At 54.0% G+C, this 41,374-nt stretch carries 54 protein-coding genes, 8 tRNA genes and 2 pseudogenes; 15 read left to right on the top strand and 49 right to left on the bottom strand.

The window, feature by feature from the left end; genetic code table 11:
• The 32 genes and pseudogenes from BQ5353_RS03185 to BQ5353_RS03025 form a co-directional block, all read right to left on the bottom strand.
• A partial coding sequence (locus tag BQ5353_RS03185; RefSeq protein WP_143117254.1) for an immunity protein Imm33 domain-containing protein occupies nt 1–896 on the bottom strand: 896 nt, incomplete at its 3' end.
• A gap of 15 nt (nt 897–911) precedes the next feature.
• A complete protein-coding gene (locus BQ5353_RS03180) occupies nt 912–1,262 on the bottom strand; it encodes a DUF6547 family protein (protein ID WP_071427298.1) in 351 nt (116 codons plus the stop codon).
• Between the two features lie 19 nt (nt 1,263–1,281).
• A complete protein-coding gene (locus BQ5353_RS03175; RefSeq protein WP_071427297.1) occupies nt 1,282–2,130 on the bottom strand; it encodes a hypothetical protein in 849 nt (282 codons plus the stop codon).
• Between the two features lie 226 nt (nt 2,131–2,356).
• On the bottom strand, nt 2,357–2,767 hold the full coding sequence (locus BQ5353_RS12350) for a DUF5071 domain-containing protein (RefSeq protein ID WP_074026303.1): 411 nt from the start codon (nt 2,765–2,767) through the stop codon (nt 2,357–2,359).
• Nucleotides 2,768–2,850: 83 nt separating this feature from the next.
• Nucleotides 2,851–3,516, bottom strand: a complete 666-nt coding sequence (locus BQ5353_RS03165) for a hypothetical protein (RefSeq protein ID WP_233424491.1) — start codon at nt 3,514–3,516, stop codon at nt 2,851–2,853.
• Between the two features lie 9 nt (nt 3,517–3,525).
• On the bottom strand, nt 3,526–4,215 hold the full coding sequence (locus tag BQ5353_RS03160; RefSeq protein ID WP_054330783.1) for a hypothetical protein: 690 nt from the start codon (nt 4,213–4,215) through the stop codon (nt 3,526–3,528).
• Nucleotides 4,216–4,217: 2 nt separating this feature from the next.
• Entirely contained in the window at nt 4,218–5,168 is a 951-nt protein-coding gene (locus BQ5353_RS03155; RefSeq protein ID WP_071427296.1) for a hypothetical protein, read from the bottom strand.
• Between the two features lie 15 nt (nt 5,169–5,183).
• The gene (locus tag BQ5353_RS13510; protein ID WP_054330784.1) at nt 5,184–5,900 is read right to left on the bottom strand and encodes an Imm51 family immunity protein; all 717 of its coding nucleotides are present in this window, start codon (nt 5,898–5,900) and stop codon (nt 5,184–5,186) included.
• A gap of 23 nt (nt 5,901–5,923) precedes the next feature.
• Complete coding sequence (locus BQ5353_RS03145; RefSeq protein ID WP_233424490.1) at nt 5,924–6,382, bottom strand: C-GCAxxG-C-C family protein; 459 nt, start codon at nt 6,380–6,382, stop codon at nt 5,924–5,926.
• Nucleotides 6,370–7,239 (bottom strand): annotated as a pseudogene (locus tag BQ5353_RS03140) (NADAR family protein). Before BQ5353_RS03140 ends, BQ5353_RS03145 begins: the two are co-directional and overlap by 13 nt.
• Nucleotides 7,223–7,501 (bottom strand): hypothetical protein, encoded by a 279-nt coding sequence (locus BQ5353_RS03135; protein WP_054330785.1) that lies wholly within the window; start codon nt 7,499–7,501, stop codon nt 7,223–7,225. The pseudogene BQ5353_RS03140 and the gene BQ5353_RS03135 overlap by 17 nt, the downstream one beginning before the upstream one ends.
• A 12-nt stretch (nt 7,502–7,513) precedes the next feature.
• Nucleotides 7,514–8,995: a hypothetical protein gene (locus BQ5353_RS03130; RefSeq protein ID WP_054330786.1), complete on the bottom strand. Its 1,482-nt coding sequence runs from the start codon at nt 8,993–8,995 to the stop codon at nt 7,514–7,516.
• A 15-nt stretch (nt 8,996–9,010) separates the two neighbouring features.
• A complete protein-coding gene (locus BQ5353_RS03125; RefSeq protein ID WP_054330787.1) occupies nt 9,011–9,247 on the bottom strand; it encodes a hypothetical protein in 237 nt (78 codons plus the stop codon).
• A gap of 66 nt (nt 9,248–9,313) precedes the next feature.
• Nucleotides 9,314–10,045: a DUF4241 domain-containing protein gene (locus tag BQ5353_RS03120; RefSeq protein WP_054330788.1), complete on the bottom strand. Its 732-nt coding sequence runs from the start codon at nt 10,043–10,045 to the stop codon at nt 9,314–9,316.
• A gap of 36 nt (nt 10,046–10,081) precedes the next feature.
• A complete protein-coding gene (locus BQ5353_RS03115; RefSeq protein ID WP_054330789.1) occupies nt 10,082–10,429 on the bottom strand; it encodes a hypothetical protein in 348 nt (115 codons plus the stop codon).
• Nucleotides 10,430–10,665: 236 nt separating this feature from the next.
• Nucleotides 10,666–10,992, bottom strand: a complete 327-nt coding sequence (locus tag BQ5353_RS03105) for a DUF5713 family protein (protein WP_054330791.1) — start codon at nt 10,990–10,992, stop codon at nt 10,666–10,668.
• A 16-nt stretch (nt 10,993–11,008) separates the two neighbouring features.
• Nucleotides 11,009–11,554 carry a hypothetical protein gene (locus BQ5353_RS03100; protein ID WP_054330792.1) on the bottom strand — a complete coding sequence of 182 codons (546 nt, stop codon included), beginning with the start codon at nt 11,552–11,554 and terminating at the stop codon, nt 11,009–11,011.
• Between the two features lie 16 nt (nt 11,555–11,570).
• Nucleotides 11,571–12,575 carry a DKNYY domain-containing protein gene (locus tag BQ5353_RS03095; RefSeq protein WP_054330793.1) on the bottom strand — a complete coding sequence of 335 codons (1,005 nt, stop codon included), beginning with the start codon at nt 12,573–12,575 and terminating at the stop codon, nt 11,571–11,573.
• Nucleotides 12,572–13,126 (bottom strand): SUKH-3 domain-containing protein, encoded by a 555-nt coding sequence (locus tag BQ5353_RS03090; RefSeq protein ID WP_054330794.1) that lies wholly within the window; start codon nt 13,124–13,126, stop codon nt 12,572–12,574. Before BQ5353_RS03090 ends, BQ5353_RS03095 begins: the two co-directional genes overlap by 4 nt.
• Nucleotides 13,127–13,152: 26 nt before the next feature.
• Nucleotides 13,153–13,788: a hypothetical protein gene (locus BQ5353_RS03085; protein ID WP_054330795.1), complete on the bottom strand. Its 636-nt coding sequence runs from the start codon at nt 13,786–13,788 to the stop codon at nt 13,153–13,155.
• A gap of 13 nt (nt 13,789–13,801) precedes the next feature.
• A complete protein-coding gene (locus tag BQ5353_RS03080) occupies nt 13,802–14,641 on the bottom strand; it encodes a DUF2262 domain-containing protein (protein WP_054330796.1) in 840 nt (279 codons plus the stop codon).
• A gap of 14 nt (nt 14,642–14,655) precedes the next feature.
• Nucleotides 14,656–15,246 (bottom strand): hypothetical protein, encoded by a 591-nt coding sequence (locus tag BQ5353_RS03075; RefSeq protein WP_054330797.1) that lies wholly within the window; start codon nt 15,244–15,246, stop codon nt 14,656–14,658.
• Between the two features lie 12 nt (nt 15,247–15,258).
• The gene (locus BQ5353_RS03070; RefSeq protein ID WP_054330798.1) at nt 15,259–15,879 is read right to left on the bottom strand and encodes a hypothetical protein; all 621 of its coding nucleotides are present in this window, start codon (nt 15,877–15,879) and stop codon (nt 15,259–15,261) included.
• 11 nt (nt 15,880–15,890) lie between these two features.
• Nucleotides 15,891–16,376 carry an SMI1/KNR4 family protein gene (locus tag BQ5353_RS03065; RefSeq protein WP_054330799.1) on the bottom strand — a complete coding sequence of 162 codons (486 nt, stop codon included), beginning with the start codon at nt 16,374–16,376 and terminating at the stop codon, nt 15,891–15,893.
• Between the two features lie 10 nt (nt 16,377–16,386).
• Nucleotides 16,387–17,466: an ankyrin repeat domain-containing protein gene (locus BQ5353_RS03060; protein WP_054330800.1), complete on the bottom strand. Its 1,080-nt coding sequence runs from the start codon at nt 17,464–17,466 to the stop codon at nt 16,387–16,389.
• A gap of 16 nt (nt 17,467–17,482) precedes the next feature.
• Nucleotides 17,483–18,070, bottom strand: a complete 588-nt coding sequence (locus tag BQ5353_RS03055; RefSeq protein ID WP_054330801.1) for a hypothetical protein — start codon at nt 18,068–18,070, stop codon at nt 17,483–17,485.
• Nucleotides 18,061–18,456: a hypothetical protein gene (locus BQ5353_RS03050; RefSeq protein WP_054330802.1), complete on the bottom strand. Its 396-nt coding sequence runs from the start codon at nt 18,454–18,456 to the stop codon at nt 18,061–18,063. The genes BQ5353_RS03055 and BQ5353_RS03050 overlap by 10 nt, the downstream gene beginning before the upstream one ends.
• Nucleotides 18,453–18,665, bottom strand: a complete 213-nt coding sequence (locus BQ5353_RS03045) for a hypothetical protein (protein WP_071427295.1) — start codon at nt 18,663–18,665, stop codon at nt 18,453–18,455. The genes BQ5353_RS03050 and BQ5353_RS03045 overlap by 4 nt, the downstream gene beginning before the upstream one ends.
• 13 nt (nt 18,666–18,678) lie before the next feature.
• Entirely contained in the window at nt 18,679–18,912 is a 234-nt protein-coding gene (locus BQ5353_RS03040) for an Imm17 family immunity protein (protein WP_054330803.1), read from the bottom strand.
• Between the two features lie 18 nt (nt 18,913–18,930).
• Nucleotides 18,931–19,773, bottom strand: a complete 843-nt coding sequence (locus tag BQ5353_RS03035) for a DUF2262 domain-containing protein (protein WP_054330804.1) — start codon at nt 19,771–19,773, stop codon at nt 18,931–18,933.
• 10 nt (nt 19,774–19,783) lie between these two features.
• Nucleotides 19,784–21,166, bottom strand: coding sequence for a DUF6138 family protein (locus BQ5353_RS03030; RefSeq protein WP_054330805.1), 1,383 nt, complete (start codon nt 21,164–21,166; stop codon nt 19,784–19,786).
• Nucleotides 21,167–21,180: 14 nt separating this feature from the next.
• Complete coding sequence (locus tag BQ5353_RS03025) at nt 21,181–22,296, bottom strand: hypothetical protein (protein ID WP_054330806.1); 1,116 nt, start codon at nt 22,294–22,296, stop codon at nt 21,181–21,183.
• A gap of 421 nt (nt 22,297–22,717) precedes the next feature.
• Between BQ5353_RS03025 and BQ5353_RS03020 the strand changes: the two genes are divergently transcribed.
• A complete protein-coding gene (locus BQ5353_RS03020; RefSeq protein WP_054330807.1) occupies nt 22,718–23,077 on the top strand; it encodes a helix-turn-helix domain-containing protein in 360 nt (119 codons plus the stop codon).
• Nucleotides 23,078–23,422: 345 nt separating this feature from the next.
• Here the strand turns inward: BQ5353_RS03020 and BQ5353_RS03015 are convergent.
• The 6 genes and pseudogenes from BQ5353_RS03015 to BQ5353_RS13230 form a co-directional block, all read right to left on the bottom strand.
• Nucleotides 23,423–23,498: transfer RNA gene (locus tag BQ5353_RS03015), tRNA-Gln, on the bottom strand.
• A gap of 41 nt (nt 23,499–23,539) precedes the next feature.
• A tRNA-His gene (locus BQ5353_RS03010) sits at nt 23,540–23,616 on the bottom strand.
• Nucleotides 23,617–23,620: 4 nt separating this feature from the next.
• Nucleotides 23,621–23,697 (bottom strand) — tRNA-Arg (locus tag BQ5353_RS03005).
• 33 nt (nt 23,698–23,730) lie between these two features.
• A tRNA-Gly gene (locus BQ5353_RS03000) sits at nt 23,731–23,804 on the bottom strand.
• Between the two features lie 149 nt (nt 23,805–23,953).
• On the bottom strand, nt 23,954–24,310 hold the full coding sequence (locus tag BQ5353_RS13505; RefSeq protein ID WP_233424525.1) for a trimeric intracellular cation channel family protein: 357 nt from the start codon (nt 24,308–24,310) through the stop codon (nt 23,954–23,956).
• A gap of 54 nt (nt 24,311–24,364) precedes the next feature.
• A pseudogene (locus BQ5353_RS13230) lies at nt 24,365–25,000 on the bottom strand (hypothetical protein); the annotation flags it as partial.
• A gap of 421 nt (nt 25,001–25,421) precedes the next feature.
• Between BQ5353_RS13230 and BQ5353_RS02990 the strand changes: the two are divergent.
• Complete coding sequence (locus BQ5353_RS02990) at nt 25,422–25,781, top strand: helix-turn-helix domain-containing protein (RefSeq protein WP_054330807.1); 360 nt, start codon at nt 25,422–25,424, stop codon at nt 25,779–25,781.
• A gap of 345 nt (nt 25,782–26,126) precedes the next feature.
• On the opposite strand, the gene BQ5353_RS02985 is transcribed toward BQ5353_RS02990, so the two are convergent.
• The 6 genes from BQ5353_RS02985 to BQ5353_RS02960 form a co-directional block, all read right to left on the bottom strand.
• Nucleotides 26,127–26,202 (bottom strand) — tRNA-Gln (locus BQ5353_RS02985).
• A 41-nt stretch (nt 26,203–26,243) separates the two neighbouring features.
• A tRNA-His gene (locus tag BQ5353_RS02980) sits at nt 26,244–26,320 on the bottom strand.
• Nucleotides 26,321–26,324: 4 nt separating this feature from the next.
• Nucleotides 26,325–26,401: transfer RNA gene (locus BQ5353_RS02975), tRNA-Arg, on the bottom strand.
• Nucleotides 26,402–26,434: 33 nt separating this feature from the next.
• Nucleotides 26,435–26,508, bottom strand: a tRNA-Gly gene (locus BQ5353_RS02970).
• 149 nt (nt 26,509–26,657) lie between these two features.
• Nucleotides 26,658–27,305, bottom strand: coding sequence for a trimeric intracellular cation channel family protein (locus BQ5353_RS02965; RefSeq protein ID WP_083386360.1), 648 nt, complete (start codon nt 27,303–27,305; stop codon nt 26,658–26,660).
• 140 nt (nt 27,306–27,445) lie between these two features.
• Complete coding sequence (locus tag BQ5353_RS02960; protein WP_054330809.1) at nt 27,446–28,129, bottom strand: 5'-methylthioadenosine/adenosylhomocysteine nucleosidase; 684 nt, start codon at nt 28,127–28,129, stop codon at nt 27,446–27,448.
• A gap of 176 nt (nt 28,130–28,305) precedes the next feature.
• On the opposite strand from BQ5353_RS02960, the gene BQ5353_RS02955 reads away from it, so the two are divergent.
• The 8 genes from BQ5353_RS02955 (at nt 28,306) to BQ5353_RS02920 (ending at nt 33,351) form a co-directional block, all read left to right on the top strand.
• Complete coding sequence (locus BQ5353_RS02955; protein ID WP_071427293.1) at nt 28,306–28,680, top strand: hypothetical protein; 375 nt, start codon at nt 28,306–28,308, stop codon at nt 28,678–28,680.
• Nucleotides 28,681–28,877: 197 nt separating this feature from the next.
• Entirely contained in the window at nt 28,878–29,240 is a 363-nt protein-coding gene (gene ylxM, locus BQ5353_RS02950; protein ID WP_071427292.1) for a YlxM family DNA-binding protein, read from the top strand.
• 18 nt (nt 29,241–29,258) lie between these two features.
• Nucleotides 29,259–30,605, top strand: a complete 1,347-nt coding sequence (ffh, locus tag BQ5353_RS02945) for a signal recognition particle protein (protein WP_054330811.1) — start codon at nt 29,259–29,261, stop codon at nt 30,603–30,605.
• Nucleotides 30,606–30,673: 68 nt separating this feature from the next.
• On the top strand, nt 30,674–30,916 hold the full coding sequence (gene rpsP / locus BQ5353_RS02940) for a 30S ribosomal protein S16 (protein ID WP_054330812.1): 243 nt from the start codon (nt 30,674–30,676) through the stop codon (nt 30,914–30,916).
• A 93-nt stretch (nt 30,917–31,009) separates the two neighbouring features.
• Entirely contained in the window at nt 31,010–31,249 is a 240-nt protein-coding gene (locus tag BQ5353_RS02935; RefSeq protein WP_369949007.1) for a KH domain-containing protein, read from the top strand.
• A gap of 135 nt (nt 31,250–31,384) precedes the next feature.
• Nucleotides 31,385–31,912: a ribosome maturation factor RimM gene (gene rimM / locus BQ5353_RS02930; protein ID WP_054330813.1), complete on the top strand. Its 528-nt coding sequence runs from the start codon at nt 31,385–31,387 to the stop codon at nt 31,910–31,912.
• Nucleotides 31,912–32,676, top strand: a complete 765-nt coding sequence (gene trmD / locus BQ5353_RS02925) for a tRNA (guanosine(37)-N1)-methyltransferase TrmD (RefSeq protein WP_054330814.1) — start codon at nt 31,912–31,914, stop codon at nt 32,674–32,676. Before rimM ends, trmD begins: the two co-directional genes overlap by 1 nt.
• Before the next feature lie 405 nt (nt 32,677–33,081).
• Nucleotides 33,082–33,351: an HPr family phosphocarrier protein gene (locus BQ5353_RS02920; protein WP_054330815.1), complete on the top strand. Its 270-nt coding sequence runs from the start codon at nt 33,082–33,084 to the stop codon at nt 33,349–33,351.
• A gap of 100 nt (nt 33,352–33,451) precedes the next feature.
• On the opposite strand, the gene BQ5353_RS02915 is transcribed toward BQ5353_RS02920, so the two are convergent.
• The gene (locus BQ5353_RS02915; RefSeq protein WP_054330816.1) at nt 33,452–33,961 is read right to left on the bottom strand and encodes a gamma carbonic anhydrase family protein; all 510 of its coding nucleotides are present in this window, start codon (nt 33,959–33,961) and stop codon (nt 33,452–33,454) included.
• 282 nt (nt 33,962–34,243) lie between these two features.
• Here BQ5353_RS02915 and uvrC point away from each other — a divergent pair, with 282 nt between their 5' ends.
• The 4 genes from uvrC (at nt 34,244) to BQ5353_RS02895 (ending at nt 37,766) form a co-directional block, all read left to right on the top strand.
• A complete protein-coding gene (uvrC, locus tag BQ5353_RS02910) occupies nt 34,244–36,118 on the top strand; it encodes an excinuclease ABC subunit UvrC (RefSeq protein WP_074026300.1) in 1,875 nt (624 codons plus the stop codon).
• Nucleotides 36,119–36,204: 86 nt separating this feature from the next.
• Complete coding sequence (rsmD, locus tag BQ5353_RS02905; protein ID WP_054330817.1) at nt 36,205–36,747, top strand: 16S rRNA (guanine(966)-N(2))-methyltransferase RsmD; 543 nt, start codon at nt 36,205–36,207, stop codon at nt 36,745–36,747.
• A complete protein-coding gene (gene coaD, locus BQ5353_RS02900) occupies nt 36,748–37,251 on the top strand; it encodes a pantetheine-phosphate adenylyltransferase (RefSeq protein ID WP_071427291.1) in 504 nt (167 codons plus the stop codon).
• 14 nt (nt 37,252–37,265) lie between these two features.
• On the top strand, nt 37,266–37,766 hold the full coding sequence (locus BQ5353_RS02895) for a hypothetical protein (protein WP_054330818.1): 501 nt from the start codon (nt 37,266–37,268) through the stop codon (nt 37,764–37,766).
• A 44-nt stretch (nt 37,767–37,810) separates the two neighbouring features.
• Here the strand turns inward: BQ5353_RS02895 and BQ5353_RS02890 are convergent, their stop codons facing one another.
• Entirely contained in the window at nt 37,811–38,236 is a 426-nt protein-coding gene (locus BQ5353_RS02890) for an alanine racemase C-terminal domain-containing protein (protein ID WP_071427290.1), read from the bottom strand.
• A 61-nt stretch (nt 38,237–38,297) separates the two neighbouring features.
• A complete protein-coding gene (locus BQ5353_RS02885) occupies nt 38,298–39,008 on the bottom strand; it encodes an MgtC/SapB family protein (RefSeq protein ID WP_071427289.1) in 711 nt (236 codons plus the stop codon).
• 206 nt (nt 39,009–39,214) lie between these two features.
• On the opposite strand from BQ5353_RS02885, the gene BQ5353_RS02880 reads away from it, so the two are divergent.
• Nucleotides 39,215–39,424 (top strand): DUF378 domain-containing protein, encoded by a 210-nt coding sequence (locus BQ5353_RS02880; RefSeq protein ID WP_054330821.1) that lies wholly within the window; start codon nt 39,215–39,217, stop codon nt 39,422–39,424.
• A gap of 81 nt (nt 39,425–39,505) precedes the next feature.
• On the opposite strand, the gene BQ5353_RS02875 is transcribed toward BQ5353_RS02880, so the two are convergent.
• Together BQ5353_RS02875 and BQ5353_RS12990 are read right to left on the bottom strand one after the other, a co-directional pair.
• Nucleotides 39,506–41,089: an L-serine ammonia-lyase, iron-sulfur-dependent, subunit alpha gene (locus BQ5353_RS02875; protein ID WP_071427288.1), complete on the bottom strand. Its 1,584-nt coding sequence runs from the start codon at nt 41,087–41,089 to the stop codon at nt 39,506–39,508.
• Between the two features lie 105 nt (nt 41,090–41,194).
• A partial coding sequence (locus BQ5353_RS12990; RefSeq protein WP_162273103.1) for a hypothetical protein occupies nt 41,195–41,374 on the bottom strand: 180 nt, incomplete at its 5' end.

Genomic DNA, 41,374 nt, shown 5'->3' with positions numbered 1-41,374 from the left:
TTCTCATGCCACTTCTGGCACTGTTTCAAAATGTCCATATCAGGGTCCTCCTCGTCCTCATCCGATTTCCAGTCTTTGATCTGCTGGAACACGCCGTTCTCATCCCGCTCAAAGGCGCAGGGGGCGGGGGTGTTCAGCAGAGGGATGATGTCGGGATCGTCGTTGCAGATTGTGTTCAGCTTATAAATCCCGGCATTGTTGGGGTCGTCCATGTACGCTTCACTCTCATCACCAGCGGTGAAGCGCCAGCCACTGTCCCAGTCGCCATCCGGCTTTTCCCGGTAGCAGCAGCCGACCTTGCAGCCCTCCACCGTGATACGGTTGGTGGCGATACAGCCATCTGCTCCCTCCCAGCCAGGAAGGAGGTATTTCACATCCTCCGCTTTCACATGGTAGTCCCGGTTGCGGCCAGCGGCCTCGTACAGCTCCTTCCGCAGCGCCTCCACATCCCAAGCCATCTCTTGGATCTCCTCGTCGTCCATCATCTCACTGAGGTCATATTCCAGCGGATTCTGGGCAAAATCTGCCAGGGCCTTGTTCATGGCGTCGTGTTCCTCTGGCGTGGCGGTGATGCGGATGCGGCGGGAGGGGGTGTTGTACTCGTCCAGATCGTGGAGGTTCACACTGCCGCTGACGCTGCACTCCAACAGGATGGCGGCCAGGTCGGTGACCACATCAATGGCGAAATGGAAGTCCATCTCCACGCCATCGGAGTGTGTAAATTCCAAATACCCCACAGTCTGACGAAAGTTCCAGTTCTGCTTGTCCAGCCCAATCTTGGCGAAAATCTCGCTGAGGGGGATTTCCTCTTTCTTCTGGTCTTCCAGAAACGCCACAAGGTTCAGGCTGTCATCGGAACCTCCGATAAAGTTGCCCCAGTATTTTTTGATATACATCCGTCACGCCTCCTTTTATTCCGGCCACTTATCTCCGTTACAACGGCTGATGAAGTCATAATGCAAACTCTCAAAATAGTCGTTGGGATAGGATTCACCGTCCTGATGAAGCTCCAAACCATCCAAGTCCATCATTTTATTGATATAAGCAAGGGCAGTATGGATACCCGCAATATGTTCGTCCTGAAGCATCTCGGCCAGCACACCTTTCTGCTCCGGTGTCAGTGTGGCGAGAAGATCTTTCTTCGCCTTGTTGTCCTCCGTCTTGGGAAAGCCATCACCCTTGACACAAAGTGCCGTCATGCTGTCTTTCCGCTCCACAAGGCCATCAATAAATGCTTTATACAGTTCCAGCGCCTTGCTCATGGCAGATCCCCCATTCCCTTTATTTCCGGATTAAGCTCCCGTCATCAATGAAGGCAGCTTCCCGGATGCGCCGAAGGGATTCCGGCTCCAGCAAAAATTCCCGCAGATTCGGGTCCTCAAAAAAGGACATGGGACGCACCTGCGTCGGCCCGGCAACCGCCCACAGCCGTGATGTTGCCAACCGCTCTGCTGTCTGGAGCGCCTTCTCCCGGTCACCCAAATAGAGATAGCGGGCGATTGCGTCCCGATAGGAGGAGTCAGCCATGGGTACACCCTGAATCTCCTCAAAGAGATCTACGGCATCCCTGGCGGTTCCGAACATACAGCAGTGGTTATAGAGTTTCCGCCTGGCATCGGAATCGTCTGGCGAGAGCTTCTTATTCTGTTCCACCAGCTTTGCCCAGAGCTGCTCCTTCGTTTGAGGTTCCTCCGGTTCATGGTAGGGGTAGTTTTTGCCGTTGTCCGCAAAGGGCATAACGCCCCGCTTGAGGTAGTCCATCAGGATGTCACAGAAACGATCCCGCTGGGGGAGGCCGTTCTCAGCCCGGATGCGCGCCTGTTCCTTCGTCAGCGCCTCAATCAGCTCCTGCTCCCGGTGGAGCTGGATGGCGGCCACCGTCATGGCAATCATGTGCTCATCGCTCACATTGCTGTAATACCACTCTTCCAGCCAAGGAAGGATGGTCAGATCCAAAGCCAGCGCCTTTTCATAGTCCAGGTTGAAATAGGCGACCTCGGCCTTGACCGCCGCAACCTGATGGGGGTATTTATCGGCAAAGGATTCCAGCGTGTCCAAGGCTTCTTCTTTGCCGTCCATGATCTCATAGCAGACCATACGGACTTTCTTGGGAAGTTTCACGACATCCATGTTGACGCCTCCTTCAGTCTTTTTTCTGTAAATAATAGGTTCCACACCGGCCCCACAGCCGGGTGTCCAGATTTTCCTTTTTTATATCTGCCACCTGCCGAAAAACCGGCTTGATTGCCTATCAGCAAAGACAGTCGAGGCTGTCAGCGGCGGCTCATGAAATGTGCAGTTCATCTTGACCATTGCTGGCTCGGTTGGCTTTGCTATCTCCCCGATAAATGGGAAGTTATCGACCTGTTTTTGATAGTCTGTTCTGCAAGAAGATAACAGCGGCTTCATGTACTTCTTCTCTTAATTCGCCCTGTGTAGGACTTTTTGCAATCCTCTGTATATCTGAGAGAATACAATTTATGCTCTCATCGGAAAAAAGAGGTGCCAGACAGGTGATAATCCAATACTTCCATATGTCGTCTTTTTCATGTGGACTTAAAACTCTATGAATTAAAGGGACAAGGGCTGATTGATGTAAAGCGAGCACCGGCAAAATATCACCAGCAACAGGCCAATTACAGTCCTGTATCCACTCCAAAAGAGAGGGTAATATCGGCTCAATCTCATTGTCAGTAAGGTGTTTTAGCCTCTCTATATTTGAACTATCAAATTTATTTTTTGGCACCAAGTCGTGAATATCTGTCATATTAGCTCTTAATCTCCATCACAAATTTTATTTTATCGTTCTCCAAATACCTTTTTCTTTCTTAAAGCGGAATAAATTTTCGTTCACAGTAGTCCTCCTTCGATCCTTTCTGCGTGTTCCAGCAGATAGCGCCGGCCATCCTGCCTGGCCTGCTCCAAGTATTGTGGAAGCAGACTGGAATGGATGGCGTACAGCGAGACCAGAACAGCGATCCGCTGGTATTCTTGTAATTCGAGGGAATAACAGTTCCGCTCCCAGAACAGCGGAGCGAACTGTTCCACACAGTCAGGGCGCAGAGCGGGCATTGCCAAAAGCGCCCGCCGGCTCACATATTCATTGGGGTCCTTTGCGAAGTCCAGGATCATGTCTTTGACTTCCTGACTACATGTGCATTCCGGCAGATACGCGGCAAACTGCCACTTGGCCTCACTCTCATTGGAGGCTGCGGCCCTGCGGCAGAGGCACTCAAACCATTGTGGATGGGAAGTGGTCTCCTGCATAAAACCCTCCGCTTCGTTGTCCCTGGCGATCAGATAGACCATCTCATCCAGTAGGACGCTGTCTGCCGTTTCTGCATCCATTTGGGTCAACACATGGCAAAAGGCACTGTAAGTATCATTCCAGTATGGATAATCGACTTCCCATTCACCGCCGAGTTCCTCGCTGGTTTTGCCGGGATAAGTGGCTTCCTGCCATTGATGGAATTTTATTGCCTGCTCCAGTAGGCGTTCACGGATGCCCTCTGCCATGTGCTCACCTCACAATTTTCCGAAATGCTCCAGATATAACTCCCGCACAGAATAAGGGCCTACAAGGTTCGTTTCCTGCCGGCCATCCCAGGAATACATATGAATTTTGCCCTCGTCTCCAATGTACTGTTGCTCCTCAAAGGGTGCGGGAAAGGGAAAACTCTCTACCATGCTCCAGTCGATCTTGGGTTTCAGCTCATCAAACTCCTCGCGCTTGAGCCTTTTGAAGTTAAACACCAATGCTGCCCCAATCCCATCGAACAGCAAGTCTGCGTATTCTCTGGGGGTGATGCTTTCGCTCACATTGGCGGCATCAATATTGACATCCAGAACCTTGTTGCCGCAGTTTGTCCAGATTTTATCGGGAGAGAACCAGGTGGCGCGTTCCGCAGAGTCTGCAAAGTCCTCACGGGGATACCATCCGTTTGCGCTGTCCGGCTTGACGCCTTCCCGAAGCGGTCCGTTGTACGGGGAAAGCGGATAATATCGGTGCCGCACCGGATCAAATTGTCCAAAGGCAATTTTCAGCAAATACCTATGCTTTTCGCTGCGCATGAGCTTATGGGGCTTCACGATATGTTCTTCGATCAAACTCCAAATGTACTCATCCACATGGATGGATACACGGGGGCGGCCGAATAATGTGATTTTGTTGGTGTCTGTATCCACATTGAGCCAGACACGATTGATCTCAACCATTGTCATTCCTCGCTTTCACCAAGTACCCCGCCATAGAGAACGCCGTTTTTTCCGAGGAACAGCATCTGGCTGCGAAGCAGGCTGCACTGCTCCACAGCGACCTTGTTTCCATCACAGGTGGGAATCGCCTCCCGCTTTTGCCCAAGGCGATCACCATGAGCGATAAGGAAGTAGAATTTGTCCCGTTGCTGGTATCCTCCTTGAAACAGGAAGGCATTGCCGGACGGGGCAACAGAAAAAGCTCCGCTTCCTTCGATTGGCAGTTCAAACACAAAGTCCTCTTTGAAGTTCGTCCGCACCAGCCGGAATTCATCGTAATAATAAAACCACAGGTTTTCTTCTTCGTCCAGGCTGATGGCATAGCAGTCGTAGATGGGATACTTCTCATTCTTCCAGAGAGGAGTTCCCCCCGATGTCCATGCAATCAGGCCGCAAGCGCCCAGAGGTTCATCCCAACCGTAATTACCAAATACACCTTCGTCAAAGTAGCTGGTAATGATGGTGCCATCTTTTTTTACCACACAGTCTTGAATGCCATCCCCCAGGCAGAAACGGGACAGCACAGCTCCGTCCCGGCTGATGATCCAGGCGTTCTGGTCGGGGCCGTTTTCCCGATAGGCGCACCTTGCCCCCAGCAGGAGGAAGTGTTCGCCAACAGGCCGCAGATAATGAAACTGGAACTTCAAGAGGCCAAGAGGAAACAGCGTCGTTTCCAGCACCCGCTGTTCCGCCCAATCCAGCTGGATTTCCACTGCGGTATAGGTGGAAGGAGTGCTGAGCCAGTCCTTACCCTGTGTTTCGGACAGCTGCTCCATGAGAAGATAAACTTTTCCATCCCTTGCCGTGAAAAAGTCTGTCACTTCTGTGCCCTCCAGATGGTTTTCCCGGCGCAGCTGGTCCAGGTCAATGATGGAGAACAACGGCAAATTTTTGGCTTTTAAGGATTTGTTCATAGGGACTCCTCCTGGTTACTTTAACGCTCCATCATAGGTGTGAGTTTCCCAGATGGACTCAAATTCTGCTTTCTCTATTACACAGGCGTGGAACTCCTCACCCCAGACATGGGAGTTTAATTCCTCTACGGTGGGGATCGGCGTAATCTCGATGGCGCCGTCGTAAAGGTCAGGAATATTATGGGTGCGGCCATCCGCAAAGATGTCAATAGAGCGATGGACCAGCCGCTTATTTTCGGTATCCACTTCATAGAGGATGACCAGTGGTTCACCCTCCGGTGCGCCCTCCCAAAAGAGCTTGATGTATTCGTTCTTGCCAAGATAAGTCCGCATCGTTTTTTCATTGTCACAGGCCGCCCGGATCATTTTGGACAGTAGCATCAAATCGTCGATGTATTGGGAGTACACGCAGAACACATCTTCGTCGGAGTCGAAGTGAAACAGATCCACGCCGCTGTTATTTTCCTCAAACTCCCGGATCACGCCCCGAACAAGCCGTTTCCAGTCTTCGCTACTGCCGCTCAGTCCCAGCCTGCGGAATTCCTCCGTCCGGAATCCGTCGCTGATTTTCAGAAGAAGGGAGATCGCATAGGGGTGGTGGGGAATGAGAAAGAACGGCGCGATTTGCTCCGGCTTCACCCAGATTTTGAAGGGCGGGCGCGGATCGGGAATCCAGGGCAGAACTTCCCATTGGTCATCCTGTCTATTTCCATATTGGTAAAAGTCTTTCATGTCTTCCCTCCCTTTCCAGCATATCAGAAACTGAGCTGTCCCCCATTTATCGACTGGAAAAGCCTGCGGCCCGCTAGCAACTCCTCCAACTTCTTGGCCAGAGCCTCCACAATGGCGTGGCAAGGGTTTTCATAACCCATGATTTCCAGCTGTTGCAGCTCGACGCAGTGTAGCGTTCCATAGAAGCCCAGCATGAAGTCCGTCAATTCAGCGATCATCTGGTAGCCTTCCATGTTGCTCACATCCGTCTGACCCTCTTTTGCGGTCATCAGCCCAATGATTCCCACCACCACGGTGAAGGCGCCGCAGCAGGACTGTTCGGTCTGCATCCCAAGTCCCATGACGGAGAACATCTTCCGGGTCTCTTCGGACAGGTTCAGATGATAATATTCATTGCAGGCCATGAACATCGCCTCGGCACAGGTCAGTTCCGTGCCGATGTGGTAGTGGTTGACCAGTTCATAGAGTTTCATTTCTGCCATACTGTACTCCAATCGCAAAACATTTCATTCTGTGTCACCCGGCGCAGCTCGTCCCGCACCTCCATCAGCGCAAAGCCCAGAAGATTTTGTCAGAGCCACTTCATGGGGTCCTGAGCCTCGGGGGAATTGGCGGAAAGCCGAATTCCCCAGATGGCATCATAGGGGCTGGCCTCCACCAGCACGCTGTCCCCGGTGGAAAGGAGAAACTCCCGCAGTTCGCGGTTCTGGCTGAATTTGTGCCAGTTGCCAAGCAGCACAATGGCGTATTTGAACTTGTCCCATACCTTCTGGTCAAAGCCCCGCACCTTGCGGCCCAGGGCCTTGATCTGCTTTTGGTCGCTACATTTCAAAATCTGGTCCCGGATCTCTTTGTCGCCGAACAGCTCGGCCTTGGCAGCCATCATATACTGCTCCATGCAGAGGTAGGAGTCAGCCGTCGTATAGAAGTCCTCCATCCACCACTGGCTGAGGCAGCTTTTTGTCAGCTGGCTGTCCTGGGTAGGCTGATGGCCCCAGAACAGGCACAGTTCCCGCTTCCGCCCGGCGGCAAACTCCTGCCGAAGCCACTGGCGGGTGTACTTTGGCTGGCCCTCCGGCTGCCACGCATCCACCAAGAAGTCACCGTGCTCAAGCACCTCGCCGCTGTCCTCATTATCCCACCAGCCCTTCCAGGTCACCGGCTCAGGAAAGAGGGTGCGGTATTCCGTCTGCTCCTCTGGTGAGAGGGTGTCCAGCCAATCGCCAAATCGGTATATGTAATCCTCCCCATGGCCCATGCGCCAGCCAATGGAGTATCGCTCAATCTCCGGGAAGGCCAGCCAAGGGGGAGGCATGATTTTCTTATCTTGCAGTGCCATAGGGTTTGTCCTTTCCTGTTAGATGCTGCTGCAGTTCTTCTTTCACATCCAGCGGAACGCCGTCCAGGGATGTGATCTGTGCCAGCTCTGTTTCAGTCAGATTTTTCAGAAAAATGCAGTATTCGTCCGGGTGGCCTCCCACAAATTCCATTTTAGGCATCCCGATCTGCTCCGGGTCAGTGATCCAAAGGCAAGGCTCTCCCGTCGCCCAAAAGCGCGTCAAGGTAAGAATTTGGCCATTGTAAATTACTGTCTGGTCCATTCTCGCCCCTCCTCAAAAATCACGAAGCTCATCAAACTTCTCAATCAGGGAATCTTTCTGAAGCGTATCGCCTGGCAGGGCATCCAGGATACCACGCAGGGCCATGTAAATTTCATCCCGTTCCTCGGTTTCGATAAAGCCCATCTTGTTGAAGGTCTGGGTATAGGCTATCACCGCATCCAGCGCCTGGGCCTGGGCGTCCTCGCCCGGTTCAGCGGCCAGCTTCATCAACTGGGAACGGGTCTTGCGGTATTGATTGGCTGCCTTTTTCGCAGCGGCGGCAGGGATATGCTCCGCACCGTCCCAGCCCCGGAAGGGATTGTCCAGGTTTTGCGCCAGCCACTCCGGTTTCCGGGCCTTAGTGATCCGCAGATCCATTCCCGGCTTGCTTTTCCAGAGCTGCTTTGCCGCTTTTGCTGCCGTCTCCGGCAGGCTGGTCATCCAGAACCAGCGAAGCTCCGGCATCTGCTCCGGGGTGGGGATGTCAGCTGCGCCGAAGCCGAACAGGTCGAAGGTGGAGAGGTTCGTCAGTTCCCGGAACCCTCCTACGGCTGAGAAGTTCCCCAGGTTTCCCGGCGCGCCCCAGAGCCGCAGTTCCTTCAGGTGGGGATGAACCGCAGCCAGTCCGGTCAAATCAAAGTCCTTCAGCTCGATACCATGCAGCCCCCGTAAGTTCGGCAGTTCCGTGTGCGGGCGGTATTCCCCGATAAATTGGAGGGTCAGACCGCTGCCATCTTCGGGGGCATGGATGGCACAGGCGTCCAGCCCCTTGTTCTGGAACAGGAGTTGCTCTGTTCCCTCACACAGCCACAGCTCCTCCAGCCCGGTCATGTCCAGCATCAGTTTTCTGATGCTGGTGCCCCGCAGATCAAGTGTCCTCTGACCGTGGTTCAGCAAAGTCACTTCATCAACAAAGGGATTTCCCCGCAAAAACTCCAGCAGATCTGGGTGCCACCGCTCGCAAATGAGTTCGGAGAGGCAAGGCAGCGCCTTTAGTTTCAGCGCCGAATCAAATGGTGTATACTGGTCCGTCACCCGATGGCTGTTGACCTTCAGCTGGATACCGCCGATCTCCGTTTGCTCGTCACTGTCCATGGCCTCCTTGAAGGCCCGCCGCCGTTCCTCCGGAATGGCCTGCCACCGGATCTGGAGATACACATCATAGCCGTCACTCCAGCCTCCGTAGGAGCGGCAGGGCTGGTCGGTGAAGGGCGGAAGTGTGCCCACCAGCTTATACTGGGGCGGAACCTCCAACGGCACCCGCAGCAGATGAAGGTCGCGGGACCAGTACATGAAGTCCTTGTAGAGCGGGCGGAGATGGGGCAGTTCCTCCGCAGTCAGAGGGGCGTCGCCCACCCAATCCAGAGAGAGGATCACCGCCCAAGATTCTTTGCTCACCGTGTCCGGCGGCGCAATATAGGCCACCTGACAGGCGGTGTAGCGTTTCAGATATTGGTTGTAGACTGTATAGACCTCTCCGTCGCTGGCTTTCATGGCGCCACGCTCCTCTCATCCGTTCTTTTCCAGATAGAATCCCCATACGCAGTTGGAGAACTCTCCAGCAGCAAAGCGGTGGATCTGCCCGTCAATCTCCACCTGCCAGACCTCGAAGGTATGGTCTTGGTGATAGATCGGGTCTTGGACTTTTACTCGCTTGCCGGTGGTTTGCCAGTCGTAGTCAAAGATGTTCACACCGAACAATTTGCATTGACCGTCTGGGCCAAAGGCTTCATATACCCAAGGCATACGTATCCCTCATAATCCAGTCCACTGTCCGCACCCGTTTTGGCCAATCCATCGCTGCTTCCCTCCTTACGCCTGCTCCTTGTAGCTGGCTTCAATGTCGATGAAGCGCAGATACACGGCGCAGATTTCACCTTTCGCGTCATAGCCGAAGTAGACCGGATAGTAGCCGTCCCCCCAGCCAGAGGCAAAGATGGGCAGATTGCAGTCCGTGTCCGGTACCGTCCAGTTGAGCCAGTCTCCGTAGTCCCCCTGATATTTGGGGTGGGCTTTGGCGTTTTCCTCCAGAAGATCGCAGAACAGGTCGTTATAGGGATCGATATCCGGGTCTTCTTCCAGTCGCTTGGCCCAGTAGGTCTTGAAGGCCGCCTGGGTCTGGATGTCCGCAACACAGCCCATCCCAGCGTCTACGCCAAAGCCAAAATACTCGTCCTCTCCCAGCTCCTCATCCAGATCCTCTCGCCCTGTCATACCCAGCTCATAGCGGACAGGCTTTTCTCCGCTTACCTCCACCTCGACGCAGGCGTAGCGGTCGCCGTATTTCTCACTGGGCACCACGCAGATCTTCACAGGATAAGTCCCAGCGGGGATGGTCTGGATAAAGGGCGGTGTGTCCTCCAGTTCCACCAGCGGATCGCAGGCGAAGATCGTCCCGGTGGGGAAATGGACGGTGCCAATGTCCAGCACATCCACGCCCATATTCCCGATCACTTTCTCTGTGAAATGGGCGTCCAGGTCCGTTTTGCATGCCAGTTTGTCCTTGATGGATTCGTATTTGTTCAGCCATTCAGTAGTCGGCATGGTAGTTTCCTCCTGTTGATTCGGTTTAAGCATAGGTCAGCTCTCTACAATGCGAACCTGTTTTCCTCCAATTTCAATTTCCAGCTTTACGCCGTAGTCCTCCGCCCACGCAGGGCACTTGCTGAGCAGGGCCAGGATGCGCTCATCCGGCTCCCGGCCAAGGGTCACACGCAGAATCACTGGCCAGCCACTATATTCCTTTTGAAATTCCTCACTCTGGGTGTAGTTCAGATAGCCCTCCATCTTGCCCAGCAGGGCCTTCTGCGTTTCCGGGGAGCCATCAATAAAGCCATTACAGACCAAAACCATCACCACTTCTCCGGTTTTGGTTTCTGCCAGAATGTCGATCTTATCCAGTTCGCCAAACATATTTTCAATGGACATTGTCTTCACCAGTCCCTTTTTGACTCAATCCTCCTCTAAATGCTTGATGTACTCGCTCTTAGAGCCGTCCCAGTAGCAGTTCACACACCGGCCATTCAGGAAACGATGGGGACAATTTGGGTAGCCATAGAGAACATGAGCACATTCCGGGCACAGTCCCATCATCTGTGAGGAGCCTTTGAAAAACAGGCTGCCGCACTCATCACAGACTGCCAGCTCTTTTTCTGCCATGGATATTACCAGTCCCTTTCCCGGATGGCCTCCTCCATATCAATAGGAATGCCAAACCATTTCAAAATGTAGTCCACAGTAACGCCGATGCAATCCCGTGCCACGGTTTCGATCTCGCTGTCGTTCTCATAAAATTCATCCTGGAGGTCATTGATGCCGCAGACAGCCTCGTCCAGTTTTTCCTGCACCGCTTCGGTGTCGGTTTCGCCGCTCTCCAGCAGGTCGATGACCTTCTGAAGTTCGTCCTTTACCTTGTCCACCAGAAAGGCAGGATAGTAATCGTCCTGATACATCTCGTCCAGCAACTTGTAGTTGGGATCAAATGCTTTCATAGGGATTGCTCCTTTCTCATTCAAACATCAAGCCGTATGATTCGGTCAAGCTGCCATCATCCTCATGGAAAATACACTGATACAGAGGCTGGCGCTGTGTTGCTTTGCGAAATCGCTCCAGAACCGGAGCCAGCGGCTCATCGGTAGGGAGGCCGAGAGCATCAGCTACCCGCCGCCAGCTGTCCATATCCATATCTTCCAAATTGATGCTGCGCTGCCTCTGCTCGTATTCCTCCAGTGTTTTGGAGTCCGCATACTCCTTTGCGTCACAGCAGTCGTGCCAGCAGATGCAGCTCACAATCAGTGAAAAAAGGTCATCCATGCTCTCAGCCAGACGGCCTGCCTCCCCCTCGCTGCTGTAATAGCCGATGGAGCCATCTTCCAACAGGTGATATTCTCCGCCGGAGCCATCTCTGGCAAAAGCCATACCGGGCAGTGTGAAGGTTGCTCGACCATCTACCTCATCCCTCGGAGACAACTCATCCAGCAGAAAGAAGTCAAAAAGGGAATCAAACTTCTCTGCCAGATCAGGGTCATCACGCAGTGCTTTCAAATAATCCATAGCCGTTTCCCTCCGTCTACTGTTCTGGTTTTAACTCATGCAGCCTTTCCAGCCACAGCGGTTCTTCAATTATCTCATCGTTTTGGTAAAAATGTTCCTTGTCACGGGCAAGATGATCGGCAAGCGGTGGTGCGTCCGGCGGGGTGCATACCGTAAAACTGTCCCGATCCGCCCCCTTGATCTCCCGGTTGAGGTAGTACACCCGCCTAGCATCGCGGGAATACCAGTGACTGAGCAATTCCCATGAGAGCAGATCTGCCTTGGGAAGCTGCTTACCATAAGCATAGATTCGTTTCTCATCCCTGGCAAAATAGGTATCGCCCAACGAGCGGAAAGAGGAAGCTTCCGCGCCCTTGATGATCTTCACCTTGCCGTCTCCGTTGTGGAAGTAGACCTGCCGGCCGTCCTTTGCATATCCCTGGGGCGCACCCGAATCGTTCTGGCCGTTGTCCAACACCTGGAAGGCTGCCAGCTCTACATCTGGGATTCTCCCGCTGGTGGTGTAGACGGCTGTTTTGTCCATCGCGTAGGCATAGTTTAACACCCGAAATGATGCCGGGTCTGCTCCACGCAGGCGAATCCCACCGAGAAAGCAGGCCGTAGAGGATTTGCCCCAGTAATGCCAACAGCAGAAGTCTTTGGGCGAAATACCCTTCAACAAGCCGTTTTCATATAGGCCAGAGAAATAAACGGCTTCATCCTGAAGGAAAAACTCATTGTCCACCGGCTCTGTGCCGGTGATCGGCTGCAGCAGTTCTTCGTGTATGCCAGTTATGCTCAGTTCGATCTCATCGTCGCTGTAAATCAAATAGAGCCCATGAGGGGCCTTTCTATCGAAATGCAGTTCAATGTCATGATATTTGAGGATCAAAGGTTTCCTGTCGCTTCTCATGGTGGAAACAGCATCGGGATTCCCGAAGATTTCTATGACCTCATCTTGTGGCATACCAAATTTCAGCGGTAAAATGTTCTGGGGATTCTGCAATATTTGATTGCGCCAAATAGTAAAGTCCTGTTTCATAGTTTTCCATCCAGTGCCTCAACCGTTTTCATGGCAGCGGAATCAAATTTACACTGCCGCAGGTCCCGCTCAATCAGGGCAAACACATCCGGAAAGCACTCGATCTCATCCTGATACTCATATTTCGCATACAGTTTCCCGTACTCGGAGATCCAAACCTCCGCCGGGTAGTAGTAGCCGATATGACCGATAGGCTGGCATTTTTCACCGGCAGCCTGTTCGATCTCTGCCAGTTCACAGCCGGACATATCCCGAAAATAGGCTTCTTCCAAATGGTTTTTGATCCCGTTGACCAGGTAAGGAAACAAAGCGAATTGAAAGTCAGCCGCCCAGTTCAGTTTTTTCTGCTCCAGATACCACTCACAGCACAGGCCGAAATACTTGCGGTAAAACCGCTGGGTGGTCTTCATCATCGGGACGCCATGATCGGCGTAATACTTCTCCGCAATGGAGATGTCCACTTTTCGTCCTTCCCGCCATCCGGCGTACTCCATCAGCTGCTTGACCTTGCTGCCCAGATCGCCGGAGATGGGGATGCGTTCTTTGATCATTCGAATCCTCTCCTGTCGGCTGCCAATCAAAGTTCATTTGGATACCCGATCTTGTCCAGACCCGCCTTTATTTCTTCCCATTCATTACGCTTAGGGCTCAACACAGCGACCAGTTCTTTTGTTACCGGAACCCCATCAGCAAGCTGGCGCACAGCCTCCAAAGGCAGGTCTGCTGGGTAAAACCACTTCCCGTAATCCACATAGCTCTGTGGATTACCATCAATCGTGGAGAGCAAATCTTTGGATGCGTCCTCGCCGTCCATGGGATTGCAGTGCCAGGTGGTGCCATCTTCCGTCCAGACGCAGAAGGTACTTTTCATCTTTTTGACTTCACGGCTACCCATGAGCTTTTGTAAAGCAGAGGGCATTCCATCCGTCAGGTCTTCGATACGGGGAAATTTTTCCTCCCAGTCGTAGAGTTCGGAATCCACACCGTTGATTACACAGCCTTCCGGCGCAAACATGACGATCATGCTCTGGTCACTGCCATCAGTGGCAAAAAATGCCTCTTTGCCTTTTCGCCATGCGGGGTTGTATGTATAGTGGCGGATGAAGCTCCATTCCTCCTCCACCATGATGATGTCCAGAGCAGCCAGCCCTTTGCAGAAGTTTTTCAGGCGCTCCGCATTGGGAAGGCCAGATAAATCTTTTGTGGAAATCATTATGCTATCCTCCTTACCCCTCAATGTTGGCAGCTTTAAGGCCCTTTTTCAAAGAGCCGTAGACCGTCACAGCATGGTCGGTGAACATCTCGTTGCAGTCAAACCAGGCGGTGAAGCTGCCGCCGGAGGTGACGGACAGGCTCGTCATGCTGATCCGTCGGGCCAGTTCTTCCTCTGTGATTGGGTCTGTTTCCGGATTTCGGGGGTTTCCCTCATCCTGGGAGAGCCAGTTGTTGGCCAACTCGGTCAGGTTCTTGGCTGCCAGCTCCCGCATGGCTTTGTCCCAGGTTTCACAGTCGGCCAGCAGCTTCTTGGCGGCACTGCGGGCGCGGGTCCAGGAGGGCTTGCTCTCAGCATTGACCTCCAGAGAAAGGCTTACATTCTTTCCGCACCACTGGATTTCACCCTCGAAGGTATCATAGTCCTTGTCCAGTGTCAGTTCTCCCAGCACCTGGTCCTGGATCACCACCGGCTTGTGGTACTCGTCCAGAACGGCCTGAAGTTCCGGGCAGTCCTCATGGGCATTGACTATCTCGGAGATACACCAGGGGCGCACCACCAGATCCTTTGCCCATTCTTCTTTCATCCGGCGGATCTTCAGGCGGCAGATCTGCTCCTTGCCAAAGCGTCCCCAGCCTTTGTCACTATTGCGTTCCTCCTCGGTGACCGGCCAATCCAGCCGCTCCTCTTTGGTGCTGACCTTGCCGGTGTCACAGAACACGATACCCAGCGTCACAACGGTCATTTCCCAAAAGTTGCCTTTCCAGTTATATCCGCCCCCAATGCAGCGATTGATCAGCGCGACCACTTCCTGCTCCTCGGGCTCATACATCTCATAGAATTCTTCAAACATCTGTGCAGCCTCCTTTACAGCAGTTCCAGCACTGCGGCAGCAGGCTGGGCAAACTCTGCCGGGACTTGCTCCAATACATCCTGGTAGGCTTTCACCGCCTGCCAGGAGTAGTAATAGAAGCTATAGAACAGGTCATCGGGGAAGACCTCATCCTCCTCGTAGCGCATCTCATCTTCTTCCTCGTCGTATTCCTCCGACCATAGGTATTCTTCCTTCAGCAGATCGGAGAACAGCGGCAGCGGCTCGGCGTGTTCCATCTCATCCCCGTCGTGGAAGCACTGGAGGATGCAGGAGAAGAAGTCCAGCAGTTCCCCGGCCAGGAAATGGGCTACGGGGTTCTGCCCGCTGTCTGCGAGGGCCTTCTCCAGAATTCGGCTCAGGAACACCATGCCAAAGGGGGTGGCGTGCCAAAGGGTACTCTGGTGCTCCATGTTGGTGGTGAGCTCGTAGAGGGACTCTTTGACGGACGCCAAATCCCCCATCTGCTCCAGCACTGCCAGGTGTGCGGGAAAATTCGTCCCCCGGCCATAGGCGGTGGTGAGCCGGTGCCACGGGACATCCGTGACCTTGAGATGGGTGATGTAGATTCTGTTTTCCTCTGTCATGTTGTCGCCTCCTTATCCCGTTATCTGGCTGCGGTACTCTTTCTCCAGAGCGGTGTACCACCGTTTCAGCATGGTTTCCAGACTGGTTTTTCCTTTGCGATCTGTAAAAACGAGGAACTTGTCCAGCAACTCAGGAAACAAATTCTTACCGATATTTGTCAGGTCCTGATTGAGATAGACCATCCGCAGGATGCGGCCATGCCGGTCCAGAGGGTTCTTTTTCAGCAGCTCCTTTTCAAAGCAGAAGCGCAGGAATACCACATTCTCGTCGTAGAAGTCCTCCACCACTGCTGCGCCAATGCTGGTGTATGTGATGTCGTACACCAAACGGCTCCAGTCGAATTTCTCGGCATAGAGCAGTTTCAGCGCCTTCGCCCAGTGTTCCTCCGGAATCACCAACATCCTGTGCAGGGCGGTGCTGGAGTAGCCTCGGTAGACGGGTTCCGGCTGTCCCAACAGCTCACTCACGCTGTCGGCGTAGACGAAGCACAGCTCCTCATCGAACAGGCCGCCGATGAAGTTGCCGTTGCAGTACAGCATATAATTCTTGGACTTGTCCGGAGAATACGAGAGGCTATATTCCTGCGAGTCCAGGCTTTTATGTACCTTGTTCAGAAAGTCTATTGATGTCATGGCTTTACTCCTTATTCCAAATCCAACTCGCCATTGCAAAGCATTTGCAGAAAATCCCGAAAAGAAGGGGCAACCTGCGTTGTTTCTTCAAACTCCGGTTCCTCTCCGGTGACAATGGTTCCATCTTTCAGGCACAGGGCATAGTAGGAATATCCATCTTTCAGTGACAAGCAGATAGGCAGATGGTCGTTCCAGAATGATTTGATTTCCGCTGTCCAGCTATTGTCTCCTTCGGCGGCATCCAGACTCATTTTTTCAAACTCGTTCCAGGCAAATCCGTCTTCTCCCTGTGGAGCAAAGTCATCTGGACAAAGCATCCACACGGTTTCTGCACTGTTGACACACGCTTTCATGTTTCGGAGAAAATAAATATAATCTGTCGGAAGTAAATCATAACGCTGAGCAATCTCTGCTGGAATTTGATTGTTTTCCTGAATCTCGACTTTCCAACCCTGTTCTGTCAGAGATTTGGTCAGGCTTTCAAGTAATGCGTTCATCGCCTTCTCCTCATTCCTCAAACTCACCCTCGATCATCCCGTTCAGATACCGGCCGGGATCTGCGATGAAGTCATCCCATTTGGCCAGAGGGTGGAATTCCTCATGCTCGATGTCCAGATACCACAGCCTTTTGTCCCTGGGGCTCCACAGCAGCAGATAGTCGCTGTAGTTGTCCATCTGCACCATCAGGGAGAGCAACTTCTTCCGTTTCCAAGTCATCTCCTGTACATCCATGAAGGAGTAGAGTTCTGCCCACTTCACCCATTCCTGATCCGGGAACTCCAGCCGCAGGGGGCCGGTCTTCAAGTATTCCACCAGCTTAGCGGGCAGCTTGTAGGGCATGAGCTGCCGAATCTTTTCCTGCTCGTTGTGCCATTCCTCCGGTTCCAGGGCCTTCAGGTAGTCGGCCAGTTCCTGATTTTTGTTCTGTACCGCCACGGTGTAAGGTCGGTCACCATATTTGTCAGCAATGGTGATGTCGGCTCCTTGCTCAATGAGCCAGTGCACCATGGGGAGATTTTTGTGTCGAACAGCTTCGGTGACAGCGGTGGGGGCGTTTGGAAACACCATGTCCGGCTTGTGGTAATTGATGTCTGCCCCTTTTTCCAGAAGCAGTCGGGCAAGTTTGGTATTGCCCTCAGACACAGCCGCCCGGAATGCCTCGCCGCCAAACTTGTCCACTGTGATCCCGGCCTGTTCCAGCACCGGGATGTTCTCCGGGCGCTTGCCCCAGCGCACTTCCTGGAAGGCCCGCTCTTTCTGCTTCAGGGTGAGTTTTGCGGCCTGTTCAGAAAAGAGCGCCACCACCTCCGGCCCACAACAGCGGGCGGCGGTGAGCAGCAGGGGCTGTTCCTCTGCCAGACTGGGATCGGCTCCATGCTCCAGTAGGAAGTGAATCATGGGCACATCATTCCGAAAAACCGCAATCTCCAATGGCATCAGCTTGATGTATTCGCTGAGCTGGATGGGAACATCTAAATCTAAACCGCCTTTGAGCAGCGCCTCCAGCTTGGGAGTGTCATGGTCACAAATGGCGGCAGCCGTTTCCGGGAGGGTCTCCCAACGGCCAATATATGCAATTTGGTACATAAGGCACCTACTTTCTCTATCCCACAATGGTGGTTTCCTTGACAGACAGATTGTCGTAATCCATGGCGATCAGCTTCCCGGCGGCCTCTGGGGTACACATAAACCAGGTGCTCACGCCCCAGGCGTCCATCCTTGTAACGGTGAAAAAGTCGGTTTGGGCAGAAGTAGGTTCTCTTGCGTCAATATAGTAGTCGGAGTAGAGATACACCAGATCGACCTCTCGCTCCGGCAGCCACTTGGCCCGGCGCGCACGCGGTTTACCATTTTTCAGAGTCTTTTCTCTGGGGTTCTCAAACCAAGCCAGTTCCTTGAGCTTCAGACCGGTGAAGGTATCCATGAGCCGCTGGGCAATCTCCCGGTGGGTAAATACTCCGCAGTTCCAGGAGCCCATCAGCCATGTCTTTATAAAATCGCCCACCTTACTGCCAGGAGCAGGCGGCCCGTAGACGCTCTCATCCGCCCACATGACCTCCATCTTTTCACATTGGTCTGGCCGGGGACAGGACTGCTTGTTGCCATGGCGGTACATGATATTTACATAGCCATAGTCTTCGCCGGTTCGGTCATGACCGACGGCTTCCACTTTATAGGCAGTTATGGACATTGCAATTCCACCTCCTGAGCCAGTACAAATCCGCACAGCCCAAGGGAAGAGTCGATGACAAATACCCGGATGTGCTCCCGTTCCATGCGCTCCCGCAGTTCCTCGATGCTGCAGCAGGCGGGAAAGCCATAAGAGATGGTCCCACCCAGCAGGTCTTTGTACTGCTGGGAAAAACCGTCCACGGTGATCTCGTCCATGCCGAAGAGGATGTTGTCCTGGATCACATTTTCAAACCAGTGGGCCAGCAGTCCGGTGAAGCGGATGGATACTTTCTCTCCGGCCTCGGTCTGGGTATCCATGTGCAGAGTATGGGATTCAAAGTTAGCGCAGTAGCAGAGGACTCTGTTGTCGTGAAGACCATCAAAAGAGCAAATCAGCGTACTCATAGGGATTCCTCCTCGTCCATGAGCTTCTCCTGGACCTCTTTGGGCAGGTCGTTCCATAAAATGTCGTATGTAAAATCCCGAATCTCCGGGTAACACTCTCGTGCGGTCTTTTCCGCCGTTTCCCGATCCAGGTAGTGCATCTCTTGGTGGAAAAACCAGTTGAGCTTTTCCATCAGCCGATAGAGGCGGATCTGTTCTTCTTGTGTCATGGGATACAGCCTCCTAATTCAGCGCCATTACAAGGCTCCAGATGCTGACTACGATCAGTACGACTCCCAGTAGGAAGAAGATCGCCCGCCTGGAACCACGACCGTAGCGGTGAGAATCCGGTTTGCCGGTGGGGTCACAGAGCCAGTTCCAGTTCATGATTGCCCCGATCAGCAGGACAGCGCCGATGATCAGGGTTACCCAGTTCCAATGTTCCTGTAAAAAAGCCGTGATCTGCTCACTGTTCATTTGGGTTTCCTCCTCTGCTTATCCCTGTATATCAGCGTCAACGGGGCCTTTTTTCAGCGTTCCATCCACTGTGATCACATGGCCCCAAAACATATCGTCATCCTCATACCAGGCGGTAAAACGACCGCCGGGAGATACTGTAAACTCAGTAAGCAGGATGCGCCGGGCGAACTCCTCCTCGGTGATGGGGTTTTTCTCCGGGTCCCGGTCGGCCTTGTCATTGTCCGCCAGCCATTCATTGGCCTGAGCAGTAAGCTTCTGGGCGGCCATCGCCCGCAGGGACTTATCCCAGACTTCCTGCTCAGACACCAGTTTCTTCATCACATTGGTGACACGGGTCCAGGACGCTTTCCTTTCAATCTCCACATCCAACGAGATCCGGACTTCTTTTCCCATCCATTTACAGGTTCCCTCGAATATGCTCATCTCACGCTCCAGCGTGAGGGTCCCCAGCACTTCATCCTCCAGAAGAATGGGCTTTGTATATTCCGCCCAGATCTCCTCCAGTGCCGGACAAGGTACGCCTTCCTCCAGTACCTCCGTGACATACCACTGGGGTTCGCTGAGGGCATCCCCTTTCCAGGCACGGGCTTTGATCCGGTAGATCTGACCCTTGGCAAACCGCTTGGAATAGTCACCTGCTTCCCGCTCCTTGTCCGTCAGCGGCCAGCTCAGGTAGAAGCAGCCGGAGATCACCTCTCCGGTCTGGACATCCGCCATGGCGAGGGCATGGGTATGGGCTGTCCAGTAGGTATCCAGAAAGGTTTTGTCCGCACTGATGCCGCTCTGGATCAGTACCAGTTTTTCCTCATCTTCTGGGGTATACAGGGCAATAAAGTCCTTGACCGTTCTCTTTTTCATGATATTCTCCTTACGCAAATACTTGCTGGTATTTCTCTTTCAGTTCCTTCGGCGCTGACTTAATGACCTTGCTGCCGCCGTTTTCAGAATCTTTGCCCCAAATGGCCCAGAGCAGGCTCTGCCAAGCGATAGCCCGGAATTTCGGGTCCTTGTCCTCTTCCGGCAGGAGATAAGCGGAAAAGCGGCGCTTGACTGTCAGCAGCGCATCCAGGCTTTCCGCATTGGCAATCAGGCTGCGGAATTCCTTGGCAGGCTTCAGCCACTGCATAGACAATGCGCCCCGTACCAATACGCCCAACGTCCATGTTTGAAAACCAAACTTCCGGATAAAGGCATGAAGAAATTTCTCTTGCAGGGAGGAGTGCTCGTCGTCACAGAGATCCAGATACTCCGTTACCAGCGGCGCCCACTGTTCTCCCTCCAGCCCCAGAGCGAACACAGCAAAAGAGCCGGGCATGGCGCAGGCTTCATCCGCGAGGTTTTGGTACCACTCATACTCCCGCATAGCCAGACGAGCGTATCGCTCTATCGCCGGATGCAGATTGGGGTGCTGCACAGCGCAGGCAAAGAGCTGGTTGACTCCCTTCTTGGGCAAGCCGGGAATGGGCAGATAGATCTTCTCCTTTCCTCTGAACTCCACCGAGTAACTGCGGGGGAATTCCTCCTGCTCCAGCACCGCACACAGGTAGTCCAGGATTTCAGAATAGCACTCCTCCGTGGAGTCCCTGGCGGTGATACGGATGGTGGCGAAAGCATCGTTGGCCGATGCGGTGAAATGCTCCGTCTTACGCTGCTGGATGTCCTTTGGTAATTTGCCGCTGCCGGCTGTTTTCAGTTGCTTCACCATATCTGGGCGAAGCTGTGAGACCAGGCCGAGGATGTGCTCGGTGGTGAGGGATTCAAAACTCTGCCCGTACACCGTATGGCAGACCGCCACATAGCAGGCAAAGCGCAGCAGGCCTTCATCCACATCCTCCGGGTGCAATTCTGGCCGCACTGTACAGGGTGGAAAGACGGTAAAGCCGTCATCCCGCTCTCCCACAAGGAAGAACCTCTCCTGCACTTGCTTTTCTATGTACTTCTCCAATGTATAGCGGATCTCCTGCCAGCTCACCAGCCGCCGCATGGCGTCGCAGAATATAACAGCTTCCTCATAGGGAAACCCCTTCAAAGGCAGTTTGGACAGATACCGATCCAACAGCTGGCTGGGAAGAAAGGGTGTTCCATTATGATTTCGCACCACGGTCGGGTAGGCGGAGTGATTTTCACGGGCCATGCCGTTCAGCACATCCTGAATGCAGAGATCTGCCTCCGCCAGCACCTCCGGGGAAGTATCCGGCTTGTGGATCAGATAGTAACGGTCATGTACGCCGTCACGCTTTGGCAAACTCATGGCAAAGTCTCCTCTCAGGTCTGCTGATGCTGCATGGATACGATCTGGCAGTCCGGGCAGAACTCCACATAGAGCGTGCCCTCTGCGCAGTCAAACACCGTATCCCACTGAATCTGGGCCAGATATTTCATAGGTTTCCCGCAGTGGGGGCAGGTCGTATATTCCGCGTCCTGTACCCAGTTGGCAAAGCCGCCGATGGTGTTCACATCCTGACAGGCCGCACCGTAAAACAGGGGCACAGGCATCTTGCCCAGCACAAAGGGATTTTCCGTGAGGGCCTTGTAGTCCTCGGGACTGACATAGCAATCCGTCTTCTCCGCTCCGTCAAAGAGTTCGGAGGGAAAGACCTCCACGCCGCCATCCAGGGTAAACCGGTTGAAGGCGGGGCCTTTGAGGAATCCCACACAACTGGGGCAGCATGTGGCAGTCAGGACACCATCCAGCCCCAGAAACCGGAGCCGCTCATCCCGGCCATCCAGCACCAGTATATCCACCATGCGTCCACCGCAGTGAGGACAGGCATCTTCCCGTTCTCGGCCAATGCGGACGGGAGATTTCTCGTCGGTGGTTCCTTTGACCATAGGGTAGCAGGTATCGAAGCCCAGTTGGATTCTCTGGCCCTCCTTGTCAAAGGTCCAGCCTCCGATCTGCGCATAGCTGGATGGATCTACATAGAGGCCCTTGCACCAGGGCCGGGGATTTCCCTCCAGCTCCAGCAGAGTCTCCATTGCCTTGTCATCTCCCTGCATAGCAAGGCAACTCATCAGGTTGGATGCCTCGCTGGAATATTCCGCAGACAACAGCGCATGAATCAGACCATCCCGCACATCGGCGGGGGCATGATAATAGATTTCACAGGGCCAGAACACCTCTGCGGCCAATGCCGACCGCTGGATCTCCGGGGTGATGGCATCATGGTAGCCAAGCAGCTGCCAAAAGTCGGTGAACTCTGGGTCATCCATATCTGCCAGCCGCTGAATGTTCTGAATCAGGTTTCTCTGTTTTTCGGCAATTTGTTCCGGTGTCCAGGCAAGAGCAGCCTTCCGCTCCTGTTCAGATTTGCATTTCCAGCACAAGCCTTCGTAGCCCAGAGGCGTTCCACAGCTGGGACAAGTATATTTGAGTGCCATCGAATCCATCTCCTTTCAGAATACAAAAAACACCTTACATCAGCCTGTCACCGAGACAGACCGACACAAGGTGTGAAAGACCGCAAGAGAGGAACTGTATCCTGTTTCAGATACAGAAAACTTCTCAGACTTTATTCTTTTTTCTATCTGAACGGTGGTCTGCCACCTATAGATACTACACATCGGAACCTCTCATTGCTGCAGTCAACTAATAAGTCCAGAATATGCACAGCTGCAGGCACTGCATAATCTCATATCTTCCCTATTCAAATACATCTGTTTTTAAGGTAAGTATATCATATCAATTTACCGATTGCTATAGAAACATTCTTAAAAATAGGCATAAATGTATTTTTTTAAGCGTATACGCATTTAAACTTTTGAGAAAGGAATAGTATTCTTAAAGGAAAGAGGTGATGGAATGGCAGCCGAAGATATCAATATTGCATTTGGGAAACATCTGAGAGGTATCCGAATTCAGCTTGGAATGAATCAGGATGATGTTGCTGCTGCCTGTGGGATTGATCCTACATCCATCAGTCGACTGGAACGCGGCGAAACAAATGCTACACTTACCACTCTGCAGCGTCTTTCCAAAGGATTATGTATTCCTCTGCAGGATCTGATGGATCTTAGAGAGGTATATCAGGTCACAGTTGTGGGCGAGGAACTTCTGGGTGAAATACAGTCGCTCCTGGGAAAGCTCAGTCCGGAAGAGCAGCAGTTTATTCTGAATTTTATCAGAAGCTTTGTATCACTAAGGAATGATTCCAATGACTAATATGAAATAACCCCTTTCCCTTTTGAATCCTCTTTAATTGTAAGCAGCTTGATTTTACTGAAAAGCAAAAGGCACCTATCTGCTGGTATCCAAAACCAGCGGACAGGTGCTTCTTTCCTGTTATGAATTTTTGGGGGTATATAAAAACAGCGCCCTTTTTGAAATGCAAAATCAAAAAGGGCGCTGGGATTTTTTCTGAAAACAAAAGGTTCGAATCATGCCAGTGCCCGAAATCGGCCATAAGCGATCTTTTGTTTCAGAGCTGAAATTTGGGACACAAAAACCCCGGAAAAGGGCGATCGGATGCGGGTTTATCCGCATCCGATCTAAAGTGTTCCCGCTATATGGTTGGGCTGGCTGGATTCGAACCAGCGGAATGCAGGAGTCAAAGTCCTGTGCCTTACCGCTTGGCGACAGCCCAGCAATATATAGAAAAAAGGCCGAAGCCTTTTTCTTTTTAAATGGGGTGGATAGTGGGATTCGAACCCACGGTCTTCAGAGCCACAATCTGACGCGTTAACCAACTACGCTATATCCACCATATGGTGCGCCAAAAGGGACTCGAACCCCTGACCTACTGCTTAGAAGGCAGTTGCTCTATCCAGCTGAGCTATTGGCGCATACTGTAAAATTATAGGATTCCCAGAAGGGTGTGGAGCGGGTGATGGGAATCGAACCCACGCGACCAGCTTGGAAGGCTGGGATTCTACCATTGAACTACACCCGCAGGAATTTGCCTAAGCAACGAACTATATTTTAGCAAAATAGGGTGAGTTTGTCAACAGCTTTTGCATAGAAATTTAACCTTTCCCCATATTTCCAGCAAATCAGCAGGGAAACAACTTTTGAAATGGGCCAATAGATAGGGGCGGCCCGTTAAGACATGCTGTTGAGGGACCGGTCTTCCACCCGGGGGAGGTTCATGTCATACTTCAGGCTGATCATCCGCACAAAGAACACAACCGCCATGGCCCCATAGGTGGCGATGGTCATCCCCAAATAGGGGTGGGCAAACCACAGGAAGAGAGCGCCCGCCACCCCGGCGGAGGCATACACCTCTTTGCGCAGGATGACCGGAACCCGCTGACAGAACAAGTCCCGCAGGACACCGCCGCCCACACCGGTGATAATGGACACAAACAAAAACTGAGGCATGTTGTATCCCTGGCGGATGGATTTGACACCGGCATCCACCACAAAGACCGCCAGGCCAATGGCGTCGCAGGCGTTCATCAGAAACTGCCAATGGACCCGGCGAAAAAGCTTGCCGGACAAGCTGGCCGCNACCATGCGTCCACCGCAGTGAGGACAGGCATCTTCCCGTTCTCGGCCAATGCGGACGGGAGATTTCTCGTCGGTGGTTCCTTTGACCATAGGGTAGCAGGTATCGAAGCCCAGTTGGATTCTCTGGCCCTCCTTGTCAAAGGTCCAGCCTCCGATCTGCGCATAGCTGGATGGATCTACATAGAGGCCCTTGCACCAGGGCCGGGGATTTCCCTCCAGCTCCAGCAGAGTCTCCATTGCCTTGTCATCTCCCTGCATAGCAAGGCAACTCATCAGGTTGGATGCCTCGCTGGAATATTCCGCAGACAACAGCGCATGAATCAGACCATCCCGCACATCGGCGGGGGCATGATAATAGATTTCACAGGGCCAGAACACCTCTGCGGCCAATGCCGACCGCTGGATCTCCGGGGTGATGGCATCATGGTAGCCAAGCAGCTGCCAAAAGTCGGTGAACTCTGGGTCATCCATATCTGCCAGCCGCTGAATGTTCTGAATCAGGTTTCTCTGTTTTTCGGCAATTTGTTCCGGTGTCCAGGCAAGAGCAGCCTTCCGCTCCTGTTCAGATTTGCATTTCCAGCACAAGCCTTCGTAGCCCAGAGGCGTTCCACAGCTGGGACAAGTATATTTGAGTGCCATCGAATCCATCTCCTTTCAGAATACAAAAAACACCTTACATCAGCCTGTCACCGAGACAGACCGACACAAGGTGTGAAAGACCGCAAGAGAGGAACTGTATCCTGTTTCAGATACAGAAAACTTCTCAGACTTTATTCTTTTTTCTATCTGAACGGTGGTCTGCCACCTATAGATACTACACATCGGAACCTCTCATTGCTGCAGTCAACTAATAAGTCCAGAATATGCACAGCTGCAGGCACTGCATAATCTCATATCTTCCCTATTCAAATACATCTGTTTTTAAGGTAAGTATATCATATCAATTTACCGATTGCTATAGAAACATTCTTAAAAATAGGCATAAATGTATTTTTTTAAGCGTATACGCATTTAAACTTTTGAGAAAGGAATAGTATTCTTAAAGGAAAGAGGTGATGGAATGGCAGCCGAAGATATCAATATTGCATTTGGGAAACATCTGAGAGGTATCCGAATTCAGCTTGGAATGAATCAGGATGATGTTGCTGCTGCCTGTGGGATTGATCCTACATCCATCAGTCGACTGGAACGCGGCGAAACAAATGCTACACTTACCACTCTGCAGCGTCTTTCCAAAGGATTATGTATTCCTCTGCAGGATCTGATGGATCTTAGAGAGGTATATCAGGTCACAGTTGTGGGCGAGGAACTTCTGGGTGAAATACAGTCGCTCCTGGGAAAGCTCAGTCCGGAAGAGCAGCAGTTTATTCTGAATTTTATCAGAAGCTTTGTATCACTAAGGAATGATTCCAATGACTAATATGAAATAACCCCTTTCCCTTTTGAATCCTCTTTAATTGTAAGCAGCTTGATTTTACTGAAAAGCAAAAGGCACCTATCTGCTGGTATCCAAAACCAGCGGACAGGTGCTTCTTTCCTGTTATGAATTTTTGGGGGTATATAAAAACAGCGCCCTTTTTGAAATGCAAAATCAAAAAGGGCGCTGGGATTTTTTCTGAAAACAAAAGGTTCGAATCATGCCAGTGCCCGAAATCGGCCATAAGCGATCTTTTGTTTCAGAGCTGAAATTTGGGACACAAAAACCCCGGAAAAGGGCGATCGGATGCGGGTTTATCCGCATCCGATCTAAAGTGTTCCCGCTATATGGTTGGGCTGGCTGGATTCGAACCAGCGGAATGCAGGAGTCAAAGTCCTGTGCCTTACCGCTTGGCGACAGCCCAGCAATATATAGAAAAAAGGCCGAAGCCTTTTTCTTTTTAAATGGGGTGGATAGTGGGATTCGAACCCACGGTCTTCAGAGCCACAATCTGACGCGTTAACCAACTACGCTATATCCACCATATGGTGCGCCAAAAGGGACTCGAACCCCTGACCTACTGCTTAGAAGGCAGTTGCTCTATCCAGCTGAGCTATTGGCGCATACTGTAAAATTATAGGATTCCCAGAAGGGTGTGGAGCGGGTGATGGGAATCGAACCCACGCGACCAGCTTGGAAGGCTGGGATTCTACCATTGAACTACACCCGCAGGAATTTGCCTAAGCAACGAACTATATTTTAGCAAAATAGGGTGAGTTTGTCAACAGCTTTTGCATAGAAATTTAACCTTTCCCCATATTTCCAGCAAATCAGCAGGGAAACAACTTTTGAAATGGGCCAATAGATAGGGGCGGCCCGTTAAGACATGCTGTTGAGGGACCGGTCTTCCCCCCGGGGGAGGTTCATGTCATACTTCAGGCTGATCATCCGCACAAAGAACACAACCGCCATGGCCCCATAGGTGGCGATGGTCATCCCCAAATAGGGGTGGGCAAACCACAGGAAGAGAGCGCCCGCCACCCCGGCGGAGGCATACACCTCTTTGCGCAGGATGACCGGAACCCGCTGACAGAACAAGTCCCGCAGGACACCGCCGCCCACACCGGTGATAATGGACACAAACAAAAACTGAGGCATGTTGTATCCCTGGCGGATGGATTTGACACCGGCATCCACCACAAAGACCGCCAGGCCAATGGCGTCGCAGGCGTTCATCAGAAACTGCCAATGGACCCGGCGAAAAAGCTTGCCGGACAAGCTGGCCGCGCAGAGCATGATGGCCAATGTGGCCGCAGCCACAATCAATGCAATGGTGGTGTAGCTGCTGAAGATAGCAGGGATGCCATTGTCCATAACCACATCCCGGATTACCCCGCCGCCACAGGCGGTTACAGTGGCTAAGACATAGATGCCGAAGACGTCCATCTTGCGCTGGATGGCGACCAAAGCGCCCGAAAGAGCGAAGACAAACACGCCGATAAAATCAAAGATGCCAAGAATGGGCACAGATGTTTCCCCCTTGTTTTGTAGTGGTGGAGGTGAATCTGCGCCCATTATACAGCAACTTTTTTGGTTTGTGAATATCTTTTAAAAATTTTAAAAATCTTTGTGCAAATAACCAAAAAACCCGAGGAGAATCCGACGCCCTACTTGGATTTTTTCAGCATTTCCAGAATGATGGCTGCCGAATGACCCGCTGCCAGCTCGATGAAGTTGTCATAGAGATCGTTGGCATTGTCTTCGGCGTTGTCGGACATGGAACGGATCACCAGGAAAGGCTTATTGTTCATGACGGCAATCTGGCCCACAGCCGCACCTTCCATCTCCACACAGAGTGGGTGGGTCCGGGAGACGATGTCGTCTTTGACCGCTTTGCTCTCTACAAACTGGTCGCCGGTGGCGATCCGGCCCACATGGAAATGGAAGGGCTCCTCCAGCACTGCCTGGCAGGCTTCCTCAGCCAAGCGGAGCAGGGTTTCATCCGCCCGGAAGGTCTGGGTGAAAGGATAGTATTCCTCCATGGCTTTGCAGGTGTCATGGAAGACAACCTCATCCGACAGAACCACATCCAGAATGTTCATTTGGGGTGCGGCCGCACCGGCGATGCCCACATTGATGATAGCGTCGGCCCCAAATTCCCGCAGGACAACGCTGGCGCAGGCTGCGGCGTTTACCTTGCCGATGCCGCAGCAGACCAAAACTACCTGTTGCCCATAGACTTTGCCGGTATAAACGGTGGTGCCGTAAATCTTGGTGGCACTTTCAATCTCCATATTCTGCTGGATGAGGGCGACTTCTTCGTCCAGAGCCCCCAAAATTCCCCATACCATAGCGGTTTCCTCTTTCCCCGGCAGATGGGCCGGTGTTGTTTTTTCCCTTATTATAGCGGGGGAGGGGGAATGCTGTCAACGAGGCAGGGAAAATTCGGGTTGCAGCTCATTGAGCGCCCATGGTATCATGGTGCCAGAAGGATCCATTGCGCTCCAAGGCTGTGAGGAGGGGTTTTATGAAACAACGGGTGTTACAATTTGGGGCTGTCTTGGCATGCTATCTGACAGCCTATCTGGTGAGCCGGCAGGTGTTCGGCATCGGTATGCCTTTCTATGCCTACACCCCGGACTGGGCGGCGCGGAACATCCTGCTCCCTTGTGCCCTGGTTTCGGCTTTCCCCACCTTGCTGGGACGGTTCCGGTTCGCCTGGGTCACATCCGGCGGCTACCTATGCGGAGTTGTTTTGGGGGAGTTGCTGGGCGGGTTCCAAAGCCATCTCCCTCCCCAATACCCTCATTACGGGTGGATTATCTGCATTGCGGTTTATGGGTGCTCGGCTTTGGCCGGGGCGGCGGTGGAGAAAATAGGAGGTAAGCAGGTGTCCCGGTAAGCGGGGGCTGTTTGCGCGGAATCCCACTAATTTTGGAAGAATCCGCCGGGGAGAAGGGTAAAATCGCCAAGGAAACGAAAAAAAGTTTGGAGATGTAAAGGAATTTCCTTGACAGCCATCCCATCCTCTGGTAGAATACAAAAGGATTGTCTGTAAAGAATATCCCTTTACACAATGGGATGCGGGGAGGCGGGGCGATGGCAAAGGATTTGAGCATCTCCATCCTGCTGGATTTTTACGGCGACATGCTCACCGAAAAACAGCGGGAGGTCATCGAGCTCTACTACAACGCCGACCTCTCCCTGGCGGAGATTTCAGGCCTTTCGGGCATCACCCGGCAGGGGGTGCGGGATTCCATCAAGCGGGCGGAGGCCCAGCTTTTGGAATATGAGGAGCGCCTCGGCTTGGCCAAACGGTTCCGGGAGATTGAGGCCGGCCTTCGGGAGATCATCGAGGCCGCCCAGGACATCGACCTGTATGAATCCCGGTTCTCCACCAATGGCGAAGCGGTCCGTAAAGCCCGCCGCATCATTGAAATTGCAACATCTTTAAGCGAATAGAAACGAGGTGGACCTGCCATGGCATTTGAAAGCCTTTCCGATAAGCTGAGCGAAGCGTTTAAACGGCTGCGCTCCAAGGGAAAATTGAAAGAATCCGATGTGAAGGAGGCCATGCGGGAGGTGCGCCTCGCCCTCCTGGAAGCCGATGTCAACTACAAAGTGGCCAAGGATTTCATCGCCGCGGTCACCGAAAAGGCCATTGGAGACGAGGTACTGGAGAGCCTGACCCCCGCCCAGCAGGTCATCAAGATTGTCAACGATGAGATGACCGCTTTGATGGGTTCGGTTAACGCCCGGATTAACATGTCCTCTAAAATCCCCACCATCATCATGATGTGTGGCCTTCAAGGCGCAGGCAAGACCACCCATTCCGGCAAGCTGGCCCTCTACTTTAAAAACCAGGGCAAGCGGCCGTTGCTGGTCGCCTGCGACGTCTACCGCCCTGCGGCTATCAAACAGCTCCAGGTGGTGGGGGAGAAGATCGGCGTCCCGGTGTTTGAGATGGGTGCTGGAAACCCAGTGGAGATCGCCCAAAAGGCGGTTTCCCACGCCAAAGACCACGGCAACGACATTGTGATTTTGGATACCGCCGGCCGCCTCCACATCGACGAAGAATTGATGAACGAGCTCAAGACCATCAAGGCGGAGGTCAAACCCCACGAGATCCTCTTGGTGATCGACGCCATGACCGGCCAGGACGCTGTCAATGCGGCACAGGCCTTTGACGAGGCCTTGGGCATCGACGGCACCATCCTCACCAAGCTGGACGGCGACACCCGGGGCGGCGCAGCCCTCTCGGTGCGCGCGGTCACCGGCAAGCCCATCAAGTTTGCAGGCACCGGCGAGAAGCTGGAGGACCTGGAGGTCTTTTACCCCGACCGGATGGCCTCCCGGATCCTAGGAATGGGCGATGTGCTGACCCTGATTGAAAAGGCCCAGACCACAGTGGACGAGAAAAAAGCCCTGGAAATGGCCAAAAAACTGAAGCAGAACTCCTTTGATATGAACGACCTGCTGGACCAGATGCAGCAGATCAAGAGCATGGGTCCCTTGAGCCAAGTGTTGGGGATGCTCCCCGGCCTCTCTGGCAAGATCGGGGATGCGGAAGCTGCCCAGGGCGAGGCCGAACTGAAAAAGGTGGAGGCCATCATCAGCTCGATGACAAAGCTGGAGCGGGAGAAGCCCACCGTCATCAACCCCTCCCGCAAACGCCGCATCGCCGCCGGCAGCGGCACACGGGTGGAGGATGTCAACCGGTTGCTGCGCCAGTTTGAGCAGATGCAGAAGGTGATGAAGCAGCTGGGCGGAAAGTCCGGCAGCGGCAAAAAACGCCGCCGCATGCCCTTTGGCGGCATGCCCTTTTAACTGCGGTTTTTCCCCATTAGGGGTAAACATAAATCAACCAAAAAAGAAAGAATTCAGGAGGAACATACATGGCTGTTAAAATCAGACTGCGCCGCATGGGCGCCAAAAAAGCTCCCTTTTACCGCATCGTTGTCGCCGACTCCCGGTACCCCAGAGACGGCAGATTCATCGAGGAGATTGGCACCTACGATCCCAATCAGGAGCCTTCCGCTGTGAAAGTGGACGCTGAGAAAGTGAAAAAATGGATCGCCAACGGCGCTCAGCCCACCGATACCGTAAAAGCCCTGCTGAAGAAGAACAACGTTCTGTAAGACAAAGACCCAATCGCCGCGGCCGGCCCGGTTTTAGCGCCGGACCGGCCGTTTGCACAAGGCCCACCAAATCGGGCAGAACGGAGAAATGCTATGGAACTGGACAAACTGATTGTGACCATCGCGCGGGGCTTGGTGGAGGACAAAGACGCTGTCTCGGTCACCCGGGACGAGCCCTTGGAAGACGGAACCATCGTCTACCACCTCCATGTGGCGGAGGACGACATGGGCCGTGTCATCGGCAAACAGGGCCGGATCGCCAAGGCGATCCGCACTGTGGTACGCGCCGCCGCCAACCGTGCGGAGGAAAAGGTCGCTGTGGAAATCGACTAATGGCACACCGGACAGGGGAAGCGGCTTTGCTTTCCCTGTTCTTCTATAAAAGGGCGGGCTGCAAAAAATCCACAGCCTTCGGGCCGCGGACTTTTTGGAAACCGCCTGCATTACACCGGCAACAGGAGGGACAGTATGAAACTGGAGTTTTTGGAGTGTGGCGAAGTGGTCACCACTCATGGCATCAAAGGGGAGCTGAAGGTGTATCCTTGGAGCGACACCCCGGATTTCCTCAAGGAATTTCGGACGGTGTACACCGATGGCGGCAAAACCCCCTGGACCATCACCAGCTGCCGTGCCCAGAAAAATATGACCCTGCTCAAGCTCAAAGGGATTGAGACCATTGAGGAAGCGGTCAAGCTGCGGGGCAAAACCCTGTATATCCGCCGGGCGGACGCCAAGCTGGAGGAAGGGGATTACTTCATCCAGGAACTGATCGGCCTCTCGGTGGTGGACAGGGACACCGGCCGGGTGTACGGCACCTTGACCGACGTCTCCCAGACCGGGGCTAACGACGTCTACCACATCACCGACGGGGAGGGGCAGGAGTGGCTGATCCCCGCCATCCCCCAGGTTATCCAATCGGTGGATTTGGAGGGGGAGAAAATGATCATCACCCCCCTGGAGGGCCTGTTTGACGAGATGGAAGAGGTAAACGACTGATGCGCATTGAGATTGCAACCCTTTTTGTGGACATGTGTGAAACAGTGCTGGATACCAGCATCATCGGCCGGGCCCGCCGGGCGGGCAAGCTGGACATCCACTGCCGGGACATCCGGGCCTACACCCTCAGCAAACAGGGCCGGGTGGACGACGCCCCCTATGGCGGGGGCTTTGGCCTGGTGATGCAGACCGAGCCCATCTACCGCTGTTACCAGAGCATTGTGGAGGATATGGGGGCCAAACCCCATGTCATCTACATGAGCCCTCAGGGCAAGCCCTTTACCCAGCAAAAGGCCATTGAACTCTCGAAGATGGACAACATCTGCATCCTCTGCGGCCACTATGAAGGGGTGGACCAGCGGGTCATTGACGAGATTGTGGACGAGGAGATCAGCATCGGGGACTACGTCCTCACCGGTGGGGAATTGGCTGCTTTGGTGGTGGTGGACGCGGTGGGCCGCCTCTGCGAAGGGGTGCTGGCCGATGAGAGCTGCTACACCGATGAGAGCCATTACAATGGACTGCTGGAATACCCTCAGTACACCCGCCCGCCGGAGTGGATGGGCCGCAAGGTGCCAGAGATCCTCTTCACCGGCCACCATGGCAACATCGACAAGTGGCGGCGGCAGAAATCCCTGGAAAACACCCTCAACAAGCGGCCGGACATGCTGGAGAAAGCAGACCTCACCCCCGAGGACCGGGCCTATTTGGAGGAATACCGATTCCGCCAACAGGCCCAGAGCGGATGGCGGGAAGAGGAGTGATTTTGCAGGAATTCTTGCAAAATAGGCGCAAAACCGGGGAGAATCCAAACAAATCCCGGAAAAGCCCCCGCTGCGATCAGCGGGGAAAGACAGGGCTTGTGTACAAGGCATAACTGGAACAGCGGATATTTCCCCCTATGGAGTGTATAATCTGCTTATTATGTTGAAAACTTACTAGTGATTTCAACCAAACAACTGGGGGATGAATGTGCAGGTTATGGAAAACAAGCAGAAATTTGGGAAAACCTGCCCCATTCCCAGCCTTTCGGATTGACGATCGCTTTGGATATGTTATAATGAACTTAATCAATGCAGGTTTTGGCGGGGATTTGCCCTATCAGCGAAGAAAACCGCCGTGCAGATACAATACGTCCCAAACATTACGTGTATAGGAGAGTATGAACCATGTTTGTGAAAGAAGTTTTTGTTAAGAATCAGGTCGGTTTGCACGCTCGTCCCGCTACTTTTTTCATCCAGAAAGCCAACGAGTACAAGTCCTCCATCTGGGTGGAGAAAGAGGAGCGCAGAGTCAACGCTAAGAGCCTTCTGGGCGTACTCTCCTTGGGTATTGTCGGGGGGATCACCATCCGCATCATCGCGGACGGTCCCGACGAGGAGCAGGCTGTGGAAGGCCTGGTAAAACTGGTGGATTCCGGTTTCACTGAGAACCACTAGGCTTTTTCTTACAAATTGCATGACAGGAGGGGGCTGACCATCGTCAGCCCCCTTGTTGCATATTTTGGAAAATAGCCGAATCCCCTCGGACGGATGGGAACTACTTCCCGACCTGGTGGAGAGCGGCCATCTGCCGGTACTCCTGGGCGGAGCGGCGGATGGATTCCACCTCCTCCGGGGTCAGCATCCGTTTGACTTTAGCCGGGGACCCAAGTACCAAACTCCCCGCCGGAATGACGGTGTTCTGGGTGATGAGTGCCCCGGCCCCCACCATGGAATCCCGGCCGATGACCGCCCCGTTGAGGAGGATGGCTCCCATCCCAATGAGGCAGTTGTCTTCTATGGTGCAGCCGTGGAGGATTGCCCCATGGCCCACTGTCACCCCTTCGCCTACCAGGCAGGGCATGCCTTCGTCTAGGTGAAGGACGCAGTTGTCTTGGATATTGCTGCCGGCGCCCACCTGAATGGCGGCTAAGTCGGCCCGCAGCACGGCGCCGTACCAGACGCTGGCGCCGGGGCCGACCGAGACTTTCCCCACAAGGGTGGCGTTTTCCGCCACAAAGGCGGTAGGATCGATGGAAGGGCAGTGGGAACCAAGGGATTGTATCATACCAAAAAACTCCTTTTAGGTGGACTTTGTTTCATCATAGCAAATCGTTGGCAGGTTGGCAAGGATGGGGGCACTGCTTTTTCTCTCCGGTATTTTGTGGTACAATAGCCACAGCGAAGCTGTGGCATTCGAAGAATTGCTTGCAGGGCGAAGCCCTTTGCGGCGAGAGCCGCACCGCAATTCCTATCGTTTGTGCAGACTTTATGGTACAATGGCTTGGGATGCGCTTCATTCACCGGCAAAGGTTCGGAGTGCGGCGGCTTATGGAAAGGAGGGGAACCATTGACCGATGAAATTCTGGCCCGGCTGAAAAAGCGGGTGAAAAACCTGCCCATGCAGCCAGGTGTATATATCATGAAGGATAAATCGGGGAATATTATCTATATCGGCAAGGCAAAATCCCTAAAAAACAGGGTTTCCAGCTATTTCCGATCCATTGACAAACACCTGCCCAAGGTGTATCAGATGGTGCAGCACGTGGATGACTTTGAATACATCGTCACCGATAGCGAATTTGAAGCTTTGGTGCTGGAATGCAGCCTGATCAAATACCACACCCCAAAATACAACATCCTCCTCAAGGATGACAAAGGGTACACCTACATCAAAATCACCAATGAAGAATACCCCCGCATCGAATCGGCCAAACAGCGGCTGGACGATGGGGCAACCTATATCGGACCCTATATCTCCGGATTTGTGGTGAAACAGACGGTGGATGAGGCAAACCGGGTGTTCGCCCTGCCCTCCTGCAGCCGCAAATTCCCCCAGGAATTCGGCAAGGGAAGGCCCTGCCTCAACTTCCACATGCGCCGGTGCATGGGCCTGTGCCAAGGTAAAATCTCCAAAGAGGAGTACGCCGAGACCCTCTCCCAGGCTATGGATTTCATCAAGGGGGGAGGCAATGCCACCCTAAAAATCTTGGAGAAAAAGATGGAGGAGGCAGCGGAAAACCTGGAATTTGAAAAGGCCGCCCACTACCGGGACCGGATCAAAGCTATCCAAAAAATCAACGAACAGCAAAAGGTGGTCTACGCCAAGGCGGTGAACCAGGATGTCCATGCCTTTGTTCAAGGCAGCGGCGACACCTGCGCCGTGGTGCTAAAATTCCGGGAGGAGCGGCTGGTGGACAAGCAAGACTTCTTCTTGGGGGAGGTGGACAGCCTCCCTGAAGCCCGCAGCGAATTCCTAGTGCGGTATTACTCGGGCAACAGCGACATCCCGCCCTTAATTGAAATCGACGACCAATATGAGGACCCGGAGCTGGTGGAGGAATACATCGCCCAGCAGGCGGGGAAAAAGGTGACCCTGCACATCCCCCAGCGGGGGGAACAGCACAAACTGGTGCAGATGGCCATTACCAACGCCGCCCAGCAGATCTCCCATCTGACTGAGCAGTCCGGCCGGGATGTAGCCGCCTTGGCAGAACTGGCCAAACTGCTGGGGCTGAAGAAGCCCCCCCGGTACATTGAAGCCTACGACATCTCCAACATCGGCAGCGATACGGTGGTGGCGGGCATGGTGGTATTTGAAGGGGGAAAACCCCTCAAATCCGCTTACAAGCGGTTCAGCATCAAGACGGTCAACGGCATCGATGACTACGGCTCCATGCGGGAGGTGATCACCCGCCGGATGAAGCGGTATGAGGAGGAGAAGGAAAGCGGGGTCTCCTTTGGGCGGCTGCCCGACCTGATCCTGCTGGACGGCGGCAAAGGCCATGTGAGCGCCGTCGCCCCAGTGCTGGCCCAGTTCGGGGTGGAGATTCCCCTTTTTGGCATGGTCAAGGACGACCGCCACCGCACCCGGGCCATCGCCTTGGATGGGGGAGAGATCGCCATCGGTTCCCAGCGGGGGGCGTTCACCCTGATTTCCACCATCCAAGAGGAGGTCCACCGGTTTGCCATCTCCTACAGCCGGCAGAAGCATCAAAAAGCCGGGCTGGAGCTGGCCCTTACCACAGTGGAGGGAATCGGACCCACCCGGGCTAAGGCACTGTTCCAATATTTTAAAACCAAGAAGGCCATGACCGAGGCCACAGTGGAACAGCTGTGCCAGGTGAAAGGCATCAGCCGGCAGAAGGCCCAGGCAGTGTATGAATACCTCCACCCGGAGCTCTTCCCCCAAGAAGAGGAAGAAATTGCAGAGGATGGGGAGTGATTTCCCCTGTTCCCTACAGGGTTGACAAAAATCCCCAAACTTAGGATAATAAGAACAAAGCGGATCTTTATCCGCTGGGAGGTACCATGAGAGTTATCACAGGATCTGCCCGCGGCAGAAAATTGGAAGCGCCCCAAGGGCTGGAAACCCGCCCGACTTCGGACATGGTCAAAGAGGCCATGTTCAGCATCATTCAGTTTGAAGTGGAAGAGGCCATGGTGCTGGACCTGTTTGCAGGTTCCGGACAGCTTGGCATTGAGGCCCTGAGCCGCGGGGCAAAATTCGCGGTGTTTGTAGACGCCTCCCGGGAGGCACAGGAGGTCATCCGGGCCAACCTCCAGTCCACAGGGCTGGCGCAGAAGTCCCGGGTTGCCGCTATGGACGCCCTCGGGTTTTTAAAGTCCACCGGCGACCGGTTTTCCATCGCCCTTCTGGACCCGCCCTATCAAAAGGGTCTTTTGGATGAAGCCCTGCCCCTATTGGCCGGCAAGATGGAGGAAGACGGCGTCATCCTCTGCGAGAGCGAGAAGAATGAGGCCCTTCCCACAAAAGCAGGGGCTTTTAGCCTGTATAAAGAATACCGCTACGGCAAGAAAAAAATTACCGTGTATCGAAAAGAGGAAGCATAATTGGAAACGAGAATTGCGGTCTGCCCCGGCAGCTTTGACCCCATCACTTTGGGACACCTGGACATTATCCGCCGGGCGGCCACCCTGTTTGACCAGGTGATTGTCCTGGTGGTGATCAACCCCTCCAAGACCCCCAGCTTCACCCCCGAAGAACGGGTGGAGATGATCCGCAAATCGGTGGAGGGGATGCCCAACGTCAAGGTGGACGCCTATTGCGGCCTGCTCATCGACTATGTGCGGGAGAAGGGGGCGGTGGCCATTGTCAAAGGCCTTCGGGCCGTATCGGATTTTGAATACGAATTCCAGATGGCCCTCACCAACAAAAAAATGCTGCCTTATGCGGAAACCGTCTTCTTGACCACCAGCACCCAGAACATGTACCTGAGTTCCAGCTTGGTCAAGCAGGTTGCCATGTTCGACGGCGATATTACGGATTTCGTCCCCCGGGCCATTTACAACGAGGTGCGGGAGCGGCTTTGCAAAAAGCAGGGGGGCCCACAATAGAAGGAGGATTTGTCATGAACATCGAAGAAATTCTGGATCAGCTGGACGATCTGCTGGACAAAGCCTGGAGCCTTCCCCTATCCGGCGGACGCTGTGTAGTGGATGCGGACAAGGTCCGCGACCTGTTGGACGATGTCCGGCTCAACCTGCCCACCGAGATCAAGCAGGCCAAAGCCATTGTGGTGGACCGCACTGACATCATCACCACCGCCAAACGGGAGGCGGAGGCCATCGTCCGCAAAGCGGAGGACCGCGCCCGGGCCATGATCGCCCAGGAAGAGGTGGTCAAACAATCCCAGCTGCGGGCGGCGGAGATCATCAGCCAGGCCCAGAACAAATCCCGGGAGATGCGCCAGGCTTCCCAGGAATTTTCGGATAACCTGCTCAAGCAGACCGAGGACACTATGCTCAAGGCCCTGTCGGACATCAAGACTACCCGGCAGGCCATCAAAGGGGCCCAGAAGCAATTGCAGCAGGCTATGCAGCACCAGCAGCAACAGGGCCCCACAGAATAGAAAAAATCCCCCTCTCCCAATGGGAGAGGGGGATTTTTGCATTTTTATTCATCCAGCCGGCCCACAATTTTTCCTTTGCGGGTGTAGAACCGGGGGATGCGGGGGCTGAGGATGCTGGTCAGCTCCCCCACCGAGCCGGGATAACAGGCCGCCAGTTCATAGGACTGGAAGGAGAGGCCGCCGTCCTCGCCAAAGACGGTGACCACGTCCCCTTCCTGGGCCTCTGGGATGTCGGTGACATCCAGCGTGGTGTAATCCATGCAGATTTTACCCAGGATGGGAACACGCTTTCCATGGAGAAGGAAGGGCACCTGCCCGGCGATGGAGCGGCGGATGCCGTCGGCAAAGCCGAGGGGGATCACTGCCATGATCTGCCGATCCGGGCCGATAAACCCACAGATGCGGCGGTAATTCTCTTCGATGGCATCCAGGGAAATCTCCATCCAAGCGCGGTCTTGTTGATATTTCATCCCTCGGTCCTCTCTTTCTAATATCGGTTGGGGAAAGGGGAACTCCCCATTCTCTATGAAATTACTCCAATTCCTCGGCAAAGGAGACCCCGGGCAGGGTGCGGATCTCCGCCAAGACCCCTGATTCGTTGCGGCCTTTGGGAAGCCGCAGGATGAGAAAAATCCCCAGGATGTCGTGGCCGTGGCCTGGGTCTTGGCCCTTTTCCACATCAATGCTGTCAATTTTGCGGTGGGACTCCTTTAAATAGGAGATCAAATCCTTGAAATAAAAGGTGTTTTTTAGCTCAATATACAAAGAGATGGTCCGGGAACGGCTGTAAAAATAATCGTCTAAGCTGCCGAGCATGGTGACCACCACAAAGATGAACCCAAAGGCGATGACAGCTGCTAGGTAAAACCCTGCCCCAATAGCCAAGCCCATACAAGCGGAGGCCCATAGCCCGGCGGCAGTGGTTAGCCCCTTAATCTGCTGCCGCCCGGTGACGATGATGGTGCCCGCCCCCAAAAAGCCGATGCCGCTGATCACCTGTGCGCCCAGCCGTCCCGGGTCCCCTGCGCCATTGCTGACCACGGTGAACAGATACTGGTTGGTGATCATGGTGACGGAAGATCCCAAACAGACCAAGATGTGGGTCCGGAACCCGGCGGCGCGGCGTTTTTTCCCCCGCTCCATGCCGATGAGCCCGCCGCATAAAGTGGCCAACAGCAGCCGCAGAAAGATGGAGACAGGGTTCAGTTCAGCCAAGTATGCGGTAAGTTGAACAGAATCCACAGGAAATCCCCCTTACAAAATAGCAATTAAGTCTAGTATATGGAAAAATAGGGGAATTTACAAGGGAATTCTATCAACCATCAAAAAATTGGAAAATTTTATCAACGGTGTTTTTGATGGGCTGCATATTTGCCGCAACAGCCAGCCATACTAATGCTGCGTGACAGAATGGAACGCTCATCTTACCAGCAAAAGGAGCTGAAAGTATGCTGGATAAAATCGCTTTGATATTGGTGATCATCGGCGCCCTCAACTGGGGCGGCATTGGAATTTTCCAATTTGACACCGTCGCTTGGCTGTTTGGCGGCCAGGGGGCGATCATCAGCCGCATTGTATACACCTTGGTTGCGCTGGCTGGCATCTGGACGATTTCTCTGCTGTTCCGGGACCCCGAAGAGGGAGCTATCCGGGACTAATCCCATTGTGGAAATCCCGGCAGAACATTTTCCCCAAACAAAACAAGGCGGCGGCCACTAGGCCGCCGCCTTGTTTGCATCCTACAACTCCCGCAGGGAATCCAGTTTTTCCTGCCACTTTGCCTGGAGCACCTTGGCGTAAGGAGCCGCCGCAAGGCCGCCGACACAGGCGCCCCGCAGCTCGGTGGGGAGCCGTTCCTGGGTGTCCTTGAGGGCAGCGACCACGTCGTCCGGCGGCATGACGCTGCGGATGCCGGCAAGGGACATCTCCGCCGCCATCATGGCGACCGAAACCCCCATGGCGTTGCGCTTGATGCAGGGGACCTCCACCGGGCTGGCGGGCGGATCGCAGATGAGGCCCAGGGTGTTTTTGATGGCCAAAGCCGCCCCATGGGCCACTGCCTCCGGGGAACCCCCCGCCAGCCAGACGGCACCGCCTGCGGCCATGCCGGCCCCAATGCCGATCTCCGCCTGGCAGCCGCCGATGGAGCCGGAGAAGCTGCAGGTGTTGCCCACCACCATGCCCACAGCAGCTGCAACCAGGAAGGACTCCGCCAAGGCGGTTTCATCTTTGTGGAGCTGCTGGGCTACGGTGAACAGCACGCCGGGCAGGGTGCCCGCTGACCCGGAGGTGGGTACCGCCACCAAAAGCCCTGCCGAGGCGCTGATCTCCGCCATGGAGAGGGCCCGGGCAATGGCCATGGAGAAGGTCTCCCCCAGCAGGGTGCGGCCGCTTTTGGCGTAGTCGGCCATGGCCTTGCCATCGCTTCCGGTGCACAGGCCGCCGATCAATTGGTTGTTCCCCTGGATGCCCTGCACCATGGACTTTTGAATCACCCGCACCGACCGCAGGGCTTCTTCCAAAATTTCCTGACGGGTGCGGTGGCTGCGCTGCTCCTCATAGGCGTAGACGGTGTCGATGAGGGGACGGCCTTTACATAAATCCATCCACTCTTCAAAAGTGGTGAACAGCTGGGGTGCATCCCCCTTGTCCGCAAAGGGGTAGAGAGGCTCCACCCGGCGGGAGAGGATCAGGTTTTCCCTGCCGCCCAGATCGATCCACCCGGCAAGCTCGTCCTGGGAGACGGCGTCCCGGGTCTCGGCGATGAGCAGGACTTCCTTCTTGTCCGACCCAAAATACAGGTGGAACAGGTCTTTGCGCCCGGCCCGGATGGCCTCCTGGAGAACGGCGCAGTCGGTCCCTGGGCGGAATAGGAGCAGGGTGAGATAGCAGTTGCCGTCGATGTCGGTTTTCACCTCGTTGACCTGGTCAAAGACGATGTTGCCCCCGCCCACCGAGATGCCGTTGAGCAGCCAATCCACCCCGTCTACCCGGCCGGTGATCCGCATGGTGTTGCGGTCGACTTCCTCCCCTTCGATGGGCCGGCAGGCGAGGGTGATCCCCTCTTTGTCCGCCAGCTGTTTGGAGAGGTTACAGGCTTCGTCATACTCCCGTAGGCCCAGGCACCCGGCCAGCATGGCGATGTGGGTGCGGTGTCCGGGGAACATGCCCATAAAGATGGGGTGGAAGCCGAAGGTCAGTTGCCGGGGCGCGCCGCCCATGATCTGCCGGGCCAGGTACCCAATGCGGTTGGCGCCGGCGGTGTGGTTGCTGGAGGGGCCGTGCATAATCGGCCCTACCACGTCAAATAAACCCAGGCTCATAGGGGTCAACTCCTTTTGTTATGATAAAGTTCTTCAGCGGCAACGGAAAAGGGATTCCGCGGTGGATGTACCCGCCCAAAGGGGATTTTGGGTAGAATTGCCGGTTTAGTCCGCCGCTTCCTCCGAGAAGGTGACGGTCACTGCCAGGCCGGCGTTGCAGTCCACCTCCCGGAAGTTTTCCGAGAGTACCACCGACAGGCCGTTTTGATCAGTGCCAAGGCGCAGCCACAGGGGGATCTCCTTCCCCGCTGCAATGGGGGTGGGATTCGATAGGCGGGATTGCCC

It is taken from the genome of Merdimmobilis hominis (assembly GCF_900104615.1).
GTDB lineage: Bacteria > Bacillota > Clostridia > Oscillospirales > Ruminococcaceae > Merdimmobilis > Merdimmobilis hominis.
The sequence above is the reverse complement of the archived record's forward strand: the minus strand, read 5'-3'. Positions and strand labels throughout refer to the sequence as shown.

What these genes read in the sequence shown, in the direction of transcription:
- BQ5353_RS03180 (WP_071427298.1), bottom strand. Translation starts at nt 1,262, where the DNA reads ATGAGCAAGGCGCTGGAACTGTATAAAGCATTTATTGATGGCCTTGTG.
- BQ5353_RS03175 (WP_071427297.1), bottom strand. Translation starts at nt 2,130, where the DNA reads ATGGATGTCGTGAAACTTCCCAAGAAAGTCCGTATGGTCTGCTATGAG.
- BQ5353_RS12350 (WP_074026303.1), bottom strand. Translation starts at nt 2,767, where the DNA reads ATGACAGATATTCACGACTTGGTGCCAAAAAATAAATTTGATAGTTCA.
- BQ5353_RS03165 (WP_233424491.1), bottom strand. Translation starts at nt 3,516, where the DNA reads ATGGCAGAGGGCATCCGTGAACGCCTACTGGAGCAGGCAATAAAATTC.
- BQ5353_RS03160 (WP_054330783.1), bottom strand. Translation starts at nt 4,215, where the DNA reads ATGGTTGAGATCAATCGTGTCTGGCTCAATGTGGATACAGACACCAAC.
- BQ5353_RS03155 (WP_071427296.1), bottom strand. Translation starts at nt 5,168, where the DNA reads ATGAACAAATCCTTAAAAGCCAAAAATTTGCCGTTGTTCTCCATCATT.
- BQ5353_RS13510 (WP_054330784.1), bottom strand. Translation starts at nt 5,900, where the DNA reads ATGAAAGACTTTTACCAATATGGAAATAGACAGGATGACCAATGGGAA.
- BQ5353_RS03145 (WP_233424490.1), bottom strand. Translation starts at nt 6,382, where the DNA reads ATGGCAGAAATGAAACTCTATGAACTGGTCAACCACTACCACATCGGC.
- BQ5353_RS03135 (WP_054330785.1), bottom strand. Translation starts at nt 7,501, where the DNA reads ATGGACCAGACAGTAATTTACAATGGCCAAATTCTTACCTTGACGCGC.
- BQ5353_RS03130 (WP_054330786.1), bottom strand. Translation starts at nt 8,995, where the DNA reads ATGAAAGCCAGCGACGGAGAGGTCTATACAGTCTACAACCAATATCTG.
- BQ5353_RS03125 (WP_054330787.1), bottom strand. Translation starts at nt 9,247, where the DNA reads ATGCCTTGGGTATATGAAGCCTTTGGCCCAGACGGTCAATGCAAATTG.
- BQ5353_RS03120 (WP_054330788.1), bottom strand. Translation starts at nt 10,045, where the DNA reads ATGCCGACTACTGAATGGCTGAACAAATACGAATCCATCAAGGACAAA.
- BQ5353_RS03115 (WP_054330789.1), bottom strand. Translation starts at nt 10,429, where the DNA reads ATGTCCATTGAAAATATGTTTGGCGAACTGGATAAGATCGACATTCTG.
- BQ5353_RS03105 (WP_054330791.1), bottom strand. Translation starts at nt 10,992, where the DNA reads ATGAAAGCATTTGATCCCAACTACAAGTTGCTGGACGAGATGTATCAG.
- BQ5353_RS03100 (WP_054330792.1), bottom strand. Translation starts at nt 11,554, where the DNA reads ATGGATTATTTGAAAGCACTGCGTGATGACCCTGATCTGGCAGAGAAG.
- BQ5353_RS03095 (WP_054330793.1), bottom strand. Translation starts at nt 12,575, where the DNA reads ATGAAACAGGACTTTACTATTTGGCGCAATCAAATATTGCAGAATCCC.
- BQ5353_RS03090 (WP_054330794.1), bottom strand. Translation starts at nt 13,126, where the DNA reads ATGATCAAAGAACGCATCCCCATCTCCGGCGATCTGGGCAGCAAGGTC.
- BQ5353_RS03085 (WP_054330795.1), bottom strand. Translation starts at nt 13,788, where the DNA reads ATGATTTCCACAAAAGATTTATCTGGCCTTCCCAATGCGGAGCGCCTG.
- BQ5353_RS03080 (WP_054330796.1), bottom strand. Translation starts at nt 14,641, where the DNA reads ATGTTTGAAGAATTCTATGAGATGTATGAGCCCGAGGAGCAGGAAGTG.
- BQ5353_RS03075 (WP_054330797.1), bottom strand. Translation starts at nt 15,246, where the DNA reads ATGACAGAGGAAAACAGAATCTACATCACCCATCTCAAGGTCACGGAT.
- BQ5353_RS03070 (WP_054330798.1), bottom strand. Translation starts at nt 15,879, where the DNA reads ATGACATCAATAGACTTTCTGAACAAGGTACATAAAAGCCTGGACTCG.
- BQ5353_RS03065 (WP_054330799.1), bottom strand. Translation starts at nt 16,376, where the DNA reads ATGAACGCATTACTTGAAAGCCTGACCAAATCTCTGACAGAACAGGGT.
- BQ5353_RS03060 (WP_054330800.1), bottom strand. Translation starts at nt 17,466, where the DNA reads ATGTACCAAATTGCATATATTGGCCGTTGGGAGACCCTCCCGGAAACG.
- BQ5353_RS03055 (WP_054330801.1), bottom strand. Translation starts at nt 18,070, where the DNA reads ATGTCCATAACTGCCTATAAAGTGGAAGCCGTCGGTCATGACCGAACC.
- BQ5353_RS03050 (WP_054330802.1), bottom strand. Translation starts at nt 18,456, where the DNA reads ATGAGTACGCTGATTTGCTCTTTTGATGGTCTTCACGACAACAGAGTC.
- BQ5353_RS03045 (WP_071427295.1), bottom strand. Translation starts at nt 18,665, where the DNA reads ATGACACAAGAAGAACAGATCCGCCTCTATCGGCTGATGGAAAAGCTC.
- BQ5353_RS03040 (WP_054330803.1), bottom strand. Translation starts at nt 18,912, where the DNA reads ATGAACAGTGAGCAGATCACGGCTTTTTTACAGGAACATTGGAACTGG.
- BQ5353_RS03035 (WP_054330804.1), bottom strand. Translation starts at nt 19,773, where the DNA reads ATGAAAAAGAGAACGGTCAAGGACTTTATTGCCCTGTATACCCCAGAA.
- BQ5353_RS03030 (WP_054330805.1), bottom strand. Translation starts at nt 21,166, where the DNA reads ATGAGTTTGCCAAAGCGTGACGGCGTACATGACCGTTACTATCTGATC.
- BQ5353_RS03025 (WP_054330806.1), bottom strand. Translation starts at nt 22,296, where the DNA reads ATGGCACTCAAATATACTTGTCCCAGCTGTGGAACGCCTCTGGGCTAC.
- BQ5353_RS03020 (WP_054330807.1), top strand. Translation starts at nt 22,718, where the DNA reads ATGGCAGCCGAAGATATCAATATTGCATTTGGGAAACATCTGAGAGGT.
- BQ5353_RS13505 (WP_233424525.1), bottom strand. Translation starts at nt 24,310, where the DNA reads ATGAACGCCTGCGACGCCATTGGCCTGGCGGTCTTTGTGGTGGATGCC.
- BQ5353_RS02990 (WP_054330807.1), top strand. Translation starts at nt 25,422, where the DNA reads ATGGCAGCCGAAGATATCAATATTGCATTTGGGAAACATCTGAGAGGT.
- BQ5353_RS02960 (WP_054330809.1), bottom strand. Translation starts at nt 28,129, where the DNA reads ATGGTATGGGGAATTTTGGGGGCTCTGGACGAAGAAGTCGCCCTCATC.
- BQ5353_RS02955 (WP_071427293.1), top strand. Translation starts at nt 28,306, where the DNA reads ATGAAACAACGGGTGTTACAATTTGGGGCTGTCTTGGCATGCTATCTG.
- ylxM (WP_071427292.1), top strand. Translation starts at nt 28,878, where the DNA reads ATGGCAAAGGATTTGAGCATCTCCATCCTGCTGGATTTTTACGGCGAC.
- ffh (WP_054330811.1), top strand. Translation starts at nt 29,259, where the DNA reads ATGGCATTTGAAAGCCTTTCCGATAAGCTGAGCGAAGCGTTTAAACGG.
- rpsP (WP_054330812.1), top strand. Translation starts at nt 30,674, where the DNA reads ATGGCTGTTAAAATCAGACTGCGCCGCATGGGCGCCAAAAAAGCTCCC.
- BQ5353_RS02935 (WP_369949007.1), top strand. Translation starts at nt 31,010, where the DNA reads ATGGAACTGGACAAACTGATTGTGACCATCGCGCGGGGCTTGGTGGAG.
- rimM (WP_054330813.1), top strand. Translation starts at nt 31,385, where the DNA reads ATGAAACTGGAGTTTTTGGAGTGTGGCGAAGTGGTCACCACTCATGGC.
- trmD (WP_054330814.1), top strand. Translation starts at nt 31,912, where the DNA reads ATGCGCATTGAGATTGCAACCCTTTTTGTGGACATGTGTGAAACAGTG.
- BQ5353_RS02920 (WP_054330815.1), top strand. Translation starts at nt 33,082, where the DNA reads ATGTTTGTGAAAGAAGTTTTTGTTAAGAATCAGGTCGGTTTGCACGCT.
- BQ5353_RS02915 (WP_054330816.1), bottom strand. Translation starts at nt 33,961, where the DNA reads ATGATACAATCCCTTGGTTCCCACTGCCCTTCCATCGATCCTACCGCC.
- rsmD (WP_054330817.1), top strand. Translation starts at nt 36,205, where the DNA reads ATGAGAGTTATCACAGGATCTGCCCGCGGCAGAAAATTGGAAGCGCCC.
- BQ5353_RS02895 (WP_054330818.1), top strand. Translation starts at nt 37,266, where the DNA reads ATGAACATCGAAGAAATTCTGGATCAGCTGGACGATCTGCTGGACAAA.
- BQ5353_RS02890 (WP_071427290.1), bottom strand. Translation starts at nt 38,236, where the DNA reads ATGAAATATCAACAAGACCGCGCTTGGATGGAGATTTCCCTGGATGCC.
- BQ5353_RS02880 (WP_054330821.1), top strand. Translation starts at nt 39,215, where the DNA reads ATGCTGGATAAAATCGCTTTGATATTGGTGATCATCGGCGCCCTCAAC.
- BQ5353_RS02875 (WP_071427288.1), bottom strand. Translation starts at nt 41,089, where the DNA reads ATGAGCCTGGGTTTATTTGACGTGGTAGGGCCGATTATGCACGGCCCC.